Annotated in this window: 48 protein-coding genes, 2 pseudogenes, 1 riboswitch and 4 other annotated features (1 of these 55 running past the window's edge); of the genes and pseudogenes, 15 read left to right on the forward strand and 35 right to left on the reverse strand. The window is 38.5% G+C overall.

The features are described from left to right. Positions 1 to 230: 230 nt before the first annotated feature. On the reverse strand, positions 231 to 716 hold the full coding sequence (locus AC3G7N_RS14630; RefSeq protein WP_489422972.1) for a superoxide dismutase family protein: 486 nt from the start codon (positions 714 to 716) through the stop codon (positions 231 to 233). A 118-nt stretch (positions 717 to 834) separates the two neighbouring features. Next, a complete protein-coding gene (locus AC3G7N_RS14635; protein WP_489422912.1) occupies positions 835 to 1,644 on the reverse strand; it encodes a DUF2935 domain-containing protein in 810 nt (269 codons plus the stop codon). Between the two features lie 162 nt (positions 1,645 to 1,806). On the opposite strand from AC3G7N_RS14635, the gene AC3G7N_RS14640 reads away from it, so the two are divergent. Further along, positions 1,807 to 2,820 carry an LLM class flavin-dependent oxidoreductase gene (locus AC3G7N_RS14640; RefSeq protein ID WP_489422913.1) on the forward strand — a complete coding sequence of 338 codons (1,014 nt, stop codon included), beginning with the start codon at positions 1,807 to 1,809 and terminating at the stop codon, positions 2,818 to 2,820. 71 nt (positions 2,821 to 2,891) lie between these two features. Here AC3G7N_RS14640 and AC3G7N_RS14645 read toward each other — a convergent pair whose 3' ends face one another. After that, positions 2,892 to 6,038, reverse strand: a complete 3,147-nt coding sequence (locus tag AC3G7N_RS14645; protein ID WP_489422914.1) for an efflux RND transporter permease subunit — start codon at positions 6,036 to 6,038, stop codon at positions 2,892 to 2,894. 190 nt (positions 6,039 to 6,228) lie between these two features. Here AC3G7N_RS14645 and AC3G7N_RS14650 point away from each other — a divergent pair, with 190 nt between their 5' ends. The 3 genes from AC3G7N_RS14650 (at position 6,229) to AC3G7N_RS14660 (ending at position 9,640) form a co-directional block, all read left to right on the forward strand. Further along, entirely contained in the window at positions 6,229 to 7,143 is a 915-nt protein-coding gene (locus AC3G7N_RS14650) for a TetR/AcrR family transcriptional regulator (RefSeq protein WP_489422915.1), read from the forward strand. Positions 7,144 to 7,624: 481 nt separating this feature from the next. Next, the gene (locus AC3G7N_RS14655; RefSeq protein ID WP_489422916.1) at positions 7,625 to 8,542 is read left to right on the forward strand and encodes an aldo/keto reductase; all 918 of its coding nucleotides are present in this window, start codon (positions 7,625 to 7,627) and stop codon (positions 8,540 to 8,542) included. A 327-nt stretch (positions 8,543 to 8,869) separates the two neighbouring features. Continuing rightward, positions 8,870 to 9,640 (forward strand): TerC family protein, encoded by a 771-nt coding sequence (locus AC3G7N_RS14660; RefSeq protein WP_489422917.1) that lies wholly within the window; start codon positions 8,870 to 8,872, stop codon positions 9,638 to 9,640. Between the two features lie 152 nt (positions 9,641 to 9,792). On the opposite strand, the gene AC3G7N_RS14665 is transcribed toward AC3G7N_RS14660, so the two are convergent. After that, positions 9,793 to 10,143 carry a VOC family protein gene (locus tag AC3G7N_RS14665; RefSeq protein ID WP_489422918.1) on the reverse strand — a complete coding sequence of 117 codons (351 nt, stop codon included), beginning with the start codon at positions 10,141 to 10,143 and terminating at the stop codon, positions 9,793 to 9,795. A 129-nt stretch (positions 10,144 to 10,272) separates the two neighbouring features. Next, the gene (locus AC3G7N_RS14670) at positions 10,273 to 10,683 is read right to left on the reverse strand and encodes a GNAT family N-acetyltransferase (protein WP_489422919.1); all 411 of its coding nucleotides are present in this window, start codon (positions 10,681 to 10,683) and stop codon (positions 10,273 to 10,275) included. 181 nt (positions 10,684 to 10,864) lie between these two features. Here AC3G7N_RS14670 and AC3G7N_RS14675 point away from each other — a divergent pair, with 181 nt between their 5' ends. Next, positions 10,865 to 11,356: a ferritin gene (locus tag AC3G7N_RS14675; RefSeq protein WP_489422920.1), complete on the forward strand. Its 492-nt coding sequence runs from the start codon at positions 10,865 to 10,867 to the stop codon at positions 11,354 to 11,356. Between the two features lie 186 nt (positions 11,357 to 11,542). Further along, positions 11,543 to 12,205, forward strand: coding sequence for a GntR family transcriptional regulator (locus AC3G7N_RS14680; RefSeq protein WP_489422921.1), 663 nt, complete (start codon positions 11,543 to 11,545; stop codon positions 12,203 to 12,205). A 17-nt stretch (positions 12,206 to 12,222) separates the two neighbouring features. On the opposite strand, the gene brnQ is transcribed toward AC3G7N_RS14680, so the two are convergent. Together brnQ and AC3G7N_RS14690 are read right to left on the reverse strand one after the other, a co-directional pair. Further along, positions 12,223 to 13,590, reverse strand: coding sequence for a branched-chain amino acid transport system II carrier protein (gene brnQ / locus AC3G7N_RS14685; RefSeq protein ID WP_489422922.1), 1,368 nt, complete (start codon positions 13,588 to 13,590; stop codon positions 12,223 to 12,225). A 227-nt stretch (positions 13,591 to 13,817) separates the two neighbouring features. Beyond that, positions 13,818 to 14,525 carry an EcsC family protein gene (locus AC3G7N_RS14690; protein ID WP_489422923.1) on the reverse strand — a complete coding sequence of 236 codons (708 nt, stop codon included), beginning with the start codon at positions 14,523 to 14,525 and terminating at the stop codon, positions 13,818 to 13,820. A gap of 135 nt (positions 14,526 to 14,660) precedes the next feature. On the opposite strand from AC3G7N_RS14690, the pseudogene AC3G7N_RS14695 reads away from it, so the two are divergent. Further along, positions 14,661 to 16,408 (forward strand): annotated as a pseudogene (locus AC3G7N_RS14695) (ABC transporter ATP-binding protein). A gap of 100 nt (positions 16,409 to 16,508) precedes the next feature. Continuing rightward, the gene (locus tag AC3G7N_RS14700) at positions 16,509 to 17,132 is read left to right on the forward strand and encodes a DUF3298 and DUF4163 domain-containing protein (RefSeq protein WP_489422924.1); all 624 of its coding nucleotides are present in this window, start codon (positions 16,509 to 16,511) and stop codon (positions 17,130 to 17,132) included. A gap of 35 nt (positions 17,133 to 17,167) precedes the next feature. Here AC3G7N_RS14700 and AC3G7N_RS14705 read toward each other — a convergent pair whose 3' ends face one another. The 9 genes and pseudogenes from AC3G7N_RS14705 to AC3G7N_RS14745 all read right to left on the reverse strand — a co-directional run bounded on the left by AC3G7N_RS14705 (position 17,168) and on the right by AC3G7N_RS14745 (position 30,234). Next, positions 17,168 to 17,923 (reverse strand): GNAT family N-acetyltransferase, encoded by a 756-nt coding sequence (locus AC3G7N_RS14705; protein ID WP_489422925.1) that lies wholly within the window; start codon positions 17,921 to 17,923, stop codon positions 17,168 to 17,170. Positions 17,924 to 18,057: 134 nt separating this feature from the next. Continuing rightward, a complete protein-coding gene (locus tag AC3G7N_RS14710) occupies positions 18,058 to 18,627 on the reverse strand; it encodes a uracil-DNA glycosylase (protein ID WP_489422926.1) in 570 nt (189 codons plus the stop codon). Positions 18,628 to 18,730: 103 nt separating this feature from the next. Continuing rightward, positions 18,731 to 20,101: an argininosuccinate lyase gene (argH, locus tag AC3G7N_RS14715; protein ID WP_489422927.1), complete on the reverse strand. Its 1,371-nt coding sequence runs from the start codon at positions 20,099 to 20,101 to the stop codon at positions 18,731 to 18,733. Positions 20,102 to 20,138: 37 nt separating this feature from the next. Next, complete coding sequence (locus AC3G7N_RS14720; protein ID WP_489422928.1) at positions 20,139 to 21,374, reverse strand: argininosuccinate synthase; 1,236 nt, start codon at positions 21,372 to 21,374, stop codon at positions 20,139 to 20,141. 281 nt (positions 21,375 to 21,655) lie between these two features. Next, on the reverse strand, positions 21,656 to 22,630 hold the full coding sequence (gene argF / locus AC3G7N_RS14725) for an ornithine carbamoyltransferase (RefSeq protein WP_489422929.1): 975 nt from the start codon (positions 22,628 to 22,630) through the stop codon (positions 21,656 to 21,658). Beyond that, positions 22,617 to 25,871 (reverse strand): carbamoyl-phosphate synthase (glutamine-hydrolyzing) large subunit, encoded by a 3,255-nt coding sequence (carB, locus tag AC3G7N_RS14730; RefSeq protein WP_489422930.1) that lies wholly within the window; start codon positions 25,869 to 25,871, stop codon positions 22,617 to 22,619. Before carB ends, argF begins: the two co-directional genes overlap by 14 nt. Beyond that, positions 25,855 to 26,943 (reverse strand): carbamoyl phosphate synthase small subunit, encoded by a 1,089-nt coding sequence (locus AC3G7N_RS14735; RefSeq protein WP_489422931.1) that lies wholly within the window; start codon positions 26,941 to 26,943, stop codon positions 25,855 to 25,857. Before AC3G7N_RS14735 ends, carB begins: the two co-directional genes overlap by 17 nt. A gap of 74 nt (positions 26,944 to 27,017) precedes the next feature. Then, positions 27,018 to 27,247 (reverse strand) — a binding site (T-box leader). Positions 27,248 to 27,297: 50 nt separating this feature from the next. Further along, positions 27,298 to 27,526 (reverse strand) — a binding site (T-box leader). Between the two features lie 75 nt (positions 27,527 to 27,601). Further along, positions 27,602 to 27,809 (reverse strand) — a binding site (T-box leader). Between the two features lie 91 nt (positions 27,810 to 27,900). Next, positions 27,901 to 28,692 (reverse strand): annotated as a pseudogene (gene proB / locus AC3G7N_RS14740) (glutamate 5-kinase); the annotation flags it as partial. A 341-nt stretch (positions 28,693 to 29,033) separates the two neighbouring features. After that, positions 29,034 to 29,240, reverse strand: a binding site (T-box leader). Between the two features lie 13 nt (positions 29,241 to 29,253). Next, positions 29,254 to 30,234: a fumarylacetoacetate hydrolase family protein gene (locus AC3G7N_RS14745; RefSeq protein WP_489422932.1), complete on the reverse strand. Its 981-nt coding sequence runs from the start codon at positions 30,232 to 30,234 to the stop codon at positions 29,254 to 29,256. Positions 30,235 to 30,394: 160 nt separating this feature from the next. Beyond that, a riboswitch (SAM riboswitch) is annotated at positions 30,395 to 30,503 on the forward strand. Between the two features lie 83 nt (positions 30,504 to 30,586). Here AC3G7N_RS14745 and AC3G7N_RS14750 point away from each other — a divergent pair. The 5 genes from AC3G7N_RS14750 to AC3G7N_RS14770 all read left to right on the forward strand — a co-directional run bounded on the left by AC3G7N_RS14750 (position 30,587) and on the right by AC3G7N_RS14770 (position 36,472). Continuing rightward, positions 30,587 to 31,690, forward strand: coding sequence for a 5-methyltetrahydropteroyltriglutamate--homocysteine S-methyltransferase (locus AC3G7N_RS14750; protein ID WP_489422933.1), 1,104 nt, complete (start codon positions 30,587 to 30,589; stop codon positions 31,688 to 31,690). A 154-nt stretch (positions 31,691 to 31,844) separates the two neighbouring features. Continuing rightward, a complete protein-coding gene (locus AC3G7N_RS14755) occupies positions 31,845 to 32,630 on the forward strand; it encodes a serine/threonine protein kinase (protein WP_489422934.1) in 786 nt (261 codons plus the stop codon). A gap of 1,253 nt (positions 32,631 to 33,883) precedes the next feature. Next, entirely contained in the window at positions 33,884 to 34,144 is a 261-nt protein-coding gene (gene tatA, locus AC3G7N_RS14760; protein WP_489422935.1) for a twin-arginine translocase TatA/TatE family subunit, read from the forward strand. 62 nt (positions 34,145 to 34,206) lie between these two features. After that, on the forward strand, positions 34,207 to 34,932 hold the full coding sequence (tatC, locus tag AC3G7N_RS14765) for a twin-arginine translocase subunit TatC (protein WP_489422936.1): 726 nt from the start codon (positions 34,207 to 34,209) through the stop codon (positions 34,930 to 34,932). Between the two features lie 70 nt (positions 34,933 to 35,002). Then, positions 35,003 to 36,472, forward strand: coding sequence for an alkaline phosphatase PhoX (locus tag AC3G7N_RS14770; protein ID WP_489422937.1), 1,470 nt, complete (start codon positions 35,003 to 35,005; stop codon positions 36,470 to 36,472). 607 nt (positions 36,473 to 37,079) lie between these two features. Here the strand turns inward: AC3G7N_RS14770 and AC3G7N_RS14775 are convergent. Continuing rightward, positions 37,080 to 37,487 carry a secondary thiamine-phosphate synthase enzyme YjbQ gene (locus tag AC3G7N_RS14775; protein WP_489422938.1) on the reverse strand — a complete coding sequence of 136 codons (408 nt, stop codon included), beginning with the start codon at positions 37,485 to 37,487 and terminating at the stop codon, positions 37,080 to 37,082. A 321-nt stretch (positions 37,488 to 37,808) separates the two neighbouring features. Here AC3G7N_RS14775 and AC3G7N_RS14780 point away from each other — a divergent pair, with 321 nt between their 5' ends. Continuing rightward, positions 37,809 to 38,888: an FAD-dependent oxidoreductase gene (locus tag AC3G7N_RS14780; protein WP_489422939.1), complete on the forward strand. Its 1,080-nt coding sequence runs from the start codon at positions 37,809 to 37,811 to the stop codon at positions 38,886 to 38,888. Between the two features lie 60 nt (positions 38,889 to 38,948). Here the strand turns inward: AC3G7N_RS14780 and AC3G7N_RS14785 are convergent, their stop codons facing one another. Next, a complete protein-coding gene (locus AC3G7N_RS14785; protein WP_489422940.1) occupies positions 38,949 to 39,389 on the reverse strand; it encodes an OsmC family protein in 441 nt (146 codons plus the stop codon). 104 nt (positions 39,390 to 39,493) lie between these two features. After that, positions 39,494 to 39,706 carry a glutaredoxin domain-containing protein gene (locus AC3G7N_RS14790; RefSeq protein ID WP_489422941.1) on the reverse strand — a complete coding sequence of 71 codons (213 nt, stop codon included), beginning with the start codon at positions 39,704 to 39,706 and terminating at the stop codon, positions 39,494 to 39,496. Positions 39,707 to 39,827: 121 nt separating this feature from the next. Between AC3G7N_RS14790 and AC3G7N_RS14795 the strand changes: the two genes are divergently transcribed. Next, entirely contained in the window at positions 39,828 to 40,508 is a 681-nt protein-coding gene (locus AC3G7N_RS14795; protein ID WP_489422942.1) for a Crp/Fnr family transcriptional regulator, read from the forward strand. Between the two features lie 22 nt (positions 40,509 to 40,530). On the opposite strand, the gene AC3G7N_RS14800 is transcribed toward AC3G7N_RS14795, so the two are convergent. From AC3G7N_RS14800 to AC3G7N_RS14875, 16 genes are all read right to left on the reverse strand, one after another. Then, a complete protein-coding gene (locus tag AC3G7N_RS14800; RefSeq protein ID WP_489422943.1) occupies positions 40,531 to 40,704 on the reverse strand; it encodes a hypothetical protein in 174 nt (57 codons plus the stop codon). A 412-nt stretch (positions 40,705 to 41,116) separates the two neighbouring features. Beyond that, the gene (locus tag AC3G7N_RS14805) at positions 41,117 to 42,541 is read right to left on the reverse strand and encodes a dihydrolipoyl dehydrogenase family protein (protein ID WP_489422944.1); all 1,425 of its coding nucleotides are present in this window, start codon (positions 42,539 to 42,541) and stop codon (positions 41,117 to 41,119) included. Then, complete coding sequence (locus tag AC3G7N_RS14810; RefSeq protein ID WP_489422945.1) at positions 42,528 to 43,139, reverse strand: CDP-alcohol phosphatidyltransferase family protein; 612 nt, start codon at positions 43,137 to 43,139, stop codon at positions 42,528 to 42,530. The genes AC3G7N_RS14805 and AC3G7N_RS14810 overlap by 14 nt, the downstream gene beginning before the upstream one ends. A gap of 10 nt (positions 43,140 to 43,149) precedes the next feature. Then, positions 43,150 to 43,833: a TVP38/TMEM64 family protein gene (locus tag AC3G7N_RS14815; protein ID WP_489422946.1), complete on the reverse strand. Its 684-nt coding sequence runs from the start codon at positions 43,831 to 43,833 to the stop codon at positions 43,150 to 43,152. A gap of 11 nt (positions 43,834 to 43,844) precedes the next feature. Beyond that, positions 43,845 to 44,774, reverse strand: coding sequence for an ABC transporter ATP-binding protein (locus AC3G7N_RS14820; protein WP_489422947.1), 930 nt, complete (start codon positions 44,772 to 44,774; stop codon positions 43,845 to 43,847). 4 nt (positions 44,775 to 44,778) lie between these two features. Continuing rightward, positions 44,779 to 46,449, reverse strand: coding sequence for an ABC transporter permease subunit (locus tag AC3G7N_RS14825; protein ID WP_489422948.1), 1,671 nt, complete (start codon positions 46,447 to 46,449; stop codon positions 44,779 to 44,781). Continuing rightward, positions 46,427 to 47,671, reverse strand: coding sequence for an ABC transporter substrate-binding protein (locus AC3G7N_RS14830; RefSeq protein WP_489422949.1), 1,245 nt, complete (start codon positions 47,669 to 47,671; stop codon positions 46,427 to 46,429). The genes AC3G7N_RS14825 and AC3G7N_RS14830 overlap by 23 nt, the downstream gene beginning before the upstream one ends. 80 nt (positions 47,672 to 47,751) lie before the next feature. Beyond that, positions 47,752 to 48,429 (reverse strand): TVP38/TMEM64 family protein, encoded by a 678-nt coding sequence (locus AC3G7N_RS14835; RefSeq protein ID WP_489422950.1) that lies wholly within the window; start codon positions 48,427 to 48,429, stop codon positions 47,752 to 47,754. A gap of 287 nt (positions 48,430 to 48,716) precedes the next feature. After that, the gene (locus AC3G7N_RS14840; RefSeq protein ID WP_489422951.1) at positions 48,717 to 48,986 is read right to left on the reverse strand and encodes a protein kinase family protein; all 270 of its coding nucleotides are present in this window, start codon (positions 48,984 to 48,986) and stop codon (positions 48,717 to 48,719) included. 81 nt (positions 48,987 to 49,067) lie between these two features. Then, positions 49,068 to 49,622, reverse strand: a complete 555-nt coding sequence (locus tag AC3G7N_RS14845) for a cysteine hydrolase family protein (protein WP_489422952.1) — start codon at positions 49,620 to 49,622, stop codon at positions 49,068 to 49,070. Positions 49,623 to 49,871: 249 nt separating this feature from the next. Continuing rightward, positions 49,872 to 50,762 (reverse strand): GNAT family N-acetyltransferase, encoded by an 891-nt coding sequence (locus AC3G7N_RS14850; RefSeq protein WP_489422953.1) that lies wholly within the window; start codon positions 50,760 to 50,762, stop codon positions 49,872 to 49,874. Positions 50,763 to 50,909: 147 nt separating this feature from the next. Then, positions 50,910 to 52,712, reverse strand: a complete 1,803-nt coding sequence (gene glmS / locus AC3G7N_RS14855) for a glutamine--fructose-6-phosphate transaminase (isomerizing) (RefSeq protein ID WP_489422954.1) — start codon at positions 52,710 to 52,712, stop codon at positions 50,910 to 50,912. A 522-nt stretch (positions 52,713 to 53,234) separates the two neighbouring features. After that, positions 53,235 to 55,025, reverse strand: a complete 1,791-nt coding sequence (locus AC3G7N_RS14860; RefSeq protein WP_489422955.1) for a S9 family peptidase — start codon at positions 55,023 to 55,025, stop codon at positions 53,235 to 53,237. A gap of 127 nt (positions 55,026 to 55,152) precedes the next feature. Then, complete coding sequence (locus tag AC3G7N_RS14865) at positions 55,153 to 55,821, reverse strand: ABC transporter ATP-binding protein (RefSeq protein ID WP_489422956.1); 669 nt, start codon at positions 55,819 to 55,821, stop codon at positions 55,153 to 55,155. After that, positions 55,821 to 56,906: an ABC transporter permease gene (locus AC3G7N_RS14870; RefSeq protein WP_489422957.1), complete on the reverse strand. Its 1,086-nt coding sequence runs from the start codon at positions 56,904 to 56,906 to the stop codon at positions 55,821 to 55,823. Before AC3G7N_RS14870 ends, AC3G7N_RS14865 begins: the two co-directional genes overlap by 1 nt. A 73-nt stretch (positions 56,907 to 56,979) precedes the next feature. Then, positions 56,980 to 57,671 carry the 3' portion of a sensor histidine kinase gene (locus AC3G7N_RS14875; RefSeq protein ID WP_489422958.1) on the reverse strand. The gene runs 688 nt beyond the window's last position, so only the last 692 of its 1,380 coding nucleotides appear in the window; the start codon falls outside the window, past its right edge; the stop codon is at positions 56,980 to 56,982.

The following is a 57,671-nucleotide window of genomic DNA, read 5'->3' on the forward strand; positions in this document are numbered from 1 at the left end:
AGCGACTGCCCGCAGCGGAAATCACGTTGCTGTTACATCGCAGTTTATTTCCGTAGTGGTAAATCACGTCGCAGTTTATAGGTTTTGTTTCAAAACAACAATCTTTTAGAAGACAGCCTATCACAAAGAGATTTGACTTAAAACTTCAGGCGGGCTAGGAAGCTTGCGCTAGACAAATAAAAAACACCCTTCAGATAAGAATATCCAAAGAGGTGTTACAACGCAACTTATTAAAGTGCCATTATAGGACCGCAGCCCAACCGTTTACCTGCATCTCCTGAAGGCTGAGATCGATAATCATCAGGATTCTGATGAATCATGACTGAATGGCCAATAACATCTTCTACATTAAAGGCATTTGTGAAAAACGACATTCTAGCATAACCATTATTCGAGAATAGAACTGGAAAATCGCCTGCATGATTTCCGTGTGGCTGATTTGTCGGATTCCAATGTCCGCCTGCCTCTTGAAAAGGTTCCGGTTTGGCTGTACTGCCGCAATCAGCATGTTGATGAATGTGAAAGCCATGTGGTCCTATTGGTGCTTGATCCCCTTGGGCAGGTTTATATGGTGGGAGCCCTGATACTTCCACCGCTACTTCTGTACCATAAGGAACGTCTGTGAAAACAACATAACCGTATAAATCTGGAGCTAATGCGCTACCTTTTATCTCTGCATACGCCCTTGATGCCATTTGTCTAACTGGATAACACATTCGATAGCCGCCGTCATATTGCCCATTGTTATTTGAATACATTTTTGTGTAATCCTCCTATATTTTCTCATGTGATTACACATCATATGCCTATCCGTTTTTTTTGTGAAAAGGAACTTTAGCTTTCAGTAACTCTTGGTTTCGTAGGATCACAGCTTGGAGCTTCTAATCCACTAGACTGTGCAAGTTGTATAAGATAGTAGCATTCCTCCCTCGCCATATGATCAGCCATCAAAGCAGAAAACGTATCAAGCACAGTACCTTCGAATTCCATTTCTTCTAATTCTCTTAGAAATTCTTTGAAAACCTTCATTTCAATTTCTGTTTGATGATTGAATCGTTCAAGGGCGGGAAACTCTTGCACATATGTCCTTAAATAACCTGCCATTTCTATTGCTTTTAAATAGAAATGGTTAAACGTCTTCGTAAATTCATACGCTCTTTTTTTTAATTTTTGTTCGGTACTATCGAGCGTATCATTAATTGCACCAGCATGACCTGCCGCATCTAATAACCAAAGAAGATGATGGTGAACCTCATGCTGAACAGGTGGTACCTTTCCTTCTTTTAAACATTCCAAAATCCGAATATATTCCTCCACTTCGTTCACCATATGATTAAGGAAACTCGGTGTTAGGTGAATAGAGATATGACCGATCAGATGCTCTTTAATTAATTCTAATTTAAATAGACGAATATGATTAGCTTGCTCATATGCTTGTTGAGATAGCTGTAATAAAGCATCACCTGATAATGATGTTCTTGATTGATCTAATAATTGATCAAAAACAGTGATGTATTTCTGTGCGGTACGAATATGATTCTTCTCATTAGGTGACAAAGAAGTATGAATAAATCGTGCATGATCACCTAAAATTTGAAGCCAAAAACGATTTTCAAACAAGCTAGCCTCTTGATAGTCTGACATGATGCTATCCCTCCCTAAATATCCACTTTCAATCTATGATTTAAAAGTGATATATATGCCCTAGTTTGTAATCCCCATCGGTAATCCATTTCATTGCCTTCTTTGATGCTTTATAGGAAAATTGTATAAGTGACGTTTAACATAGAAGGAGACAGATCTTAAGTGATTTCATTAAATATACTCGATTATTCACCAATAGATGAGGGACTAGATTCCCGCACAGCTTTGTTGCAGTCAACAGAACTAGCGAAACACGCAGAAGAATTTGGCTATGGTAGATTTTGGGTAGCTGAACATCACCACGTATTATCCGTTGCAGGAAGTACTCCAGAAATGTTGATGATGCATCTGGCTTCTTCCACTAAAAGTATCCGCATCGGTTCAGGTGGGGTCATGCTACCACATTACAGTTCTTACAAAGTGGCTGAAAACTTTCGAATGTTAGAAGCGCTTCATCCAAACCGAATTGACTTGGGTATAGGTAGATCCCCGAGTTATCGAATTGTTAACAAAGCGTTAAATGAGGAAAAAGAAAAACGACCGAACTATCAACAGCAAGTGGAAGACTTGCATAAGTTCTTTACAGATAATACATTAGGGGACCACCGGTTTAACGATTTAATCGCAACCCCTGTCATAAAAACCACACCCGAAATTTGGATGTTAGGTACTGGCGGTGGAAGTGCACAAATTTCAGCTGCGAATGGTACAGCTTTTGCCTATGCCCACTTTGCTAAACCGTCAGATACGGGGGTGAAGGTAATTGACGACTACCGAAAACATTTTCAGCCATCGTCATTACTTGAAAGACCGAAAGTAATGATAGCTGTTTTCGTAGTTGTCGCCGAAACAGAAGAAGAAGCGGAGGAAATTGCCAAGGCTTTCGATTTATGGTTGTTGTTTGTTGAGTCTGCTAATCCACCTCCATACTATCCCTCTATCCACACCGCAAAGAGCCGGGGATTAAGTTCCGTTGAAAAAGAAAAAGTAAAGAGAAATCGTAAACGGATGATCATTGGAAGAGTACATCAAGTAAAAGAAGAAATTGAAAGGATATCGAACCTTTATCAGGCAGATGAAATTACAATAATACCGAATGTTTCAGGTTCTGATAACCGAATGAGAGGTATCGAATTATTGGCGGATGCCTTTGATGTAAAGCCACCTAATCAGTAAGCTTTCTGGTAAACTCTTAAAAAGCCTACCTATACTCCCATAAGGAGATATAAGTAGGCTTTTTAATAAATTTATTCTTTTATATCTTTTTTCCGAAATTTAGCGAATGCTTCATAAACGATTGGTACAATAACGAGTGTTAGTAACGTTGAACTTGTTAACCCACCAATTACCGTCAGACCTAGTCCTTTTGAAATTAAACCTCCGCCTTCCATACCAATGGCCAGCGGAATAAGTGCTCCAATCGTAGCAAGGGCTGTCATTAAAATAGGCCTGAGACGAGTAGAACCAGCTTCAAGGAGAGCCTCTCTTGTTGAAAGTCCTTCCTTTTCCTTATGAATAACTCGGTCGATTAGAACAATCGCGTTTGTTACTACAATACCAATTAGCATCAACGCACCAATCATAGCTGATACACTTAATGGTTCATTTGCGATCCATAGTGCAACTAATCCACCGATGATTGTAAATGGTAAGGAAAATAGAATTGCAAGCGGTGCTAATGCCCCCCCAAATGTAACTACAAGAACGAAGTAGACAATAGCTATTGCCGCAAGCATGGCCAATCCTAACTGGGTAAACGACTCATTAATTTGTTCCGTTACACCGCCAAAATCAACATTCACTCCATTAGGTAATTCCTGTTCACTTATTTCATTTTCTATTTGGGTTGAAACGGCTGCTACGTCATTAGTCTTTACATCCGCACTAAGTGAAGCATACATTTTTCCGTCTCGGCGTTCGATTGTGTCTGGTGATTTTCCTTCCTCAATATCCACCACTTCCTCCACTTTTACTGTGGTTCCTAGTGGTGTTTGAATTTCAGAACTCGTGAGATCTTCAATACTGTCATATTTTGCTTCTTCCACTTCGATATAAGCATTCACGTCTTCCCCGTCATGTTTTACCGTAGTGAGTATTGGCGATTCACCATTACTACTCAGATTCATGCCAATTTGCGCTGCGGTTAGCCCATACTGACTTAACTTTTCCTGATTAGCTACCAGGGTATATTGATCATACGCTTCCGATATACTTGATTCAACATTCTCCAAATCGTTGTTTTCCTTCATAGTTGGTAAGATTTTACTTACGGCGCTTTGGATAACTTTCATATTGTCACCATAGACAAATAACTGCAATCCACTTGCTCCCATACTGGCAAAATCAATCGTTCCCCATTCACCCGTGTCAGTGGTTTCGTTTAGGGAGTCGGTAATTTTTTCACCCTCTCCACTAAACTTCTCAAAATCGTCGGCGTACTCAACATAAAATAATGCGGAATTTCCTCCACCCATGCCCATCATCCCCATTGGGCTTCCCCCACCTAAGGAATATTGATAGGTCGTAACACCTGCACGTGTACTAAAAAATTCTTCTGCATCAAGAGCTATTTCTTCCGCTTCTTCTTTTGTTTGACCTGGTTCAGGACTGTACGTAACCATCAACATTTTTTGTTCCTGGGTTGGCAAGAAACTTACGCCGATGACTGGTACTAAAAACAGACTTAAAACTAATACTACCGATGCACCTCCAAAGGTAATCAGTTTATGATTTAACGTCCAGTCAAGAATACCTTTATAAAAGTTAGCTAGTTTATTAGGCTTTTCGTCATGTTTATTACTTTCTTTTGCTGTGCTATCGTTTAATCCTTTTTTAAACAATGCGTGTGCAAGCATAGGAACTATTGTCACTGCAACAATCAAAGAAGCCAAAAGGGCAAAAACGACCGCTAAAGCAAACGGCAAGAACATTTCACCAACCTGGCCACTAACTAAGCCAAGTGGTAAGAACACAGCAATTGTAACGATTGTAGATGAAAAGACAGGTATAAACATCTGTCGTGTTGCTTCACGTATTAATTCTTTTCCACGAAGTTCTTCTCCAGGTAAAGCCATTCTTCTATATATATTTTCGATAACTACGATCGAATCATCAATCACCCGGCCAATGGCAACCGTAAGAGCACCTAATGTCATAATATTTAGGGTTATGTCCATTTGATGTAACAGAAATACTGCCATTAACAAGGACAATGGGATGGAAATGATTGAAATTAGTGTTGTTTTTATACTTCTTAAAAAGAGCAGAATAATTACTACTGCAAAGATTGCACCGAACAAAGCCTTGTTTAGCATCGTATTAACAGATTCCTCGATTGGTTCACCTTGATCAAAGGTAGTAGTTACTGTAAGACCAAGATCTTTCTCAAAGCCATTAATAGCATCTTTAACCCCGTTAACTACATTAACTGTATTCGCGTCAGCAGCCTTTACAATTTGAATTCCTATAGAATCTTCACCATTTGTTCTTGAGATAGATTCAGCCTCACCTACCACTTTAATTGCAGCAAGTTCGTCTAGTTGTACTGTCTGTAATTCCATTGAATCCTGTGCTTGTGAGGAAGTTTGACTTTGTTGTCCCAGAGCTTGCCCCGACGTGGTTCCCTCTTGAGCCGGTTGACCTGTTTGTTTTGGCGTAACAGGAATCTCCACATTCCGCAGGTCCTCAACAGTTGTAATATTCCCATCAATAACTAGATTTTTTACTTCTCCATCAAAATTGGTTAATCCTAGTGGAAAAGAGATATCTGATCCCTGAATCAATTGTTGTACTCTTTCTTGCGTTAAACCATATTTGGTCAGTTGGTCTTCATCAAAGTTAATGGTAACCTTTTTTACTTGTTGTCCCGTGATTTGTGCATCAGAAACGCCTTCAATACCTTCGAGAGTTGGCACAACATCTTCTTCTACAGCTTTTGACAGCTGTTCTAGAGAATGATTTTTATCACTAATGCTTAAGGCGATAACTGGAAATGCATTTAAACTTAACCGTGAAACTTGTGGATCTTTTGCTCCTTCTGGTAAGTTCAGATTGGACAATGCGCTTTCTACCTCATTGGTTGCCTCATCCATATCTGTATCAAAATTAAACTGTATTTGGACGGAAGAGGCATTTGCTAAAGAAGTAGAGCTGACAAGTTCTACTCCCTTCAAATTTTGAATTCGTTGCTCAATTGGCTCCGTCACTTCTTCCGCAACCTCATCTGGTGCTGCACCTGAATAAGTAGTCACTACAGATACATTTGGCAACGTAATATCGGGCATTGTTTCTTGTTTCATATTTAAACCCGAATACAAACCTGCCACAACAACCATAATAGTTAAAATCCATATAGCCAATTTATTATTAAGGGAAAAGTTAATGATTTTCTTCAAGCAGGACACTCCTTCATTACTATATTTTCATATGACTGACTGGTCAGAACATTATTTAATATAAACGATTAACACTGATTATGCAACTATTAATTTTCATGTTTTTAAAATAAAAAAATTGTATATCCCGCTAAATATCTGCTATTATGTAACTTATAATTAATCACTCAAAAAACATGACTGATTGGTCATGTCCAAATTAAAAGGACGTGCATTTATGAATGAAAAGAAAAAGAATATAATCGTTACTTCTATTGACCTCTTTGCAGATAAAGGTTTTTATTCTACATCTATTCAAGAAATTGCAGAAAAAAGCAACGTTTCCAAAGGTGCCTTTTATTTGCATTTCCACTCTAAAGATGAATTATTGCTTGAAATATTTAAATACTATTATGATTTGATGCAGGAAAACATAAAAAAAGCCACAGATGAACTCTTGAGTCCAAAAGAGAACTTTGTGAAACAAGTAGAAGTACAATTTTATGAAATATTAAAACATAAAAGCTTTATTCTTACACAGTTCAAAGAACAAGCAATTACGCTAAACAAGGAACTATTTGAATTTGTTCGATTCAAGGAATTTGAAACACACAAATGGTACAAAGAAACGCTCATTACTATTTATGGAGAAGAGGTAAACCCTTATGTTACAGATGCAGGAAACATATTTGAAGGAATTAAAAACCGTTATATTCAAATATTAATTCACGGTGACATAGACATTCAAATCCCTGAACTTGCATCATTTTTAGTAGAACGACTGGATGATATCGTTGTTAATCTATTATCCAAGAGGAGTAAACCTATACTTACAGAAGAAAAAATGGTACCCATCTTCTCTGATATTGAAGCACCAGAAGAAATGATAAAAAACGAAGTAGTTAACTACTTATTAGACATGCAAAAAATGCTTACCCAACTTAAACTTGGAGAAAAAATGCTTAATGAGCTACAAGGAGTAACTGACTTTTTAATCTCCGAAATGAAAAAACAGGATCCTAAAGAATTTGTCGTCCAAGGATTGCTAGCGAATTTTAAAGGGATACAACAATTTGATAAATATCGGAAATTAATATCGGAGAAGCTTCGGATTAGACTTTTATAATGCAATTTCAAAAGAGGAGAGAATGAACTAAAAAAGTCCATTCTCTCTTTATTTATAATACCTATTAAAGTTTAGCTTGCCTTCACAAGGGTATATAAATAGTAACTAATTTATTATTAGTTAGTTTAGAATAAGGAGTGCAATGATTAATGGGGCATTATGTTGAAGTTGAGAAAGATGTAAAGCTTTTTTGGAGGATATCGGAAAAGGTAAGCCTCTTTTGAGGTGATTAAGCCGATGTTAAGGCGCCTACCGTAATTTCCCACGGGAAACTGGAACAAATTTGTCCATTTGATTTTGCTAAAGAAATGAATAAAGGCATAGAAAACTCCAAGATTGTCCCATTTGAAAACAGCGGACATGGTATAATTCACGATGAGCGAGACAAGTTCAACTCGGATTTAATCAAATTTTAAAATAGTAATACACATTAGCAGAAAAACTGTTAAGATGAACGTATTAAATTCAAAGAGGTGTTCTGATGAAAAAAATTACATTAGCTACTAGTGATTTAGAAGTTTCTACTATTGGACTTGGTTGTATGAGGATGAAGGATCTCACAAAAAAAGAAGCAGCTCACGTAATTGAAAACTCGATGGATGTCGGGATTGACTTCTTTGATCATGCAGATATTTATGGTGACGGGGAATCTGAAGAAATCTTTTCAGAAGCGATTAACATGAACCCTTCTATTCGCGAAAAAATGATTTTACAAACAAAGTGTGGAATTCGTAAAGGATCTTTTGACTTTTCCAAAGAGCATATTCTGGAATCTGTTGACGGAAGCCTAGAACGGCTAAAAACGGACTATATCGATTGTTTACTCCTCCATCGCCCAGATGCATTGGTTGAACCTGAAGAAGTGGCTGAAGCTTTCACAAAGTTAAAGGAAAGCGGTAAAGTACGGCAATTCGGAGTAAGTAATCAAAATCCATTGCAAATAGAACTTTTAAAAAAATACATGGATCAGGACCTCATTGTGAATCAGCTACAATTTGGAATCATGCATACCAACATGATCGATGCTGGACTCAACGTAAATATGCACCACGACCCAGCTATTGTCCGGGATGGTAGTATTCTGGAATACAGCCGACTGAACGATATGACAATCCAGGCATGGTCCCCTTTCCAATATGGAATGATGGAGGGTGTGTTTGTTGGGAATGAAAAGTTTCCGAAGCTTAATGCTAAACTACAAGAAGTTGCCAAAAAATATAGTGTAACCGATTCAGCAATTGCTGTGGCATGGATCTTGCGTCACCCTGCAAAGATTCAGCCGATTGTTGGCACGATGAATCCAGAACGTTTAGCAGGAATAGCAAAAGCTTCCGACATTGAATTAAGCAGAGAAGAATGGTACGAAATCTATCTTGCAGCAGGAAATGAATTGCCTTAATGTGTTATTATCCGGAGAAAGGAATTCATCTTCTTTGGAATTCTAATGATTCGCTACTCAGGTATCCACAACTTCGAAAAAGCATAAAATTATTGACATTTGATCAGGGAAATGGTTAACTATTAATAGAATTTCAAAGGGGAGTAGCTTTAACAGTATTGTCGTCATTACAGAGTGAACTTGGATCACTCTCGGCATTACTGGCAACTTACGGTGTTGTTAGCAAGACCTTTGCCAATGTGGTAAAGGTCTTGAATTTTTCTGGAGGCCTTTACCATACTAACTGGTAAGGGCCTCTATTTTTTATATTCAGAAAGGAGAAAGACATTGGAATCAATTTGGTTAGAATATGGATGGACATTATTAATACTAATTGGTCTAGAAGGTTTATTGTCTGCTGACAACGCACTTGTTATGGCAGTTATCGCTAAGCACTTACCTGAAGATCAAAAGAAACGTGCAATAAACTATGGTATCTTTGGAGCATTTATCTTTAGATTTGGCGCTCTTTTTGCCATATCATTTATAGCAAATGTATGGCAAGTGCAGGCTATTGGAGCGGCTTACCTCATATACTTGGGTGTCAAGCATATTATTGTGACATATTTCGGTTCAGAAAAAGGCGATACAGAGGCCGAGAAAGAGAATGAACCTGCAGGAAGCGGATTTTGGCCTACAGTAGCCAAGATAGGATTGGCAGACCTTGCTTTTGCAATTGATTCTATTCTCGCAGCCGTTGCACTTGCATTGGCTCTTCCAGACTCTCCACTGCCGGACTTTGGCGGAATGGACGGAGGTAAATTTATAGTTGTGGTAATTGCCGGTGTTGCAGGTCTAATATTGATTAAATTTGCAGCGACCTGGTTTGTTAAACTTCTAGAAGTACGACCTGGTTTAGAAACAGTTGCGTACATGATCGTTGCTTGGGTCGGTATAAAACTTGCTGTTATAACACTTTCCCACGATAAGGTTGGTGTATTGCCTCACGACTTCCCACACAGCACTGGATGGACTCTATTCTTTTGGGGTGTACTCCTTTCTATTGCTATTGGCGGCTGGTTTCTTTCAGGGAAGAGCGCTAAAAAAAATTCAGAATAGCAGAGCTTTATGCATGGAAAATTGTATTTCATATAATAATCTAAAAATCCTAACTTGATTTTTTCAAGTTAGGATTTTTTATATGGAAAAAATGATACGTTTCTATCTATTTATGAATGTACTTATACATTGTATCAACAGCATAATTAATTCTAAGTCACATTATTTTCACTTGTTAAATCAAGAATTCTTACTGGATTTCCGGAAATATCTTGAAAAATAGCATAGCGTCCTGGAGGTATATCACATGGATTCTTTACAAAGTTTACTTTATCTTTTTTCTCTTCATAAAAGGCATCGACGCTATCTACTACGAACATACCTCCAGCCGGTAAACCTTCGTTAGCGTCTTCAATCATCAGCTGAATATCTGTATCTGGTAATTTCAATGCAACAGTATGATCTCCCTCACGCCATGCTTCTTCATACCCAAGAACCTCACGGTAATACGTTAAAGATTCTTTTACGTTTTTTACGGGATAATACAAAAAAGCTAATTTCATTTCATTACCTCCCAATAAAATATTTTTATCATAAATTACATAAGTGGATCATGTTTAACATAATCCTTTTACGCATCGATGTCTCCTTTTTTGAGATGTCTAGCCTTTCTATACATGCAATTGATGGGTTTAATACTTTCTATACATTCCATGCGATTTAGGGTATGTATATGTAAATCCAAATTGCTCATAAAGTTTATTAGCCGGATCTTCAGCTATAAGGCTTACATAGGAGCTAGGATACGTATTTTGCTCTAGATATCCCATTAATTTCTTCATGATTAACTTTCCGATACCTTTTCCCTGATGATTTGGTTTAACTACTATATCCACTATCTGAAAAAAGGAACCACCATCACCTATTATACGCCCCATCCCTATTAAACTATTTTCATTATAGATACATACTGTAAACAACGCGTTTTTCAAACCAATTGTTGCAGCTTCCTGGGTCTTTCCACTCATTCCACCCTCAACTCGTAAATCATTATACTCGATAGGGGTTGGTGGTTCATAATTAATTTTCAAATCTTTATTCAATCTAAAAACTCCTCACGTGAACTGATTTTTCCATGCTGATAGTTTAGTACAACAACACCCCTATTACTAACATTCTATATCTTTACGATAAATCCTTCTTAATCCAAATTAGGTATTAAACTTGGTTTGGAGGTAATAATTGTTATTACCTTAAAAAGTATAAAGATTGGAGACATGGATAATGTTACCTAAAAAATTAATACAGGCATTAAACAATCAATTAACGAATGAGTTGCAAGCATCACATTCATATACAGCGATGGCTTCTTATTTCTCTCAACTAAAATATAAAGGTTTTGCGAATTTTTGGCTGGTACAGGCAGAAGAAGAGCGTGAACATGCGATGAAGTTTTATCATTATCTGGTCACAATGGGCGAACAACCGCTTCTTCAAAAATTAGAAGAGCCCATTAGTTCATTTACTAGTCCATTAGAAATTGCGCAAAAATCACTAGAACAGGAAAAAGAGGTTACACAAAACATTTATGATCTAGTTGATTTAGCCAATGAATTGGATGAGCACGCTACTACTAACTTCTTACAGTGGTTCATTGATGAACAAACGGAAGAGGAAGAAACCTTTGAGGATATTATTAAGAAGCTAGAGGGAATTGAAACAGGTAATGATTTTTTCTTAATCATGGACAAAGAGTTTTCGGAAAGAAAATTGTAAGTACCTCTTATAAATAAAAAAACTTGAGATTTGCATAATATGCAAATCTCAAGTTTTTTTATATGAAAAGTCGGAAATAACTTCTGCACACATAAATCTAATATATTGTATATTATCAATGTAAATCTGTTTATTGTATAATTAATATATAGTTCTACAAAATTACTTTGGAAAGGTGAATACATCATGCCGATACCTTCTGATCATTCAAAACCAATCCGTCAATCAGCAAAAGATAGTGTATTCAACCAACTTCAACAATGGATAATAGATGGCACGCTACAACCTGGAGAAAAATTAAATGACAATGAACTTGCACAAGCGTTAGGTGTCAGCAGAACTCCAGTCCGTGAATCATTGCAACTTCTTGAAGTACAAGGATTTGCAAAAATGTATCCTGGAAAAGCGACACAAGTTACAAAAGTGAGGAAGGAATCGATAAAAGATCTTCTCCCACCTTTAGCAGCAATACAAGCATTATCCGCTGAATTGGCCATTTCACACTTAACAGATGAAATCATCGCGTTACTCGAAGATACAAACAAAAGATTTGCTGAAGCAATACATTCAGGAAATTATTATTTTGCTTTAAAACTTGATGAAGAATTCCATCAGATTATCGTTGATACCGCGAATAATCCTTATATTCACAGCATTGTTGCATCACTGCAAACCCATGTTAGGAGATTATTCTTCCATAACTCGATTATCTTAACTGAAAAGTCCATTGAAGAACATATTACTATTATTAAGTTAATGAAAGAAAACGATAGCGCAAAGGTTTCCGCAATTATGAAAAACAATTGGCTTCGTGCAATTGATGAGTTTTCTTCCCTAAACTCTGATTAAAAAACCGGTTCTCTCCTCTAGTGAGAGTACCGTTTATTATTATTCATAAGCTGTGGATAGTGTGCTATTAAGCCAGTAATTGCTATAACCACCAATGATGGCAACAACCATCCCAGTCCTTGGTTATATAACGGAAGTGACTTTTCATAGAAGGAAATGATCGGTACCATCCACCCGAAATAATCAAGACCAAGTGAGTCACATAAAGCTTTTAAACCATCAATACTGCTGATCAGAAATGTAACAGCAATCGCCGAAACATAAACAATACGTGCATGATTAAATAGTGGTGACAAAAACGTCAGAATCATTAAGACAATCGCTAGCGGATAAAGGAACATTAAGACAGGAACTGAATAAGTAATAATGTTTGCTAATCCAAAGTTCGCAATCACAAATGTGATCCCCGAAAAAAACAAGACAAATAGCTTGTAACTGACTTTCGGAAGCAGTGTGTGAAAGTATTCCGAACATGCTGTTGTTAACCCAATGCTCGTTGTTAAACAAGCGAGCGTAAGAACAATTGCTAACATAACTGACCCTAGTGTTCCAAAATAATAAGATGCTCCACTACTGAGCACTGGTCCGCCTGTTTCAAAAACCCCGAAAATTTCTGTACTTGTCGCTCCTAAGTATGCAATTCCAACATAAATTAATCCGAGTAATGCGATTGCAACAGCTCCAGATTTTGCAGTTGCAAGAAGTATTCCACTTTTAGATGTTATGCCCATCGATTGAATTGCCCTCATAACAATAATACCAAATACGAGAGAAGCAAGCGCATCCATCGTGTTATATCCCTCTAAGAAACCTTCTAGGAAAGCACCATTCCCGTAAGTTTCCTGTGGCGGTTGAATAGTCCCCATTGGGTTAATGATGACCATGAACAAAAAAATGACAAGAAAAACCAGAATTCCAGGCGCTAATATTTTCCCCACATTATCAACAATCTTTTTTGGATTCAAAGAAAACCAAAGGGTAACAGCAAAAAATAGCAATGTAAAAATGAACAAACCACCTTGTTGAAATCCTTCACTTACAAATGGCGCGATACCAACTTCATACGCCACAGTACCTGTCCGTGGAGCTGCAAAAAAGGGTCCAATTGTCAGATATAGCAGCGAAGTGAAAAATATACCATAAATTGGATGAACCCGGCTAGACAGCTCCTGAAGATTCTGACTCCCTGAAAAACTCATTGCCAAAATTCCTAGTAACGGTAGTCCAACTCCAGTAATTAGAAATCCTAATATCGCTGGCCATAAATTGGTTCCAGCATGTTGACCGAGCTCCGCTGGGAAGATTAGGTTTCCGGCACCAAAAAACAATGCGAACAACATAACTCCTATTATTGCGTAAGATGAAAATGACGGTTTGTCCCTCATATGAATCTCTCCTCTAAGATGCTACATACTAATTTCGAGCACATAAAGTTGTACTTAGTTTATATGCTATATGCAATATATCAATGAAGCATATCATACTACTTACCTAAGCAAAATGCAATATATCACATATTTTTTTGGAGTCAGTCCCCTACCGTTTTAACGCTTTAACATAATGAGCGACTAATCACTTTCCGATTGTTTGGGAGATAGTTTAGGCAACAAACTTATTTCAACAACCGCAATCGATATGCATTCATTGCCGTTTCCCCCAATTGATCAAGGAGATTATAGTTAGCATAGGCGCCAATAATCGCACCAAGCCCCGGAACTAACTGGAGCATTTTAATCAGATCAATATAGTCCCGATATTCCTGTTGGAACACTTGCCAGTCCATATCAACGAGTGTCTTCTTTTGTTCTTCCCAATTCTCAATGATATAAAAGGTTTCCTTACGCTTTTCATCGCTAGAGAAAGCAAGATGAAAAACATGAAGAATGAATAAGCGTTCCTCATATTCTCTTGTGTCAAAACCGTATACTGCAGCCGCTTCAAACAAGAACTTCATTTTTATAGATAAGAGCAAAGGGAAATCAGCAATTCCCAGGAAAACACCACCTGCACCTGTTCCAGCCCCTTCTACAACAGCAGTTTTCCGATAAGCAGTTAACTTTTTCTGCAGAAGTTCATCTCGTTCATGAAGATTCATACCCGTTAATTGGCTTTTCTTCGTTGTAAGATTCGAACCGAACAAAGTCGCCTTCACCATATTTTTAATGCTTTCTGTGATAACTTTATGAACTCTTTCAGGAATCTTCCTATTTATTTTCGTTTGCACGTTTTTCGACATTCGATTAAAAAGACTGGACTGTTTTAAAATCTTATTTTTCCAGGCCTGTATTTCTTCATGTACCTTCTTTTCATAGTGAGTCATTTGAGTTCCGCCCTTTACCAATACTGTTATTCTCTAGCTTCTATTGTATCTTATCTTTGTTTCTTTTTTAGTAAAAATAACGTAAGATGAATAGGATGTAAATTAAGAAACTTTCTAATGATTGGAGTACATACTATGAAAAATAAACAAAATGGCCTTAAGCCATTTATCTCTCTTATTCTATCAACTAACATTCCAAAGCTTGGGCTAGTTATTGGATTAATCGCAAGTGTGATTACCACGCTTGCCGGTCTTGTTGTTCCATTACTAACCAAAAATTTAGTAGATGACTTTTCTGTATCATCGTTAAGTATACCCCTAATAGTTGCAATTGTTGCTGCATTTGTCATTCAAGCAGTTGTAAATGGAGTATCCATTTACCTACTAACAGCAGTCGGGCAGAAAATTGTTGCTAAGCTACGCGAAAATATGTGGGCAAAACTCATACGACTACCTGTCAGTTATTTTGATAAAACATCCAGCGGTGAAACAGTTAGTCGTGTAGTAAGCGATACAAGTATTGTCAAAGATTTAATCTCTCAACACTTCCCACAATTTGTTACAGGAGTAATTTCTATCTTCGGCGCTGTTACTATTTTACTAATTATGGATTGGAAAATGACCTTAATCATGCTTCTTTCTGTTCCAATTACGTTAGCGATTATGATCCCACTTGGACGAAAAATGGCAAAAATATCACGTGGATTACAGGATGAAACAGCTGTATTCACTGGAAATATTCAACAAACACTTGGAGAAATCCGCTTAATGAAATCATCCAATGCTGAAAAGAGTGAAGTAACAAAAGGATTATCTGGAAAGGATTATCTGGAATTGAAAAGTTACTAGGATTCGGATTAAAAGAGGCACGTATCTTTGCCTTTATTGCACCCGTTATGTATCTAGTTATCATGGTCGTTATTGTAATGATAATTGGTTATGGTGGAATGCGTGTTGCTAATGGTGCTATGTCAACCGGATCGCTCGTTGCTTTCTTACTCTACCTTTTCCAAATTATTATGCCAATCACCTCTTTTGCAATGTTTTTTACGCAATTACAAAAGGCAAAGGGTGCTACAGAACGTATTATTAATATATTAGAACTACCATCAGAAGCAGGTCAGGACGGCTTAGAAATGGATATTGCAAATGAATCTATACACGTCATAGACGTAGCGTTTTCTTATAGTGAAGATGAGCCTGTACTTAAACAAGTTTCGTTTGAAGCTCAACCAGGTGAAATGATTGCATTCGCCGGTCCTAGTGGAGGTGGTAAAACCACGATGTTCGGATTACTTGAACGGTTTTATGAACCATCTGCAGGTGAAATACGAATTGGAAACACTCCGATCAAAGATTTATCAATGGAATCATGGCGCAGTCAAATTGGTTATGTTTCTCAGGAAAGTGCAATGATGTCTGGAACGATTCGCGAAAATCTATGTTACGGATTAATTGATTGGGAGTTGGTAAAGGATGAACGTCTTTGGGAAGTAGCCAAAATGGCATATGCGGATCAATTTATAAATTATTTCCCAAATGGATTGAACACAGAGGTTGGTGAGCGTGGCGTGAAGCTATCGGGTGGACAAAGGCAACGAATTGCTATTGCCCGTGCTTTTTTACGAGACCCTAAAATTCTCATGATGGATGAAGCAACAGCAAGCTTGGACAGTCAATCGGAAGGTGTTGTTCAACAAGCCTTAGCACGGTTAATGGTTGGACGTACAACCTTCGTTATCGCCCATCGGCTATCAACAATTGTCGATGCAGACAAAATTATATTCATTGAGAATGGGCAAGTTACAGGTAGTGGAACTCATCGCAAATTAACAGAATCACATGCGTTATATCGTGAATTTGCTGAACAGCAATTAACATAAGTGGAATCTTCCCCCTTGACTTATCAGAGGACAGATCACCCATGGACATTTTCCCAATCCTTGGAATAAGATAGTTAAACTTAATTAAAGGATGATGAAAATGGACCCCCAAGTTTTACCTGTTTCGATACAAACAATGATACTGCAACGGAAGGGAACCACTATTTATTACCCGCAAGTAATTGGTTTATCGAATACGAATGTGCAACAAACCATTAATCAAACTATCTTCCAGCTGGTTCAATCGTTGATTCAGCAGCAATATCAGATGCAAGGTACCAATTCATTCACAGAAATGATTGGATCCTTTGAAATCAAAACAAATGAACGAAATATTCTCAGCCTATCTTTTATCAATTATGCATATGCCTATCAACATGCACACGGTTTAACATTAATGAAGTCTTTGACCTTCAACGTACAAACCGGAAAACAATATCAACTTAAGGATTTGTTTAAACCCGGAAGCGATTATGTAGATGTTCTTTCAAAAATTGTTCAAAATCAAATAAACGAGCGAAATATACAGCTTTTGGGTGATTTTTCGAAAATATCACCTGATCAGGATTTCTATATCGCTGACAAAGCCCTTGTCCTTTATTTTCAACTTTACGAAATCACGCCGTATTATGTCGGACTTCCGATGTTCCCGATTTCCGTATTTTCTCTACAGGACATCATTGATGAAGATGGCCCACTCGGGCAAATGGCAGTGAATAATTAATGCGAGGTCCCCCACCTGGTGGGGAACAGACCTCGCTATTTGTAAATCTTTTGCACCTCATATTTAAATCCAAGGTACTGATAACCTTGTTTTCTATACATATCCCTCGGTGTATCTTCACCATCAGCGACTAAAATTACTGTTTTGTCAGGAAATCTATCCATGACAGACCTTTGCAGCATACTACCTATTCCTTTTTTCTGATAAGTATCAAGAACATTTAATCCATCAATTTCAACTGTATCACCTGCAATAATGACATCTACTGAACCAACTGGAGTCCCTTTATAAAATGCCATAACTTGCAGAATGGCAGGATCCTCAAAATTACCTTTATGCATGTTTATTTTTTGTTTAGCAAATTCCTCACCAAACTGCAGTTCCTGTTGGTATTGTAAAGATAGGAATGTTTCAAAATTATCATCTTTGACTGCTTCAATATTTATGTCTACGTTATTATCTGTTTCAGGAAATTGATTTGGTTGAGTAACATATAATTCCTGGAAACTAAAGTCATAACCAGAATCCTTAAAATACTGAATTAACTCTTCTGCCGGTTTTTCATTTTCAGGTAAATAAAACTTCACGTGTTTCTGACCCTTTTGCTTATGAAAGTCTCTTAGATAGTTAGCCGCTTCCTTAAACTCATCCATAGATGGCATTTTTTTAAATTGAATAAAATTACTGTCATACCGAACTAACATTTCTGGGTAATGAAAGTGTTTGTATTGACTATTTTCAAATACGACATGGCCAGTCATATAGATATTCTCAAATGTTATCGTATTCATTGTATCCTCCTCCTAATCAACTTTTTAGATAACTTAATTGTAATCGATAATGTATACTTTTTATATAACTTTATGTATTTAAATGGAAAAACACACGGTCATTGTCAATCGACTACGTGTGTTTTTAAACTTGATTAATTGTGATAATGATTGGCAACATAATTCCAATCCTCTTTAAACTTTCCCCATAAATTTGGGCGACGTCTAACAGCTAAAGGATGATAAGCAACAGACGTCCGATATCCTTGGACATCATGCGTAAAACCACGTAAAGACTTTACATCAACGTCAGGGTTTTGAAAAAAGGATTGGACTGCTACGTTTCCTAAGCAAAGAATAAACTCAGGCTGTTTGACTTGAAGTTGCTGGCTTAGATGAATCATACAAGTTTCGCGAACCAGCGCCTTTTCATATGACCGTGTCGGCTTTCTTTTTAAAATATAGGTCACATACAAATCATCCATATTTAGCCCAACGTCATTGGCTACCTGTTGTAACGTTTGCCTTGTTCCACATACAAATCCATTTCCATCCCGATCTTCACGCAAACCAGGATTATCAAGGATTACCATAATGGGTGCATCCGGGTTCCCTTCACCCCAAACCATTCTAGATCCATGCTCGTATAGACCGCATTCCCTGCACTCCTTACAATTATCTGGAGTTGACTCCTCCTGCAAAGAAACTGGACAGAAATCTGTCAACGACGTTCCCCTCCTAACTTTTTCACTTAGTGTATCCACATTTACCCTAAATAATAAACGGACTTACACCGCAATTTAAATGGCATAAGTCCAAGATAAAAAACTATAATTTTCCCTCTGCAAGTTCCAATTGCTGTTCAATTTGCTCTGCGGCTGTCCCGCCCTTACTTTTTCTTGCTCCTACTACATGCTCTGGCTCTAAATAATTGAAAACATCTTCTTCAAATAATGTGCTAAATGTTTTATATTCGTTCATATCTAAATCTAATAAATACTTTTCTTTTTCAATAGCATAAATTACAATCTTTCCAATGACTTCATGTGCTTGTCGAAAGGGCATGCCTTTTGTGGCCAAATAATCGGCAATGTCAGTTGCATTTGAATAATCTTGCGTTACGGCATTTCGCATCTTCTTATCATTCACTGTCATCGTTTCTAACATTGGAGCAAGAAGTGTCAATGAGCCTTCTAATGTGTCCGCCGTATCAAACATGCCTTCTTTATCCTCTTGCAAATCTTTGTTGTAAGCTAAAGGCAACCCCTTCAATACGGTTAGTAGACCAACTAAATCGCCAAATACACGTCCAGTTTTCCCTCTTAATAGTTCGGGAACATCTGGATTCTTCTTTTGCGGCATGATGCTTGAACCTGTACAAAAGGAATCGTCAAGCTCAATAAACTGAAATTCCTGACTGCTCCAGATCACCATTTCTTCCGATAGTCTTGAAAGGTGCACCATTAGGATTGATGCGATCGATAAAAACTCAAGAATAAAATCCCGATCACTTACAGCGTCCATGCTGTTAGGGTAAACATCATCAAATTCTAATAGTTCAGCAACACGGTCACGATTAATTGGGAAGGTTGTGCCAGCCAACGCCCCAGCTCCTAAAGGAAGAATGTTAACCCGCTTCAGACTGTCTTGTAACCTTTCTTTATCCCGTTCAAACATCCAAAAATAAGCTAATAAATGATGGGCAAACGAGACCGGTTGCGCACGTTGAAGATGGGTGTATCCGGGCAAGATCGTTTTAATATTATCTTTTGCCTGCGTGATGATAGCAGACTGAACCTTTTCCAGTAAATCGACAATTGCCTTCGTCTTGGTACGAAGATAAAGATGCATGTCTGTTGCCACTTGGTCATTTCGGCTCCGCCCAGTGTGAAGTTTACCGCCGACTGGACCGATTTCGTCGATTAGAAGTTTTTCGAGATTCATATGAATATCTTCGTGTTCAACCAGAAATTCAATCTCATCCTTCTTGAGTTTCTCTAAAATTGTTTGTAACCCAGCTTGAATAACTTTTGCTTCATCAGAGGTGATAATACCACACTCGCCGAGCATTTGAACGTGGGCAAGACTGCCCTCAATGTCTTGATTCGCTAATTTTTGATCAAATGAGATAGATGCTGTGAATTCGTCAACAAGTTTATTTGTGTCCTTTGTAAACCGTCCACTCCATAGCTTTGCCATAGTAACCCTCCTGCTAGTTAAAAATTTTTTAAATTCCCTATTTTACCTTTAAAAGTTCGCTAACTTTGGAATCACCTTTTGCTTGGTGTACCCCTGCATAAACCTTTGTTGAGAGCCCCCACAGGTTAATAAATCCAACTGCTGCATTGTGATTAAATGCGTCCCCTTTTGCATAGGTTGCGAGTTCCTCGTTGTAGAGACTATTGACTGACTTTCGACCAACAACAACGTGTGACCCTTTATGAAGTTTCACCCGAACCTTCCCTGAAACAACCTTTTGCGTTTCATTAATAAAAGCATCTAGGGCTGGTCTTATTGGTGAATACCAAAGACCGTCATAAATAATTTTAGACATTTGTTGATCCACCGTTGTTTTAAATTGCGAAACCTCACGTGCCAGTGTAAGAAATTCCAATTCTTTATGGGCATTAATCAAAATCAAGGCTCCTGGGTTTTCGTAAACTTCTCTTGATTTAATGCCTACTAAACGGTTTTCAATATGGTCAATCCGACCAACCCCATGAATGCCCCCTTGTTCATTAAGTGTTTCAATTAATTCCACTAGCGGCATCTTTTTATCATTTAACGCAACAGGCACGCCTTCCTCAAACGAAATGTTAATATATTCCGGTTCATCTGGCGTGAGGCTAATCGGATTCGTCCAATCAAATGCCGCTTCTGGAGCCTCTGCCCAAGGGTCTTCTAAGACTCCGGCTTCACACGCACGCCCCCAAATATTCGCATCAATGGAAAATGGATTGTCAAGATTTACTGGAATAGAAATACCTTTCTCCGTTGCATAAGCGATCTCCTCGTCTCTTGTCATCCCCCATTCACGAACTGGCGCAACAACTTTTAAATTTGGATTCAGCGCTTGAATTGAGACCTCGAATCGTACCTGGTCATTGCCCTTTCCAGTACAACCATGCGCAACGGCGACAGCGCCCTCTTGTTCTGCGACATCCACTAATAATTTTGCTATTAACGGGCGTGACAATGCAGAAGAAATGGGATATTTCCCTTCGTACAACGCATTTGCCTTCAAGGCTGGTAAAATATAATCCTGTGCAAGCAGGTCTTTCGCGTCAATGGCAATCGACTTTATTGCCCCTACATCTAATGCCTTTTGTTTAATCTCTTCCAAGTCCTTCCCTTCTCCAACATTTAATCCTAGAGCAATTACATCGTAATCATACTTTTCTTGGATCCATTTCACCGATACAGATGTATCCAAGCCGCCAGAGTACGCTAAAATAATTTTTTCCTTTGCCATGTTTATTCTCTCCTTTATAATTTAATTGGGAAACTACAGAATCAGCCGTGTTCAGCTCCAGCGCCCATTGCCTAGTGCCCTTCAGGTGCCTCCTTACGATAACAGTTCGACATTAGTCTAACATCCTTATTCGCTTACGCTCTTTGTGTTTCCTTTATCTCAAAGAAAAAGGAGGTTCGATTAAAAGCGCCATAAAGCATGAGCAACATCGAACTACCCACGTTGCGCGGGCACAGATCATACGGCGGCCTTCCTTTATTCGGGCACTTACGCTTTTGTTCTTATTTCATTAAGTTTTTTAAAATTGCTTTTTGTGCATGTAGCCGATTCTCCGCTTCATCAAAAACGACTGAATGTGGACCGTCGATAATCTCTGCTGTTACTTCTTCACCACGGTGTGCTGGCAAACAGTGAAGAAAGATGAAATTTTCCTTTGCGTGAGAACATAGGGATGCATTTACTTGAAATGGTGCAAATGCCTTGATGCGTTCCTTCTGTTCAAACTCTTGCCCCATACTGGTCCAGACATCTGTCACGACGATGTCGGCTTGCTCAATGGCTTCCTCTGGTGAATCCGTAAAGCTCACAATACTCCCAGTAGCCTTGCCAGCTTGCTTAGCTTTTTCAATAATAGTAAGGTTTGGTTCATAACCATTGGGGCTGGCAACCGAGAGATGCATGCCAACACTTGCAGCACCTTCCAAAAGCGAATGGCACATATTGTTGTTGCCGTCACCGATGTAACACATCTTTAATCCCGTTAATGTACCTTTGTGCTCGTAAATGGTTAATAAATCCGCCAGAACTTGAGTTGGGTGATGCAAATCAGTAAGACCATTAATAACGGGAACATCAGCGGTTTTAGCAAACTGTTCAATCGATTTATGGGCAAATGTTCGAACCATAAGTCCGTCAACATACCGTGATAAAACTTTAGCCGTATCTTCAACCGTTTCCCCGCGACCAAGTTGAATATCATTTGAACTTAAAAAGATTGCTTGCCCGCCAAGTTGCATCATTCCCACTTCAAACGATACCCTGGTTCGTGTCGATGACTTTTCAAATACCATCCCTAATACCTTACCGCTTAAATACGGATGTGGAATCCCCTTCTTTTGCAAGTTCTTCATTTCAACTGCTTGATCCAGAAGAAAGAAAATATCGTTTGGTTCAAAATCAGCCATCTTGATAAAATCTTTTCCCTTTAATTCAAAAGGAACCTGCTTAACCTGATTATCAATGTCAACTTTTAACATGGCTCTCACTCCCCTTAATTAATAATTGCTTGTTTTCACGATATTCTTTAAGTGTCAACACGGTTTTTTGGCTCACTTTCTCTGGAAGATTTAAAGTGACTTTTACCGTGTCCAAACATGTAAACAACGGCACGTTATATCGCACGGCGAGCTCCCTTAAACCAAAACCGAATGAATTTTGGTTACGGCCTTGTGTCGGACTATTCAAGACTGCTGCTACTCCCCCACCCGCTATATAACCCTTCGCGGAAGCTACATCTTTCATAATGTGAGAAACAGTTATATCATGCTTTTGATAAAACGCTGCTGTTTGAGGTGTTGCTCCGATTTGGAAACCTCTATTTACTAATGCTCTTATTATTTCAATGCTTTGCCCTTTTTCCCGGTCTGACATGGCACAAAGAATGACAGGTTTTTGATGTGTGAATTGTAAGGAGTTTTTCCCATCTGAAAACATTGCCTTTTCTAAAGCAGCCTCAATGGAAGTCCCGATGCCTAAAAGTTCTCCAGTTGATTTCATTTCTGGTCCTAATACAAAGTCCACATTTTTCAATTTTGTTGCCGAAAAAACAGGTGCCTTTACTGAATAAAAAGATGGTTCATGTAAAAGCCCGCATTCTTTTCCCTGCTGTTCCAAGTTTTTGCCAAGCTGAACGGTGACTGCTGTCTCAACCATCGGTATTCCTGTTATCTTGCTTATAATAGGAACCGTACGAGAAGACCTTGGGTTGACCTCCAGTACATAAACGGTCTCTTTTGCTATCACAAACTGGATGTTCATTAATCCGTTTATCTCTAAGGCCGTACAAATTCGGTTCGTATAGTCCACGATGGTGGATTTCACCATTTCCGATAATGAAAATGACGGAAAAACAGCTGTGCTGTCACCAGAATGAACACCCGCTTTTTCGATATGTTCAAATATACCCGGAATTAATACATGTTCACCGTCACTAATTGCATCAATTTCACATTCGACACCAGGCATATATCGGTCGACTAATAATGGCCACGATTTGTTATTACCCACGTCCCCCAAATTAATATAACGTTCCAGTTCAAATGAATTGTAAAAAATGAACATTGATTGGCCACCAATCACATAGGAAGGCCTAACAAGTATTGGAAAATCTAGCCGCTCCGCAACGCTTCGTAATTCGCATACATCACTAACAGTTTCACCCTGAATATGCGGGATACTTAATTTCTTTAACGTGTCGTAAAAATACTGTCGGTCCTCCAATTGGTCAATAGCCCCTGTGGATGTGCCTAAAATGGTCATCCCTTCTTTTTCTAGGGATTTAGCAAGATTGATAGCTGTTTGACCACCAAATTGAATAAGTACACCGGTGACTTTCTCTTTTTCTGCAACATTCAAGATATCCTCTAGAGTTAGTGGCTCAAAATAAAGACGATTCGCAATTGAATAATCTGTACTAACCGTTTCGGGGTTGTTGTTAATGACGATCGCCTCATACCCCATATTCTTTACGGCTAAAGCAGCTTGAACCGAACAATAGTCAAATTCTATTCCTTGACCAATACGGATTGGCCCGGAACCAATAACAAGGACTTTTTTGTTTTCGCTTATCTCTGCCTCATCTTCTCCCGTCCAGGTTGAATAGTAATAAGGTGTCTCGGCTTCAAATTCAGCAGCGCAGGTATCAACTAATTTGTACCCCGGTTTCATCCCCAGTACTTTCCACTTTTCTCTCACGTCTTTGGCCTGAATTTGATAAATTTGCGTAAACCATTGATCACTGATATTTATTTGTTTTGCCTGTTTTAAAAGGGTCACTGGTACGTTATCCCATCTAAACGCTGTTAATTGCTCTTCTAGTTCAACAATTCCTTTTATTTTTTGTAAAAACCAAGGGTCGATCGCTGTATAGTTATTCGCCTCTTCAATGGTCATGCTACGCCGGAACATTTCTGCAATCGCGAATAAACGTAAGTCTGTTGCATCTTCCATGTGATTGATAAGCACTTCTTTCTTTACCTTTTGAAACGCAGGCAAACAGAGACTGGAAAAACCACATTCTAATGATCGCACCCCCTTGTTCAGAGCACCTTCTAGCGTTCGATCAATTGCCATCACTTCACCCGTCGCTTTCATTTGTGTCCCTAACGTCCGATCAGCATCGGTGAATTTATCAAACGGGAAGCGAGGCAATTTGACAACAACATAATCAAGTGCTGGTTCAAAGGAAGCAAATGTTGTTCCAGTGATCGGATTGACGATTTCATCCAAATGATACCCGACTGCACATTTCGTAGCGATCCTCGCAATCGGATAACCAGTAGCTTTTGATGCGAGGGCTGAAGAACGACTGACTCTCGGATTGACTTCTATAATCACATATTGCTCGGAATGCGGATCAAGCGCAAATTGGATATTACAGCCACCAACGATTTTTAAAGCTCGGATGATCTTTAACGATGCACTTCTGAGCATCTGATATTGAACATCTGTCAATGTTTGAGATGGCGCGACAACCATTGAATCCCCGGTATGAACGCCTACTGGATCAATATTCTCCATATTGCACACAATCAAGCATGTGTCATTAGCATCCCGCATTACTTCATACTCAATTTCCTTCCAGCCTTTTATGCTTTTCTCAATTAACACTTGATGAATAGGGCTTGAGGTCAGGCCATAGTTAAGAATCATTTGTAGTTCCTCTTCATTAGCAGCAAACCCTCCACCCGAACCCCCTAGTGTATAAGCAGGTCTTATGATGACCGGAAATCCAATCTCCTGGACAAATTGATGACCTTCCTCAAATGTGTGAATGATCTTGGATTCTGGAATTGGTTCATCATTATCAATCATTAATTGACGGAACTTTTCTCTGTCCTCTCCCCCTTGAATTGATTTGATGGATGTACCTAAAAGTTCAACACCATATTTCTGGAGGATGTTTTCTTCATCTAATTGGACTGCTAGATTTAAACCAGTCTGACCACCAAGCGTCCCAATGATTCCGTCAGGCTTCTCTTTCTTGATGATCTCTTCAATTGTTTGGACGGTGAGCGGTTCAATATAAATTCTATCTGCGATCTTTTCATCGGTCATGATCGTTGCTGGATTATTATTAATCAAAACGACCTCAATGCTTTCTTCCTTTAAAGCAAGACAACTCTGGGTACCGGCATAATCAAATTCAGCCGCTTGCCCAATAACGATAGGTCCTGATCCAATGACTAAAACTTTTTGAATATCAGGTCGTAGTGGCATAAGTGATTTCACCCGCCTTTCGAATATTATCTAGAAAGCCTTTAAAGATATGCTCCGTATCAGTAGGTCCCGGATGCCCTTCTGGGTGAAATTGGACGGTTTCAATTGGTAGCTTTCTATGCCTCAGACCTTCTATTGATTGATCATTGACGTTCCGGTAAGTCACGCTGAATATGTCCTGATCAATACTGTCTTCTGTTACGACATACCCGTGATTTTGTGGTGTCATCCAAACCTTTCCGCTTTCAATTTCTTTAACTGGATGATTCCCGCCACGATGGCCAAAAAGCAGTTTATTAGTTTTTGCTCCATAGGCTAAAGCAATTACTTGATGGCCCATACATATCCCGAGAGAAGGAAAATGCTCTGTTATTTTTTTAACCTCTTGAAACATTGATGAAAGCATCATGGGATCACCGGGCCCGTTACTGAACATAACGCCATCAGGATTTAGAGAGTGTAACTCTGAGAATGTTGTTGAAAAAGGAACCACTGATACTTTACATTTTTCCTTAAGCAGTACCTGCAACATTGATTTTTTATAGCCATAATCCACTAAAACAATATGTGACCCGGATCCGTCATATTGCTGGATGCTCTTTGTGGAAACCTTTTTAACTAAATCTATTTCAGTACTTGGTACACGAGCAAAAGGCAAAAATTTACTGGGTGTTTTTGAGATGACGCCCTTCATCGTACCGTTTTTACGAATTTTTTTTACAATCGCTCTTGTATCAACACCTGCAATGCAAGGAATTCCTTCCTTTTCAAGATGTTCAGCGAATGTTTTAATTGCTAAATAGTGACTTGGTGTTGCACAAATATCACTAATAACAACTCCAGAAGGGTGGAGACTGGTACTTTCATTGTCATAAGAGTTGATCCCATAATTTCCAATTAGTGGATAACAGAACGTGATGATTTGGCCAGCGTAAGAGGGATCAGTCAAAATTTCTTGGTATCCGGTCATACTTGTATTAAAGATAACTTCTCCTGCAGATGAGTTATCCTTTCCTACCATTTTCCCCTCGAAAACATCCCCGGTCTCCAAAATTAGATAACCTGTGTCCATTGAAAATCCCCCTTTTTTAATTTAGCACTTACCTAGAGATGCTTTTTTAGATATAAAAAAACACTCGTCTCGTAGAAAGAGACGAGCGTGAATCTTATCACCCGCGGTGCCACTCTTGTTGTTCTGCTAAACAGAACCGGCTTTGACCTGTTAACGGTGGTAACCCGGTCAATTCTATTAAGGCTTTCACCTGTTCAAACTGACATCTCAGAAGTGCGGTTCATGACACGTCTTGTGCCGGCTTCCACCGTCCCGGCTCGCTGTTCCAGTTTCATGTCATTACTCTCTTCATCATTGATTTATTTGTTAAAATGTTTTTTTGTACAAAATAAAAAACGTTCATCTCTATATTAAATAAGAGACGAACGTTGATTACATCCGCGGTACCACTCTAGTTATTCCGCATTGCGGAATCGGCTTGGCGCTTTTAACGGAGACGACCCGATCAGCTCTAATAAGGCTTTTGGCCCTGTTCAAGCAGATATCTCAAAAGTGCGGTTCATTACATTGCTGCACCGGCTTCCACCGTCCCGGCTCGCTTCCTGCAGTTCTATGCAATTACTCTCTTTATCATCGATTATAGTATAAGTTATGGTTGAACCCAGATCATTAGAATACCTTTTTGGTGAAAATAAAAAAAACCTTCATCTCTATTTAAATAAGAGACGAACGTTTGATTGCATCCGCGGTACCACTCTAGTTATCCCGCATTGCGGAATCAGCTTGAGGCTTTTAACGGAGGCGATCCGATCGGTATTAGCCGACATCTCAAAAATGCGGTTCATTACACGTCCTGCACCGGCTTCCACCAAACCCGGCTCGCTTCTGCTGACCTTTGTAACTACTCTTTTTTTCATCGAATTTGTTAATTTCTCTTCATTATACAGAATTCCTAGATTAAGTCAACAGGCAAAATAACTTTTGCATGATTCAATTTCAAAAAGTAAATTATTTGCCCGAATTACTGTATTCAATGGATGGATTGGAAATGTATGTACCATCACCTGATCCTTTTAATATGTTCAGCAATTTTTCAGTACCACTTCCATCACCAATAAAGATTGGTACACCTAGTGACATAGCTGTTCTTGCAGCATGAAGTTTTGATTTCATTCCACCCGTACCAAACGTTGAACCCGAACCATCTGCTGCATCCATCATATCTTCCGTAATATCCTCTAGGTAATCAATTTTTTTTGCTAACGGATTTAACCGCGGATTCTCATCGAATAGTCCATTTATATCCGTTAAGATAATTAATTGATCAGCATGAACATAACCACTTACAAGGGCAGATAACATATCATTATCACCAAAAGTTAACTCATTAATGGCAACTGTGTCATTTTCATTTATGATGGGTAAAATTCCTCGGTCTAACAGTTCGGTGATGGTGGAGAAGGCATTTCTGAATCGTTCCGGGTTGGAAAAGTCATCTCGTGTTAACAATAGCTGTGCTGGAACAATATCCAAATCTCTAAATTTTTCAATATAGGATTGGATTAATAGACTTTGACCGACTGCTGCCGCTGCTTGTTTTCTTTTGATGGTACTTGGTATAGAAGTGTAGCCCAGCCTTGTAAATCCAGCAGCAACTGCACCCGAAGAAACTAGTATTACTTCATGATTTGCCTTCCTGAGTGCAGCAAGAGCATCGATATGATCTACTAGTCTTTCGTGATCAATTTCGCCTTTTATATTCGTTAAAGAACTACTGCCAATTTTAACGACGACACGTTTTTTCCCCATCTAGACACGTTCCTCTCATGCAGCCCGTTAAATTAAATATGGCCTGAGCGCAGGTCATTAGTATAACTTTCTAATAAAATAAGGCTTTTTTCGTAAGCTTTGTTGTTATTTAATCCTTGTGAAAAATTGTTCCTAACATCCCGCTCCATATCCGCGGGCTTGCGCTGGGGTCGTCGTGTATTTCCTTCGCTAGCATGGTGTTTGACTTTCGCTTCAGGCAGTCGACTCCTGTTTAGAAAAACAGCAGCTGAAGCGTTGCCCGCGGAAAGCGACGGCCCGAAGCGGAATCGGGCGTTGCCTTTTTAAAAGAACCTAAAATAAAAAAACCCTCATCTCTATCTAACAGAGACGAACGTTTAGAACATCCGCGGTACCACTCTAATTATTCCGCGTCTTGCAGAATCGGCTTGGGCTTTTAACGGATGCGATCCGATCAGTTTTAACTAACATCTCAAAAATGCGGTTCATTACACGTCCTGCACCGGCTTTCACCACCCCGGCTCGCTTCTGCTGACCTTTGTAATTACTCTTTTCTTCATCGATTTTATTAATTTCTCCTTATTATACAGAATCATCGGAACAAGTCAATAGAGAATTTTCAGTATTTATTTTCGTTTTGATTACTTTGTTTTCAAGCTTTCCTAACTTTTCTATTTCTAATGTTAAGACATCACTATCTTGTAAAAATTGTGGTGGATTCATTGCAAAACCTACCCCATTTGGCGTACCTGTCAAAATAATATCTCCTGGTTTTAGCGTGATTAAACCGGAAATAAATTGAATGAGGAATGGGACATCAAAAATTAACCGACTTGTATTTGAGTTCTGACGTTCCTCCCCATTCACAAATGAGCGAATAGATAAATTGGACGGGTCCGGAATTTCATCTGTGGTAACCACACTTGGTCCAACCGGTGTACTGCGATCAAGCGTTTTACCCTGTAACCATTGAGGTGTACGTTTTTGTAAGTCACGAGCAGATATGTCGTTGGCAATTGTATACCCAGCAATATAGTTAAAGGCTTCTCCTTTACTGACATGCGACGCTTCTTTCCCAATTACTACTGCTAACTCCACTTCATAATCTAGCTTTTCTGTAAAAGTAGACTTTTCAATGTCATCTTCGGGGCCAATTAATGCATTGCTGAATTTCGCAAAAAGAACAGGAAACTCAGGTACATCACTCTCCATCTCAGCCGCATGTTCAGCATAATTCTTTCCAACGCAAATGATTTTTGAAGGAACCGGAATTGGTGTGCTCAAATTCACTTCATCCCGATCAAACATTAAACCGTTACTGGCATGAATTACACTGTACTCGCAGGCCTCCTTTGCCCGCTCTATTGCACTTATTCCCATTGAAAAAAATGAAGAAGGATCTGCTGGAAGAAGGTTATCGATTGAATGGATAACATCCTTTTCCTGTTTAGAAATCAGCAATTCACGATAACTTTCCTGCAAATCAACCACCTTATTATCTACTAAACAACCTATTCTAAAATCACCTGGTTTTCCTTTAAATTTATAGTTAATTAATTTCATAATTAACACCCCTCGTTTTCTTGACTCTAATTTTGTTTATAGTACCATATATTATCAATCTATTCCCAATGTCCAATCTGAAAATATTGAAAATTCCCTCTTGACATTTAATAGTTATATAGGTATTGTGTTTATTAACATCTAAATTGAATATGTAATTTTCTTATCCAGAGAGGTGGAGGGACTGGCCCTTAGATACCTCGGCAGCAGACTTATTTTTATTTTTAGTACTGTGCCAATTCCAGAAGCGTAAAGCTTGAAGATAAGAAGAGTAATAATCACGTTGCCTAAACCTCTTCTTATTAAAAGAAGAGGTTTTTTATTTTAAATAAAAAGAAAGAAGGAATGTACTATGTCAATCACACTAACGAAAGCACCATTCAGAGCAGATCACGTCGGGAGTTTATTACGGCCTGACAACCTACACAAAGCGAGAACAGAATTTAAAGAAGGTACTATTACCGCGAATCAATTACACGAGGTTGAAACGAAGGAAATTAAACGGATCGTTGATAAACAAATAGAGATTGGTTTAGAGCTTGTAACAGACGGTGAATTCAGGCGCACGTGGTTCCACTTAGACTTCTTAGAGCACTTAAACGGATTTGAAGGATATGTGCCTGAACAGGGGTACTTATTTGAAGGGGTGGAAACAGAGAAATATAACGTACGAAACACAGGAAAGATTTCCTTTAATCCAGACCATCCTCACTTAAAAGACTTTGTTGAATTAAATGAAATTGTTAACGGTCGGGCGGTTGTGAAACAAACAATCCCAAGTCCAAATCAATTATTTAACGTTGGTATTCATGACGAATTTATATACCCAAACATTGAAGAATACGCGAATGATATTATAAAAGCATATCAAGATGCTATTGAGGCATTTTACGAAGCTGGTGTACGTTATTTACAATTAGACGATGTTTACATTGCAGGGCTTTCCGCACCCGATATTCCATTCAATGATGGTAAGTACACAAGGGAACAATTAATCGATTTAGCATTACGTGTGATCAATGGTTCTTTGGAAAACAAGCCTGAAGATTTAATCGTGACAACGCATCTATGTCGTGGCAACTATCAATCTACTTGGGCGTTTGAAGGAAGCTATGCACTTATCGCACCAACATTGTTAGCAAAAGAAAAAGTAAATGGCTTCTTTTTGGAGTATGACGATGAACGTTCAGGAGATTTTAAACCATTAGACTATATTCCAAATGGCGGGGCACAAGTAGTTCTAGGTGTCGTTACATCTAAAAATGGCGAACTGGAAGACAAAGAAACAATTAAAGCACGCATTAAAGAAGCTTCACAATACGTGCCGCTTGAACAATTATGTCTAAGCCCACAATGTGGATTTGCTTCAACCCACCACGGTAATAAATTAACTGAGGAACAGCAATGGGCCAAATTGAAATTTGTCGTTGATGTGGCAAAAGAAATTTGGGGATAGTACAGCCTTCCAAAGAAAAGGATTCAATTCATAAATGAATTGAATCCTTTTCTTACGTTAAGCCTTGTTGGTTTTATATTCCTTTTTGTTTTATACTTGATATTGAAAAGATATCTTGTAGAATTGCCCACTAACGAAATGTAAAGAGGTGCCTATGATAGCTATCCTGCATCAGTTAAAGAAAATTTACCACCTTTTAGTTGATCGTCCATACCCCACTCGGGCTACTGTGGCTGAAAGATATAAAATTATAAAAATACTGGGGATGGGAAGCTTTGGCATCACCTACCTCTGTGAAGACCTAACGTCTGGAACTAATTGCGTATTAAAGCAAATGAGGCCAAGCAAACATAATAGTAAGTCTGGCCACCAACTGTACCATAATGAAATCTCGATTCTTGATTCACTTCATCACCCTTGCATTCCAAAGCTGTATCATCATTTCCCTTATAAAAATCACCTATTTTATTCAATGGAATTTATTGATGGAAGTAATTTAGAGGATGTATTATTTGTGGAACACAGTAAGTTTAAAGAAAAAGACGCTCTCCTGCTTTTAAAACAGGTGCTTAATATCATTGAATATCTCCATATCGAAGACATCGTCCATAACGATATTCGTATTCCAAACATGATGCTTAGGGATGAAAAATTGTATCTAATCGACTTTGGATTAGCAAGCAAGCTGGATAGTGCAGAGGGTACGAAAGAAAGGGTAAAGCAAATTCAAGACGATTTCTATGACCTAGGAGATATCCTGCTTTATTTATTGTATTCTTTTTATGTGCCCATTAATAAAAGGCCCCGTCCATGGACAGAGGAATTAAGGTTGCAAACACCAACTAAGCATATGCTGGAACGGTTATTGGCTATTAAAGATCCTTACGAAAACGCTTCTGAAATAAGAATAGATCTAAACCAGGCATTGTCTACAGTATAGAGTGGCAACGCTTTTCTTTCCACTCTTCCAGAAAAAGGCCAGTTCCTCTCTTTAAAAGAGAAACTGGCTTTTTTAGCTGCTACTCCTAGAACTTTTTCGTTTATATCTTCCGCTTCCTTGATACGGAGAGTGTCTAGAGCCACGGCTACTGCTTCCGCTATAACGATGTCTGTTTCTTCCACTGGAACCACTTCCACTATAATGCTTGCGATGTCTTCTGTCGCTTCCGCTTTCGGTATATTTAGCTACATTATGCTTTACTTTTTTCATGAACTTTTTAAACATTAGTAAACCTCCATTTCTATGTGGTCTATTTTTGCTTACAGTTTAAGTATAACCGAAGTAGGTTCATTATAAATTAACAATTTTTCAACAATTGATTACAAAGCTATCTCCGAATATGAAAACCTGTAATTATGTAGATTCTCCACTATACCTTCTGCTAAAACTACTTCTTTTTATAGTTGTGACCTTTGGTTGAATGCGGTGCCAAGTACGTAACACTGGTTTTTTTATTTTTCAGAAAGGCTGTTTTAGCAAAATTCTGTTGTATTGATAAAAACTGCGACGTATAGGCTGGGTTGTTTTCCGCTGCGGACAGTTGCTTTCCGCGGACACGGCTTCAGCCTCCTTGCCCCGGCAAGGGGTATGCCGACGTTGTCCGCAAAGGACGGTTTTAGTCGGCCCTCATCATTAACCACTTCCTGCAGGGTCTTCAGACACGTGCTGTTCTAAGCAGGAGTCAACGGTCCTCCGCTCCAAACAACTGCCATAATAATGGAAATCATGCTCTAATCAATAAATTGGTTACAATCGTTCCGTTATTGGACACCACTGTAGCGGAGGAAAAACACGGAGACTCCTGCGGGAACAGCGAAGACGATGAGACCCCGCAGTGAGCGGTCTTTGCAATCGAGGAGGCTTATCGCGAGCCCGCGGAAAGCGTAGTGTTTTTTCCGCAGAGGTCGTAGGGCACGAAACATGATTTTTAGTTATGTCGCATTTTATAGCTCTCAAAAGCAACATTCTTTACGAAAACAGCCTTCAGAAAGCATACATTTTGAAAGTAAAGTTTTATAGGATATTTGTCATTATTATTTTTACACTATTTTAATAAATCTCAACATTTAATTCATATTGACTTAAAGAAGATTGTGTAATGTAGAAAGTGAACTAAAAGAGAAGGAAGGTGCCTGCCCCTGGGTCTTTTTATGAACTTTTAAAGAAATTACCATTTAAGGAGAGGATAAACTATGATTCAAAACATTGGCGTACCCGGAATAATTCTTCTACTTGTGATTGCGTTAATTATTTTCGGACCATCAAAGCTACCGGAAATTGGCCGGGCCTTCGGTACAACATTGAAAGAGTTTAAAAAATCAACGAGGGATCTCGTTTCCGGTGATGATGAAGCGGCTGAAAAAAAGTCAAATGAGTATTCCGGTACCAGTGAATCAGAAAGTGATGCAGAAATGAAAAAGCAGAAAACAGTAGTGAAGATGGGAAAAAAATAGCACTGAACAGAAGATGTAAAGTAATGGTGCTTGATCTTCTTTACGTCTAATGGAGGTTGCTTATGATAAACAGTAAAATGGCAGTCCTGGAGCATTTAGAAGAATTAAGGAAGCGTATTATTATTACCGTTTCTGCTTTCTTGCTTTTCTTTATCGCAGCGATGATTTATGCTGGCGATATTTATGGATGGTTAGTAAAAGATTTGGAGATACAGTTAGCAATTCTCGGGCCAACGGAGATTTTATGGGTGTACTTGATGGTAGCCAGTATCATTTCGCTGGCTGTGACGATTCCTATCGCGGCGGGACAGGCCTGGCTTTTCATCCGTCCGGCACTGACGAAAAGAGAGCAAAAAACTACGCTCGCCTATATCCCAGCCTTGTTCATCTTATTTGTTTCAGGAATTTGCTTTGGTTACTATTTGATTTTTCCGATTGTGCTAGAATTTTTGTTGGCGCTGGCTGGCGACCATTTTATGACATTCTTTACAACGGAGAAATACTTTCGATTTATGCTAAGGATGACGCTGCCCTTTGGAATTTTATTCGAATTGCCAGCAATTGTAATGTTTTTAACAAGTCTTGGAATTATTAACCCGTTTCAATTGAAAAAAATACGCAAACAAGCTTACTTTACTTTGATTGTGATTTCGGTTTTGATTACACCGCCTGATCTTGTCTCAGATGTTTTGGTGATTTTACCTTTATTGCTTCTCTATGAGTGCAGTATCAGTTTATCAAAAGTGGTCTATCGAAAAAAACAACACTCTGTGGCAACCGCTGCATAAATAAGGCAGAAAACTACACATAACTGGATTTTCAACCGAAGCCTTACAACAAACTTGGGAGGTATGTATTTTGAATAATGAACAAAAGTGGAACAAAGATGTCAGCAGAAGAGATCTATTAAAAATGGGCGGAACGGGTGCTGTGGCACTTACAGTAGGTTCCGCTTTGTCCCTGCCATTTTCCGGAGAAGCATTGGCTAAGCATGGAGGGCCGAATCCCCCAAAAATGGGACAACCAGGTACGGCTGGTTATGGACCAATGGTAAAGGACCCGGGTGGAATACTTGATTTACCAAAAGGCTTCCAATACCGAATCATTTCCGAAGAAGGCAACAGTCTTTCAGACAGTCGGCCGATACCAGGGAATTTTGATGGGATGGCTGCATTCCGGGGACGCCATAATTCAACTATCCTAGTTCGTAATCATGAATTGACAGGCGATACTGAAAATCCAGTAATAGGAAAAAATCCATACGATAAAGACAACACTGGTGGAACGACAGCTCTGCTAGTTGGACCCAATAATAAAGTTATCAAAGAATATGTGGCCTCTGCAGGGACGATACGCAATTGTGCAGGAGGGGCAACACCATGGGGAACGTGGATCACCTGTGAAGAAACCCTTGAGAAAGGCCATGGTTACGCATTTGAGGTAGATCCGAATGACCCTGAAAATAACTTGTCCAAAACACCTATTAGAGAAATGGGTGCATTTTCTCATGAGGCTGTGGATGTCGATCCGGCAACAGGCATTGTTTACCTGACAGAGGATGGAGGTCCAAGCTTTCTTTACCGTTACATCCCGAATGACAGGACTCCAAGGCCGGGCGCTCTGCAAAAAGGAGGCAAACTTCAGGCTGCAGCGATGGAAGAGATGCCTGCTGCAATGGCGGAGTCTTTTAATACCGGAAGAAAATACGGAATTGTCTGGAAAGAAGTAGATCCTGAAAAACCCACAGATGATGCAATCACAAAAGGATGTATTCAGTTTGACCGTTTAGAAGGCACACATTTTGTAGCGGGTGTTTTGTGGTTTAGCGACACCTCTGCCGGATACAGCAAGGGACAAAAAGGCCGAATCTACCGCTATACACCATCGACCAATAAATTAGAATTGTTCTACGAAGCATCGAGTGCTAACAAGATGGAAATGCCCGACAATATCATTGTTGCACCTTGGGGAGACCTTTGGTTTGTAGAAGATGGACCAGGAGGCGACCGGATCATGGGTATCACACCGGAAGGCGAAGTTTATCAATTTGGCGAAAACCGACTGAACGATTCCGAATTAGCCGGTCCTACTTTCTCCACTGACGGGAAAACATTTTTTGTAAACATTCAAAACCCAGGTCTTACCTTTGCGATTTGGGGTCCGTTTGCACGTGGAAATCATGGACGAAAGCATAAGATGGGACATGCTGCACCGCCTAAACATTTTGCGCCAAATCTGTCGGATAAAGTGATCGAAGCTGCACAAGCTCAGGGCATGACCCATCTAGAAGCGGCAGCATTTCAACGTCATGGCATTCCATTATTTTAATTTCAATTAAATAAGACTATAAGCGTAAGCACCATCGAAACAATCACAGTACAGATTATACTTACCTGCGGCGATTACTCGCAGGAGCTTTCCTTAGTGGTCAGCCTCGGCAAGTTTAAGACGAATCTCTTTGTGATGGTATTTATCACAAAGAGGTTCGTCTTAACGTTCGATTGGAATATCACTACTCATTCGATATATCTAAAACCTTGAGTGTCTAGGTGCCGGAGGTAGACAGTTAAGAAAAGCGCAAGGGCCTTGAAAGACACGACAAGCATAAGCAGAGCGGTGCAGTGTGAGTGCATTGCTCGCACGGAAGCGAACTGCTTATGTCTCGAGTGTCTAGGCGCTGGAGCTAGACAGATTAGAAAAGCGCAAGGGCCTTGAAAGACACGACAAGCATAAGCAGAGCGGTGCAGTGTGAGTGCATTGCTCGCACGGAAGCGAACTGCTTATGTCTCGAGTGTCTAGGCGCTGGAGCTAGACAGATAATCGCCAAAATTTTATACTTTCTTTGCTCTTAAGAGAAACGTGTTGAGGAGTATATCGTCCTCTGCACGTTTTTATTATTGAAAAACCCAACTATTTGAATTATTTTTTTAACCATTTATCCCTTCATTATCTTGACATGAACCGTTCTTTTTCTCGGCCCATCAAACTCACAAAAATAAACACTTTGCCATGTCCCAAGAATCAACAATTCTTCAGAGATGATTAGTGTCTCACTAGCACCAACAACAGATGACTTCATATGACCATTCGAGTTCCCCTCCGTATGAACATAAGCGCCCTTATTTGGAAATGTTTCATTTAATCCGAGTTTCAGGTCCGTTTTCACATCAGGATCAGCATTTTCATTTATTGTGATGGCTGCAGTTGTATGCGGACAATAAACGACCATTATCCCATTCCGCACACCACTTTTAGTTCTTGCTTCGTTTAAATAGTCATCTAAATTGGTGAAAGATTGTTTTTCATTGGTCGTAATAGTGAAAGTGAATAGGGTTTTGCTCAACGTTAGTCACTACCTTCCCTTATGTTAATTTGATAACACTATACTATTTTATAGATTTTTTTGAGTCTTCATTACATTACCTGTTATATCTACTACCAGAATATCTAGCAGCTCAAAAGTCATTCTACTATAATACAGGAAATATTGAAAACACATAGATCATTCCACTTAAAAACCTCCTGTCATATATAGAGCTGATGTTCAATAGATAGTTTCTCTTAACTAATCTTTATTAATGTACTGGGATCAGTAACTACATTACTATTTGGATATTAAACCTTAATCTTGTACAATTAAATAAATTAGTTTGGAGGGGTTGATATGGCTCAGGTGTTGCTTGTTGGAGGGGGTCATGCGCATTTATCTATCATTCGTGCATTATTCAAAGAAACCATCGCACATAAAGTAACAGTTATTTCCTCCAGTAACTATCAATATTATTCTGGAATGTTCTCAGGTTTTACTGAGGGGATTTATAACGAAGAAGAAACACGTATCGATTTGAATTCTTTATGCCAGAAAGGTTCTGTGCATTTTATTGAGGACACAATTATCTCGTTAGATCCACTTAAAAAAGTCGTACATGGTCAATCAGGGAGAGACTTTTCATTTGACGTTATTTCATTTAATGTTGGATCGGATACCATTTCAACAAAAGGGCAACCCAGCTTAACTAAGATTAAACCGAACTATTTATTTCCAAATGAAATCAAAGCTTTCCGTTCCCACGAAAAACCTGTAGTAGTTGGGGGTGGGTCTGCTGGAGTTGAATTGGCACTATCAACATTGGCATGGAGAAAAGGAAATAATAGAGAGCAGAATGTTACCTTAATAAGTTCATCCCCACTTCTTCATTCAAATGGACATGCTTCGATGAAGAAAATTAGAAGGATAGCCTTGAATAAAGGATTAATTTTCTATGAAAATGAGTCTGTTAATCATATTCAAGATAACGTCATTACTACTGATAAGGGCAGGACTGTCGAGTTTTCCAAAGTGCTTCCCTTAATTGGACCAAATGCTACAAGTCTGTTTAATAATAGTGCATTAACAATAGATTCTAAAGGCTTCCTTCTGGTTGAAGATACCTTGCAAAACAGGCAATATCCGTTTATCTTTGGAGCTGGTGACTGTGTTACATTATCATCCCATCTGGATTTACCAAAGAATGGTGTATTCGCAGTAAAACAGGGTACTGTCTTATGGGAAAACATAAAAAGGCATATTAATCAGCAAAATCTACTATCCTTCAATCCGCAAAAAAGGTTTCTTTCAATATTATCTCTTGGTGATAAACAAGGCCTTATGACATATGGGGAATACACGTTTCACGGGAAAAAAGCGTGGGATATAAAACATTATATTGACAAAAAATTCATGAACAACTATCAGCAACAATAATTAAGAGTAATACGAATTTTGTTCGCATTACTCTTTTTAATGAAAAAATTATAATTAATTTTATGCTTTTATCCAGTTAGGCGCAAGTTCTATTCCAGCTGCTTCAAACGTCGTAAATACTGGGCAACGCTTATCCGTTTTATTTTGGAGCTCATTTACACGTTCTTGTGATTCCGATGTTTTTACTTTTGCATCAACTGTCACTTTCTCAAAGTATGGTTGTACTCCTTCTTCACCCATTAAACCGCGTGGATCAAGTACTCCATTAATTTCAAATTCAATTCCTTGAAGGTCAAATTTCATTTCCTTTGCTACCATGTTTGCAATAACATTTTCACAGCCAGCAAGGGAAGAAAGTAACGCTTTTAATGGATCTGCTCCTGTATCAGTTCCACCCATGTTTGCTGGTTCGTCTATTGTAATAGTATGCTCACCCGCATCTATTACTGTTTTCATACCTTCTGATTTTGAAGCTATCTCTACGTTTGTTTTAGCTGCCATTTTAAATTCCTCCTTCTATTTAACTAATGCTTATTTTAAATGAAAATCTATCTAAGTTCTGTAATCCAACTTACAAGGTCTCCACTATTGGTATTACCCTAATTTTAGATTTCTAAAATAGCATTGCCTTTTACAATACTGGACTCATTAACATACACCGGGGTTACTACCTCTCCTATTAATGCTTTAATCTCTGATGCAGCGAATCTATCTCTAAGCAGATTTTTTTCAATAAATGGAATATAATGTTGAATAAGATGTCGTTTTGCCTGATTGCAAATTACACACCCATCAATCGTATACAAAACTGCCTTCACCACAGCCACCCCCTGGTTCATACTTTACTTCTTATTACTAATATAAACAGTAAGTTATCTTACAGAAATAGTCAGCATTAACCGGTTATAATCAAATGAAACATGATGGAGGGGAACAAGCTTGGATAAACTACTACTGCTATCACAAATTAGTCTATTTGACGAACTGCCCATGGAGGATTTAAAAATCATTGATGGTATAAGTGAGATGAAACCTGTTGAAAAAGGTACGATTATATTATCTCCAGATAAACCAATTGAGGCGTTGTTTCTAATGAAGAAAGGTCAGGTTCGCCTATACCGTATGAACCATCAGGGAAAAGAGTTTACAGTTGACGTATTAGCGGGTGGGAATATTTTTGGAGAAACATCCACTCTATCTTTAACAGATGATCAAATCTATGCTGAGGCCATGGTAGATAGTTATTTATGCATCATTGGAAAAAGTGATTTCGAGCATTTTATTGAGAAGAACCCTAAAATCGCCCTTAAATTTATTAACATTCTTTCTAATCGCCTAAAAGAAGTTTATAGTTTCAGTGAAAAAATAGCCCTTAGTGATGTGAAGCATCGTCTATTGTATTTATTTCTAAAATTAAGCGGAGAGTCCGGAAAAAGAAAAAAGGAATGGCAAACGATTAATATGAAGCTTACGCACGCAGATGTTGCTAATATGATTGGCTCAACAAGAGAAACAACTAGTGCAATTTTAAGCCAGCTAAAAAAAGAAGGCTTACTGAAAAAAGGATTAAAATTCTCCGTTAACGCTGAAAAAGCAGAAGAGATATTAGATGAAATGTAATTGAGATTTATCTCATACTGCCCTAAATCCCTATACCTCCTTCAACGTATAGAAATACCTGGTGGTCACCAGGTCCAATTCGAAAAGCAAATAACAAATAGTGAATTTCATTTTCGATAAAAAATGCGAAGTAATGTGCTATGTTTGGTGGTTGGACAACCGTTCCGGAAATCCACTTCGCTTTCCGCGGGCTCACGATGAGCCTCCTCGATCGCAAAGACCGCTCACTGCGGGGTCTCATCGTCTTCGCTGTTCCCGCAGGAGTCTACGTGGATTTCCTTCACTAGGGTTGAGCTTAACAATTTCAATTTATTTGATTGTTTATATCACACAGGCAGCCAGCAATTTATGGAAGTTGTTTGGAGCGGAGGACCGTTGACTCCTGCGGGACCAGCACGAGTCTGAAGACCCCGCAGGAAGTGGTTTTCTTCCGAGGAGGCTGAGGCCGTGCCCGAGGAAAGCAACGGTCCGCAGCGGAAAACAACCCAGCACATACGTCGCAGTCTATCTAAACTACGTGTCTTTCATATAGTACATTTAACTAACCTTTTTAAAACAAGAGGAGCAAATTTTACATATTCTTAGCTTTTACTACTTAATGGACTTTTTCATCTAAACTTTTGGATATATTTTTTAGTAAGTTTTGGGATAAAACCGCTAAACAGTTTTTCTCTCCAGTACAAATCCGCTGTTTGTTGGATCGCTGCTGAGTGGTTGGGGTATGGGTAAATCATCTGCGAAAGATCGCCAATCTTATGGCCCTGTTTCATTGCAAAAATTACAGTTTGCATCCAATCGCCCGCACCTTTACCAATGGCATGTGCTCCTACTATTTTTCCTTTTGTATCTGTGATAATTTTAACAGTTCCATTCGTTGCGTGATCCGCTACAAAGCGATCCACTTCTCCAAGGGGAACTTCATATGTTGAAATAACATCCATATTTTTTTTTGCTTCGCTTTCTGTAAAACCAATATGGAAAATTTCAGGATCTGTATAGATAATCCATGGAATTTGATTATAGTCGATTTTTTTTGGAATACCTAGAACAGCATTTTGTACAACTACTTTCCCCTCTTCTCCAGCCATATGCGTAAATAGAAATTTTCCATTGACGTCTCCTATCGCATAGATGTGGGAAACGTTTGTTTGCAATTTTTCATTCGTTAAAATGAAACCCGATTTGTTTTTCTTAATTCCTGCTTTCTCTAGATGAAGCTGTGAACTATTAGGAATACGTCCAGTGGCTACTAAAATTTCATCGAAAGCCAATTTTGTTATTTCTCCGTACTTTTCAAGAGAAACGATTTTTTCTCCATTCTTCTGTCTGATTTCTTTAGCTTCTGTTTGGAACATAATGTCTAACTCATTTCCTAGTGACTCCAAAGCAATCTTCTGTATACTTTCATCCTCATTGTCTAATAAGGTTCCACTTCTTTCTGCAACTGTCACTTGTGAACCTAATCGTGCCATAGCTTGAGAGAGCTCTAATCCAACTGCTCCGGCACCAATAACGAGTATTCTTTTGGGAAGTATTTCCTGGCTGAAAATATCTTCATTTGTCCAATAACCTACTTCCCTCAGCCCATTAATTGGCGGGACAAACGGACGGGACCCTGTCGCGATAACGATTCTTTTTCCGAATATCTCTTCACCATTGATTTTTACCGTATGGTCAGAGGTAAACCGACCTGGACCTTTATATAAATCAATACCCATGTTGGTGAAGTGCTCGTCACTATCATGCTCCTGAATCGCCTTTATGGACTCCCTGACACGTTGGTTAACAAGTTTTAAACTGACCTCGCCGGCGACTTCCAGACCTAGTCTACTAGCCTGTTCCTTTGCCAAGTAGACTTCCTTCGCGGCCTGAATAAATGCTTTCGAGGGGACACATCCAACATGAAGGCAATCGCCTCCAAGAAAGGTTTCTTTTTCAATTAATGCAACTTTTGCACCTAACGAACTCGCTCCGGATGCAACCGTCAGCCCCCCGGATCCACCTCCAATGATTACAATATCATAGTTCATCATGGTTATTATCTCCCCTTTCTGATAAGATTCGTCTGGCTTCCATCAAACGCTGTATAGCGGTATACATTTCAATGATGAAGAATATGAGCGTAACAATAGTCAAATACGGGGTTAGAATGATCATAAGTGAAAATAGGATGAACCCTTCCGTTCGCTCTGCTAGCCCAGCCTGGTAATAAAATGATTTGATTCCCTGTTTTTCGGTTACAGCACCAACCGTTAAAAAGATGGTCATGGACAATATAATGGACAAACTTAGTAACAAAAGAGCCCATTGTGAATCAGGAAAGGCAAATGCCAATCCGATAATGACACTTATCTCGACAACACGGTCGAACGTTATATCAAGTACTGTTCCCCAATGCGACGGCTTGGTTAAACGAGCCATTGTTCCGTCAACAGCGTCTAGATAACCTGAAAGCCACAGGACGATAACAGCTAAAATCGGCAGTTGAAAATAGGCAAGCACACCAGTTGTTATTCCAATGATAAATGCAATCCATGTTACTTGGTTAGCTGTTAGACCTACCTTTAGTAAAAGCTTGGCTGTATTCTCAATCGTTGGTTGTACATATTTACGTGCGTGTGTATCAAGCATAGTTAGTACCTCACTTTTTTTCTTGCAGATATAAAAATCGTTTAATCCGCTTTCGAAACAAAACAGGAAGGATTACTGTCACCCCGAAAATGAGCAAGGCCAAAATAAATTTCCCCATATTATCTGATACAGGACTTGCTCCCAAAAAGTTATAAGCAAATGTTCCAGGAATAATTCCTATTATGGTAGCACTCATGAAGTGACTCGTTTTAACTTTTGATAAACCCGCACCGTAACTTATTAAATCAAAATGAAACAAGGGAATAAGTCTAAGCAACAAAACCACTGAAAATCCATTATTCTCTAAAGCATTTTGTAGCTTTTCCGTTTTATGTCCCCACTTTTCTTCAATTTTTCTACCTCCCACTTTTCGAGCAAACAAAAAGGAAAGATAAGCACCAATTGATGCTCCTATTATCGTTAAAAGAGTACCATAAATGGGGCCAAAGGTAAGTCCCCCAGCAAAGGATAAAATCGAGGCAGGAAAAAGGACAAAAGGACGTACAGAATAAAGGAAAACATATATGAATGGCGCAATTGCTCCAACAGATAAGATCCAACGTCGTATAGCATCAGGGTCAATATCTAAGACTGTTTGATTTAAATAGAAAAGAAACCCCAATGTAATAAGAAATCCAAGAAGCTTAAGCACCATTTTTGTTGCCATAATATTACCCACACTTTCTTTTAACAATCGTCTACCTCTTACTCAAAATGCAAAAAGACACGTTTCCCCAATTCAAATTTCTTATCTGCTTTAATTGTCAGTATATCCTCCGGTAAGCAAACCACGATGTGATGTGCCCCGTCTTTGTAATATGTTTCGATAACGTCTGCCTCCAATGTTTCTAGTCCCTTACTAGGTCCTGTTTCTGAGATAATAAATTTATTAGCTGGAATGAAGTGATTATTCAGCCAGATTCCAGCTTGCAAAAAAGCAGTTACAAAACGGTTCACAGGTGATTTATAAAGCTCTTCTGAGGTTGAAACCTGCTGAATCAGCCCTTCCCCCATAACAGCAACGCGATCCCCAATGGCCATCGCTTCTTCCAAATCATGCGTAACGAATAAAGTCGTCATTCCTTCGTCGTTTAATAATTGTTTCATCCACCTTCTTGTTCCCTTTCTCAGCTCTGCATCAAGATTTGAAAACGGCTCATCCAAAAGAAGAACTTTTGGCTTTACTATAAGCGAACGAGCCAGGGCAATCCGTTGCTTTTGACCACCGGAAACCTCGTGCGGATAACGTCCTCCAAGGCCTTCTAACCCTACTTTTCCAAGCATGTTTTTACTCATTTCAAGACGTTGTTTCTTTTTTACTTTTGTCATTTTTAAACCAAAGGAAATATTTTCCAATAAATTCATGTGTGGAAATAATAAAGACTCCTGAAACATATAGACAACGGGGCGTTGTTGAGGGGAAATATGCTCGATTGTTTGACGATCTATGATAATACCACCTGAATCAGGTTCAACCAGCCCGGCTATCATCCGTAATAGAGTTGATTTACCAGTTCCAGAAGGCCCAACAATGGAGACAATCTCGCCTTTTTTAACCGTTAATGAAACATTTACAACAAGTTGTTGATTATATTTTTTGGATAACCTTTTTAGATCAATGTAAGTAGAAGTCATGCTATCACCTTATTCGATATGAAATAATTAATCGTAGAAACCCTTCAATTACCAGCCATATAATAACGGGAATAATTGCAAATAAAACGGAAAAACTTGCAATAATCGCATCATCAGCTGACTGAAAAAATGGAAAATATAGTAGTGCTAACGTGATTACACTCCCACCACCTATAAATATCGTCAACAAATATTGACCTAATGAAATCGCGGTGACTAAAAAAACGGCGCTGCGAATACTTGGCATAAGTTGTGGCAAATAGATGGAAAACAATACATTAAAGGCTGGTGCTCCAAGAGAAACGGCTAATTCCTCCTGTTTCTTGCCAATCCTTTCAAACCCGGATCTAAGAATTTTTATCGTATAAGGTAAAGTTGGAAGTAAATGAACAATCACGACACCTGTCCACTGGTTCGCAAGTCCCAATCTGATAAAGATAATATGAATTCCCATTGCTACCGCTAGTGTTGGGATTAATATTGGCGATAAAAGAATCGTTTCCGTTATACTTTTCCCTTTAAACTCATAATGAGCGAGTCCCTTTGCAGCAGGTATCCCGATTAGAAAATTTAGCAGTAAGACAAGAAAACTAATCCCGATTGATGTAAAAGCCGCTTCCCAAAGCTGTGGCTCATGACTCAATAGTACATTCCACGCTCTTGTAGTGAAATTATCTGGCCATATGTCTCCAAACCTCCACCGGCCAGCAAAGCTTGTTACTATAACAAGAGAAGCCGGAATAAGTGTCATCAACGCGATAATTAGAAACCCTACTTTGGAAACCCGTGTCGAATCTACATTTCTGAACCCATCCCCATGTGTCTGATTCAGATGAATCCTACTCTTTCTAGTTAGCATCAATGTAATCCAAATAAATAATAAAATTGTCACTGTCGTTACCATCATTACTGCAAACGCATAGGGCTGCTTTGTCCAATCTGAGCTGAAAAACCAGTCATAACTTAAAACCGAAACCATTTTCGGATATGTAGTGCCAAGCAAAGCCGGAACCTCGTATGCGGTAAATACAAACGCAAAAATGATAAAAAAGGTTTCTAGTAGTACTGGAAATACATATGGCCATTCCACATGCCTGAATACAGACCAGTTCTTTCCACCTAATGTATAAACGAGCTCGCGTGCAGGGTGAGAGAGTTGCTCATACACCGGTAGCAGCATAAGAATAACGAATGGAGTCTCTTTCCAAATGTAGGTCAAAATAATACCTATCCCAAGATCCTCTTTAAACAGAATAGGAAAATCAGTCGGCTCGCTGATTAATCCGAAAAAGCTCAATAAAGAAGATAGATACCCTGTTTGTGTAAATAACAGGAACAACATATAACTCCAAACAAAATGAGGGAATAGCATTGGCAGCCAAGCTATAACCCTTGGAAAAGTTCGCTTTAACAAAGGATATGTTACTCTGACAAGAACAAGGCCAATAACTACAGATGAACATGTCGCAATTAATGTTATCCGAAGACTATATAAAAACGAATCAAGAAATCCACTTTTCTGAAAAATGTCTTGATAAACCCTGAGACTTGGTGATTGATTATAGTTAATACTTTCTAGAAATGAACTTATTACGCCAAAGCCTACCATACAACCGACTACCAGTAATGCAGGCGCAACCATAACATAAGATTTATTTTTCCTGTACCACTTCATTCACCCAATTCTCCTTCAGCCACGTTACATATCTTGCATCTACTTCAGGTGAAAAATGTTTCTTTAACTTTTCAGCTGATAAAACCGAATCCCCTCGTTTAATAGATTCTAGTCTCTGTTGGTCTTTCTCCGATAAGGCAGCCGGATCCAATGACATGTTTTCTCCCCAATAAGTTGGCTCAAGCTTTTTCAATTGAGCATCAGGTGAAAGTAAAAAGTTTATTGCAGTCATAGCACCCCCTTTATTCGGGCTGTTAAATGGTATACTTAAGAAATGCGTATTTCCAATAGATCCAGAATCTAATATAAATGTTTTTGTTGTCTCAGGAAAAATCCCTTTTTCTGTTAAACTTTCTGCGCGCGCCTCATTGTAACCCATCGTCATATATACTTCCCCTTGACTATAAAGGCGATCAAGCTCAGTTAGATCATTCGGATAGGTCTTTCCCTTCCGCCATAAATAAGGTTCGATTTCATTTAAGTATCCCCACATTTTCGCACTGTTTTTTGCAGCAAACTGTTCATCGTACCCTTTTTCTAATATCGTTTGTACATCCCCAACAGATTCATAAAATAACTGACGTAAAAACGCATTTCCAGTAAAGTCCGATGGGTCAGGATAAGTAAATTTGCCTGGATTCTTTTTCATCCACTGTTTTAACTCTTCATATGTTTTAGGCGGGTTTGGTACTTTAGCTTCATTATATTGATAAACAAATTGCACCTTTCCCCATGGTGCTTCCATCCCATCTACAGGTGTTCCGAAGTCGTACTGTACGTCTAATGCCTCAGTATCTACATACTTTTTGACATTTGGTAACTCATTTGAAAAAGGACCGAACAGTAAGTCATTTTTTTTTGCATTTTTGAAGTTTTCACCATTAATCCAAATGATGTCCATATTTCCTTCACCTTGACCAGCTTTCTTTTCATTGTTTAATTTTTTTAGAAATTCCGGTGCATCCATTGGAACACGCTCTAAATTGATTCCAAATTGTTTTTTCAGACGTGGAGCGACCCATTCATCCATATACTGGTTAATTCCTTCGTCACCGCCCCACATGTATATTCTAACTGTTGTTCCCTCTGCGGCTTTTTCTATTTGTGACCAATCTTTGCTCATAATTTCTTTAGTAGCTTGTGTAGAATCAGCTTTGTTCGCACAAGCGCTTACAATGAATAAAAACAATATACTTATAACAATTACCCAAATTCTATTCATCCCACACTCACCTTTGTCGTTATAATGATTTAATTATAATGAACATTTGTAACCAGTTTCTGTAATCCATCTTACACTTATTAATCTTTATTTAAATAGTTTCTTTGTACCCGCTTACCTATTATATACAAGGCCACAAAAGCCATTATAAAAAACAGCAGCCTAATTGGATGTTCCTTTATGTTAACGAGATCGTGACCAACTACGCTGTATAAAATAGTACCTGGAATCATTCCAATCCCAGTCGCAAGAAGAAAGTGACTTGTTTTCATTCGGACAAGCCCTGCTGCATAACTAACAAAATCAAACGATATAACTGGAATTAGACGAGCAATCAAGACAATAAGAAAGCCATGTTTGCCATTTAAATCCTCCAGTTTCCGGTACACTTTCTTTTCCTTCTTACCATTTGCCAATAACTTTGTCCCGAGTAATTTAGCGAGATAAAATGATACGATAGCCCCTAACATGGCACCTATCCAGGAAACTAGAGACCCGAAGTATATCCCAAAAATAATGCCATTAGCTCCAGTAATTAAAAAAGAAGGTAGTGGAGCTAATAACGATTGAAAAACCATTAATAAAATACTAATGATCGGTGATAGAATACCCCACCCTCTTATCCAATCCACCAATGAATTGATATTTCCACTAGATAATAAAACCATTACCGTTTTTAATGAATCAAGAATTGGGGTAAATAAAATAGTTATTATAGTAATTAGAGCAATTAGTAAAAGGATCATTAATTTCTTCAAGTGGACTTCACCTAATTCTATTGGAAATTCATTAATCTAGTACAACATTAATTATATGATAAAGATACCCTGTTCCGCTGTAAGACACATTACATCTTTCTATATCCAACTTCCAATTTCAGATATTCTTTACTTTTCGATATAAAAACACCCCTTTTGATAATCATATCCAAAGGGGGAGAACCTAACATTTTTTATAACCACTGAGGCTTTATTCAAGGCATATTATTGTCTCCGTTTCATATTCATCTACTATTATATCGATATAAAATTATATGATTCTTCTGCTATTTCTTTGTTGGAATTTTTATAACCATTAATGGTGTAGAAATTGCTAAAGAAAGTTCCTTGTTTAATTTTGGCAGCCACATTTGTTCTTTCTTCACTTGTGGAACATAAGCTGCTGCTCTTGGTAACCTTACACTCATGTGCTCACCTAAATGAAAAGCTATATGATCATTCCCACTAAATCTAACTGGTGTGACATCTAAATCAGACCATTCGGGAAATTGTTCATTTATTAATCTTATAACTAAATCGACGTTAATAGTGTGCATTTAATACCTCTTCAAGCTATCATTTATCAATTTCCTAAAAATAATAAAAGCGGCACAAATAGCACCGCTTCTGAATTTATATTATCTATAAGAGTCATGGGTTGGACTAAACAGATCTTCCTCTGTTTTTCTTACAACTGAAAAGTGTTCAACATTATAATGACCATGAAGCGTACTGTTATGATGCTTTATAATTTGTTCTGCACTTAGAACACCATCTTCCGTTGAATGTCCATCACCGACTAGTGTTACATCCAGCCCACTTATTGTCGCCGTCCTGACTGCAGTATCTATACAGTGTTGTGTTTTACAGCCCACAATAACAACGTGTTCAACTTTTTGGGATCGTAAATGATTTAGTAGACCTGTCCCATGGAAGGAGTTTGTTGCAGATTTATCGAAAATCTTTGCTTCCGCGGGTACATTGATTTCACCATGAACTTGGAATCCCGCGCCTTTACCTTTAGCAACATCGAGATCTCTTACAAACACAGCTGGAATATCGGCTTCTTTTGCTTTTTCAATCACTTTATTGATATTCCTGATAAGCTGCTCCTTATTAAAAACAGCACTTTCCTCTTGGTTTCCCTCAATTAATTCTTGTTGAGCATCAATGATTAATAATGTTTGATTCAAATGATTTTCCCCTTTCAAATGTCGGGAAGCGCTATACAGTTTAATTAGTTAGACGTTATCCCCTTTTGTTTGTCATACTATCTATCCCCTAAATCAGGATTGACTACATCAGCGTTTATAATTTTTAGATAATTTAATATTAACACATTTATTTTATTAAAACTCCTTTTAAATTTAAAAATTATTTGGGGATAAACTTATTCCACAAAAATCCCTTTAACAGAACACTCCAATGTTACTTATTAGGTTTTATATTTTATTCTTTTTCCATACATTTATATTCCCAACTACTTTAAATCCAACCGATTCGTAAAGGTTATTGGGAGCTGGATATTCTTCTGGCATAGCAGTGAATACAGTGGCTTTATCTGCACCTAAATCTTTAGCGACATTTAACTCATGTAATAGTAATGCTTTACTAATGCCTCTTCTCCTATAATCGTGGGAACAGGATACTGCTTCGATAGTAACCAATTTGTTCTTTTCATCATATCTTCCACTACATAAAGCTACTACCTTTCTATCCGGACCAATAACTACTAAGTCTAACTCTTTTCTATAGGTTGATGTTTTATAAAAGTTTTGAAAAATATTGTTATTGAATAAAATTCCATAACATAGCTTATAAGCCTTATACACTTCATCATGCTCCCTAAGATTTGGAACTGACTCTATGTAAAATTCTTCAGGCAAATCAATGCGGCTTACTGTATTATTAAAATCAAAGTCCCTTCTAACCCAGTATTCCTCTGACTTGTTATACCCTCTGTTCAATAAGACACTTTCGTAGTCGATGTCTTTGTTATAAACACTCCATTCAACCTCGTTATCAGCATAAAATTCTTCTCCAACTTTAACAACCTCATCAAAGATAAATCTGTAATCTGCCGCTATACAAAAGGTATCCTCTTCAAGTATTCCAACTAATTTATCACCATCAGACCAAAGAAAAACTTTATCTAACGCCTCATCTATGCTCTTAACAGGCTCCTCTAATCCGCATGATAATGCACACTGAAATTCAAATAGAGATAAATTATCATCAAACCTTGTCCCATAAGATTCATAACTTTTCTCTAAGAATGTACATATTCTTTTATAATCATTTTTATCTTTGTATCTTCTATATGTTAAGGCCATTTTTTAAACATCAACTTTCAAAATTTACTTTTATTATCTAAAATCCTCTAAAAAAATAAGAACCCAAACTTTTATAAGTTGGGTTCTTTTGATGTTTGTTTAAGATTATTTTTGTATCTGAAAATTTTTAAGCTTTTTTCCAATATCCTATTCCACCGTAACGCTCTTAGCCAAATTCCGTGGCTTATCAACATCACAGTCACGGTGCAATGCAGCATAATAAGCTAATAGCTGTAATGGAACTACAGATGCAAGTGGTGTTAGTAATTCATGAACGTGTGGTAATACAAATGCATCATCATCTTGTTCAAGACCACGCATGCTTACGACCATTGCGTTTGCGCCACGTGATACTACTTCCTGTACGTTACTGCGAATTGGATAGTTCACGTCTTCTTGTGTTGCAAGCGCGATTACTGGAGTGCCTTCTTCAATCAATGCAATGGTTCCGTGCTTTAATTCGCCGCCAGCAAATCCTTCTGCCTGAATATAGGAGATCTCTTTAAGCTTTAAAGATCCTTCTAAACAAACATAGTAGTCACTGCTGCGACCAATGAAGAACGCATTGCGTGTAGTTGCTAAATAGTTTTTAGCAAGCTCCTCGATTGTTTCTTTCTGGTCTGTCAGAACTTCCATTGCGTTTGCAGCAATCGCAAGCTCCTGCATTGGGTCAAAGTCGAGCGGGAGACCTTTTGCTCTTGCTGAATCGACTGCCAATATTGCAAGTACAGCAATTTGCGCTGTGTATGCTTTGGTTGATGCAACTGCAATTTCTGGTCCTGCATATAAGTTTAATGTGTAATTTGCTTCACGAGAAAGGGTCGATCCTGGCACGTTTGTGATGGTAAGTGCTGGGTATCCCTTTTCTTTAATTCTTACTAATACCGATCTACTGTCTGCTGTCTCACCACTTTGTGAGATAAACACAAACAATGGTTTTTCGGACAGTAATGGCATGTTATAGGAAAATTCACTTGCTACGTGAACTTCAACTGGAATGTTCGCTATTTTTTCAATGAAATGCTTTCCAACTAATCCTGCATGATAACTTGTGCCACATGCAATGATATAAACTCGATCACATGCTTGCATTGCTGCGCGTACATCTTCATCAAGCTTCAGTTCGTTGTTTTCATCTTGATATTCTTTGATGATTCTGCGCATCACAAATGGTTGTTCATCGATTTCCTTCAGCATAAAGTGTGGGTACGTACCTTTTTCGGTATCACTTACATCAATTTGCGCTGTGAAAGGTTTACGAATAACAGCAGTTCCATCAAGCTTTTGAATTTCAACAAAGTTGCGGTTAACAAGGACAACTTCTTTGTCATGAATTTCTAAATACTGGTCAGTCGCCTTTAGTGTTGCCATTGCATCACTTGCGATAACATTGAATCCATCGCCTAAACCAATCAATAATGGGCTCTTATTTTTTGCCACATAGATTGTATCTTGATCCTCACGATCGATTAAACCAAGGGCATATGAACCTTTTAGAAGACTTACGGTTTGGCGAAATGCCTCAGCAGTATCTTCATGTTCTTCAAAAAGCTTCTCCATTAATTGTACGATGACTTCTGTATCTGTTTCACTGACAAAATTAACATCTTGTAAATGACTCTTTTTTAAGTCCTGGTAGTTTTCGATAACTCCATTATGAACGATTGTAAAACGACCTGAAGTGCTTTGGTGTGGATGAGCATTCTCAACACTTGGCACGCCATGGGTTGCCCAGCGTGTGTGGCCAATTCCCATCGTGGCATGTGTTGACGCGTCTACACGATCTTGAAGCGCTGCAATACGTCCTTTCACTTTAAAAATACTCATTCCGGCGTCGTTTAAAACAGCAATTCCAGCGGAGTCATAGCCGCGATATTCCAATTTTTCAAGTCCATTTAATAAAATTTCCTTTGTATCGTTTTGTCCGATATAGCCTACAATTCCACACATAATGTGTATCCTCCTTGTACGGAAGGGGCAGACAAACGGCCTGTATATATAGCATAACGGGGCGTTTTACTGCCCCTTTCTCGTGGTTGTTTAATTGGTTTCATCTTGCCTTATTCAATTGGCCAACAAGTTGCCTCATTGTTTTATGAATAAAGTATCACGATTGAGATGTGCAATCGGGAGGTATCCGCCGAAAAAATCGATAATCCTCCTCCTCGTCAACTATTCATTGTTAAGTCGTCTCTGTGAATAGTTCAGGCGCTTTTGGTGCTGTTATACCTTACGATGCTCCTTTCTATTTTTGACTAAATGGTTCCATGTGACTATTTTCATCCAATCACAATACACTATATTCTAACCGATAATCAATTGTTTGGTCAATGGTTATTTAGTGGATGGTGTTATAAGTGTATGTTGGTTCAAAAAATATGTTAAGGTCAATTGTTATTTTAACTTTTGTTTCAAAAATGTAAAGAGATAAAAGGCAGGTTTACCAAAAAATGGTCAACCTGCTCTTACTAGTTATCCTCGATGCTTCTCCAAAAAATCAATCATTCGTGTATAAGTATTGATTTCATTTTCTTTTTTCCTAAATCCATGTCCTTCATCCTCAAGCACCATGTATTCCACTTCACGACCTTTTTCTTGAAGCTTAGCCACGATTTGATCTGATTCTGCTTTTACAACACGAGGATCCTTAGCACCTTGAATCACGAGCATAGGCTTTGTCATGGTATCCAAATAAGTTACTGGTGAATCCCGTACAAAACGTTCTTTGTCGCGTTCAGGATCACCAACCCATCGCTCCATTATTGGTTTCCAATGTGGAGGAACGGAATTTACGAACGTGAATAAATCGGATGGTCCAAAAATGTCGATGCACGCTTTGAAGTATTCTGGATGACGACCATGAAGCAATAGTGTCATATATCCACCATAACTACCACCAACAAGGAATAGTTTATCTCGATCCGTAATACCTTTTTCAAACAGCCATTCAATTCCTGCTACACAATCGAGTCGTGGTCCCTCCCCCCAGTCTTTCTCCACCATTTTTACGAACGATGAACCATAGCCAGTACTACCTCGGAAGTTCGGAGCAAAAACACTGTATCCGCGGTTTAAGAAGCATTGGAACATAGAACGAAACGTTTTTCGTTCTGCAGCTTGCGGTCCACCATGAGGCCAGAAAATGGTATGCCCATTATCAAGATCTGGACTCGCTTTAAATAATAATGCCTCAATTTCCATGTCATCAAATGACGGATAGGTTACTACGTCCGGCTCAATCATTTCTTTTTCGCTAACACCTAATACTGTGTTATTCGTTAGCCGTTTCCATTCCAAACTGTCATTCAATTGATAAATATTAGGCGGAACTGTAGCACTTATACCAAGTGCATACAGGGAACCAGATATTGCAACATGAAGTTGATTAATGACATCAACTGGCAGGCTTAATTTTTCTACATGGTCTTTTGTTAAATCATATCGATACAGATTATCCTGCACTCCATTTTCAGCAAGGATATAAAGTGTTTGCTGTTCTTTATTAAACTTCAACGTTTTTACGCTTTCATTGTCGAGTGTTACAACAGATGAAAATTGCTTTGTCGTTAGATTGAATTTTGCTACATAGCTATATTCACTATCATAGTCAGTAGCAAAATAGACGGTAGAATCATCCACAAAAATAGAATCAAATGTTACATGAATTTTTTCCGGATCTGGTGTTAGGCTATACTCCCGCCCCTCATCTTTAACAAATCCTGTCACATACGTATTGGCAAACGAAACATGGTATACAAATGCTTTTTCATTATCTGACACAGCTGCTAGTTCTGTAAGGCCGTCTTTTCCTTTATGAATAATCTTGTCAGAATCATCCTTCAGATTGCGCACGCGGGTATTTAAAAAGGATCCATTGCCTTCAGATGTCATGTAATAAATACGTGTTCCATCATCACTTAGATGTGCAAGGAAAAATTTGTCCTCGGCACTTCCGGTTATAAGTGGTAATGGCAATCCACCCTTTGCAGGCAATGCATATATTTGGTGGTTCTCATCACCATCCTGGTCAAACCCTGATAGTACATAGCGGTTATTAGCATCAATTTGAATGAAGCTACTCAACTGTTCCTGATGCGCAAAGAGATACGGAAATGTATCTGGTAAATCCATTGCCCACAAATTCATTTTGCCATTTAGGTTTGCATTAAAAATGAGACGCTGTTCATCCTTACTTACTGCAAAATTAGTGATTGCGTAAGTACGAAAAAACTGCTCTACGGTTGGTTTCGGAAATGGTATCATCATAGTCCCCCTGATTTGTATTCTATGAAAGTTCTAAGATGTTTGAATTATTACTTATTAGTATAGCTTATTTTTATTCATTTCGATAGAGTATATGTCACCAGACAACTTTTTCCCGACATCAAAATTATACCAATTTCCCATCCTTAATCGTGATGACACGGTCACATAAATGCAGGATACGCTCATCATGTGTCACCATGATTCCGGATTTATTACGAGTTTTAATTTCATTCGCCAGCATTTTAACTACTTCTAATCCACGTTTCGAGTCTAAGCTTGCTGTAGGTTCATCCGCAAAGATAATACTCGGATCATTCATAAGCGCACGAGCTATAGCAACTCGTTGTCTTTGCCCACCTGAAAGCTCATTTGGAAAATGATCAAGTCGCTCAGAAAGCCCAAAATGTTCAAGTAAATCCTTCGTCCGTTTTTCCGTTGCCTTTTTACTAAGACCACCTAGTTTACCGATTAACCCTAGCTGATCTTTAATTTTTAAATAAGGAATAAGATTTGCTGATTGAAAAATAAATCCTAGCTTATCAAGACGCAATTGTGTAACTTTTTTCGCTGATAAGGATGATAGATCATTATCAGCTATACGTATCTGCCCACTAGTCGGTGTGAGCAATGCTCCGGCAAGTGATAGCAACGTACTTTTCCCTGAACCCGATGGACCCACAATCGCTACGAATTCCCCCTCTTCAATCCCGAATGAAGCCTGGTCAATTGCTTTAAATTCTTTAGGTCCGTCATGATAGATCTTCGTGACATTGTCCATTTCTAGTGTTTTCATTAATTAGCCCCTCCTTCAATTGCCTGGATTGGATCAACCTTTACAATTTGAATGAGCGATAATAATGATCCAAGAACCGTAACAACTAGCAATACGGTAGAAAATTGCAGCATGTTCGTGATATTCAACAGGAATGGTAAATCATTTGGAAACATTGTTTCAGCAGCGTATGTTAAACCCATAGCAATACCAATACAAATCACTGACATTAACACCACCTGTGAAATCACATTTCGAATTAAATACGATGTTTTTGTTCCAAGTGCTTTCAATACGCCAAATTGATCAGTTTTTTGTAATGTTAATACATAGAAAAACACAGCTAATACAAACGTGCCAATTACAAACAAGAAAATAATCATCATAGTAAGAGAGGATTGTTCTTGTGAGTATCCTGGAATCCCTTTTAATAGTTCATCCTTTGTCAAAATATCAAAGTCACTAGAGAGCTCATTCTTTACCAAATCAATCTTACCCTTTTCCACTTGAAGTGCAACTGCACTAATTTTCCCATTAGATGCTCCTAGTGCACCACTTCCTATATATGCGACTGGTGTGTGACTAAACCGTGACTTTTCAGTAAATCCAACTACCGTAAAGATTTGATCAGAACCATCTAATTGCAGGTCATCGCCAAGCTGTACACCTTCCTGTTTCATAGAATCGTCCAAAATTAACTCTGCTTCACCAGAGGCCGAAAACGTCTCCCCGCTACTTACCTCAGGAATTAACATGCTATCTTTATCGGTCGTAAATAATGCAACATCTACTTTCTTATCCGAGCCTTCTTTAGTTGCACTCGTCATGTTTACTGAAAGTGCTACGGCCGCTTCAACACCTTCTGTTCCTTGAATGGTTTCCAATTTACTTGCGGGGAACAGCGAACGGGTAACCTTATGTTCAACGTCCTTTTCTAAAACGATGTAATCCGTTTGTAAATTTTGAACTGCAGAAGCATTATCTGAGGATAGACCATTTGCCAATCCCGAGATGATAAAAATCAACATAGCGATTAGCACCATAATGACGCCGATTAATATATACCTAAACTTTGCATGAATTAATTCTCTTATCGCTAAAAACATAAAAATCGTTCCCTCCTAATCTCACATTACTTATAGCTTACATAAGTAATGTGAATAGAAGATGAACGATTGATTACTTTTTTGGTAGGAAGACATGAAAGGTTGAACCTTTGCCCATTTCGCTTTCTACCTCTATGGTTCCTTGATGAATTTCGATTATTTTCTTCACAATCGCAAGACCAAGACCAGTACTTGCTTCACTTCTTGTTCTCGCTTTATCCCCTTTGTAAAAACGATCAAAAATCTGCGCTACATCCGTCTCCGTCATTCCGATGCCAGTGTCACAGATAGATGCATGCAAACCGCTTTTATCCTCTTTCGTTGTAATGGATATAGCCCCCCCATTATTTGTATAGCGGATCGCATTTGTCATTAAGTTCATCCAGATTTGTTGGATTAAATCGGTTGAACCTATAATTTCACCTGCCTGTAAATGTAAAGCGATACTTAGGTTTTTCTCCTGCCATTGCCACTCTGTCGTTGATACAACATCTCTAATTTGATCATCGATAGAAACTGGAAATGCCATGTTACCACTGTCATCGTGATCAAGCATCGATAAGGTAAGTAACTGTTTTCCTAACATGGATAAACGTTTACTTTCTTTTTCAATAATAGTTAGATAGTGACGTCGCTCATCTGCTGTCATTTCTTCATCTCTAACCAATTCAGTGAAGCCTTGTATCGAAGTCAACGGTGACTGAATTTCGTGGGAAACATTGGAAACAAATTCTTGTCGTTTCGCTTCCGTTTGCTTTAGGCTAT

Source organism: Virgibacillus carmonensis, from assembly GCF_057836705.1.

Bases quoted from the DNA above. Each gene is read 5' to 3' on its own strand.
- AC3G7N_RS14865 (WP_489422956.1), bottom strand. From the start codon at position 55,821: ATGAAAACACTAGAAATGGACAATGTCACGAAGATCTATCATGACGGA.
- AC3G7N_RS14805 (WP_489422944.1), bottom strand. From the start codon at position 42,541: ATGATGAACTATGATATTGTAATCATTGGAGGTGGATCCGGGGGGCTG.
- AC3G7N_RS14860 (WP_489422955.1), bottom strand. From the start codon at position 55,025: ATGATACCATTTCCGAAACCAACCGTAGAGCAGTTTTTTCGTACTTAC.
- AC3G7N_RS14820 (WP_489422947.1), bottom strand. From the start codon at position 44,774: ATGACTTCTACTTACATTGATCTAAAAAGGTTATCCAAAAAATATAAT.
- brnQ (WP_489422922.1), bottom strand. From the start codon at position 13,590: ATGAGGGACAAACCGTCATTTTCATCTTACGCAATAATAGGAGTTATG.
- AC3G7N_RS14735 (WP_489422931.1), bottom strand. From the start codon at position 26,943: ATGGACACAGGTTATCTAATTTTGGAGACCGGGGATGTTTTCGAGGGG.
- carB (WP_489422930.1), bottom strand. From the start codon at position 25,871: ATGCCACTACGACCTGATATTCAAAAAGTTTTAGTCATTGGATCAGGA.
- AC3G7N_RS14785 (WP_489422940.1), bottom strand. From the start codon at position 39,389: ATGGCAGCTAAAACAAACGTAGAGATAGCTTCAAAATCAGAAGGTATG.
- AC3G7N_RS14690 (WP_489422923.1), bottom strand. From the start codon at position 14,525: ATGACTCACTATGAAAAGAAGGTACATGAAGAAATACAGGCCTGGAAA.
- argH (WP_489422927.1), bottom strand. From the start codon at position 20,101: ATGGCAAAGCTATGGAGTGGACGGTTTACAAAGGACACAAATAAACTT.
- AC3G7N_RS14840 (WP_489422951.1), bottom strand. From the start codon at position 48,986: ATGCACACTATTAACGTCGATTTAGTTATAAGATTAATAAATGAACAA.
- AC3G7N_RS14680 (WP_489422921.1), top strand. From the start codon at position 11,543: ATGCCGATACCTTCTGATCATTCAAAACCAATCCGTCAATCAGCAAAA.
- AC3G7N_RS14745 (WP_489422932.1), bottom strand. From the start codon at position 30,234: ATGAAATTAATTAACTATAAATTTAAAGGAAAACCAGGTGATTTTAGA.
- AC3G7N_RS14720 (WP_489422928.1), bottom strand. From the start codon at position 21,374: ATGGCAAAGGAAAAAATTATTTTAGCGTACTCTGGCGGCTTGGATACA.
- AC3G7N_RS14825 (WP_489422948.1), bottom strand. From the start codon at position 46,449: ATGAAGTGGTACAGGAAAAATAAATCTTATGTTATGGTTGCGCCTGCA.
- AC3G7N_RS14665 (WP_489422918.1), bottom strand. From the start codon at position 10,143: ATGAAATTAGCTTTTTTGTATTATCCCGTAAAAAACGTAAAAGAATCT.
- argF (WP_489422929.1), bottom strand. From the start codon at position 22,630: ATGTTAAAAGTTGACATTGATAATCAGGTTAAGCAGGTTCCTTTTGAA.
- AC3G7N_RS14830 (WP_489422949.1), bottom strand. From the start codon at position 47,671: ATGAATAGAATTTGGGTAATTGTTATAAGTATATTGTTTTTATTCATT.
- AC3G7N_RS14675 (WP_489422920.1), top strand. From the start codon at position 10,865: ATGTTACCTAAAAAATTAATACAGGCATTAAACAATCAATTAACGAAT.
- AC3G7N_RS14750 (WP_489422933.1), top strand. From the start codon at position 30,587: ATGTCAATCACACTAACGAAAGCACCATTCAGAGCAGATCACGTCGGG.
- AC3G7N_RS14655 (WP_489422916.1), top strand. From the start codon at position 7,625: ATGAAAAAAATTACATTAGCTACTAGTGATTTAGAAGTTTCTACTATT.
- AC3G7N_RS14635 (WP_489422912.1), bottom strand. From the start codon at position 1,644: ATGTCAGACTATCAAGAGGCTAGCTTGTTTGAAAATCGTTTTTGGCTT.
- AC3G7N_RS14780 (WP_489422939.1), top strand. From the start codon at position 37,809: ATGGCTCAGGTGTTGCTTGTTGGAGGGGGTCATGCGCATTTATCTATC.
- AC3G7N_RS14870 (WP_489422957.1), bottom strand. From the start codon at position 56,906: ATGTTTTTAGCGATAAGAGAATTAATTCATGCAAAGTTTAGGTATATA.
- AC3G7N_RS14700 (WP_489422924.1), top strand. From the start codon at position 16,509: ATGGACCCCCAAGTTTTACCTGTTTCGATACAAACAATGATACTGCAA.
- AC3G7N_RS14850 (WP_489422953.1), bottom strand. From the start codon at position 50,762: ATGGCCTTAACATATAGAAGATACAAAGATAAAAATGATTATAAAAGA.
- AC3G7N_RS14755 (WP_489422934.1), top strand. From the start codon at position 31,845: ATGATAGCTATCCTGCATCAGTTAAAGAAAATTTACCACCTTTTAGTT.
- AC3G7N_RS14705 (WP_489422925.1), bottom strand. From the start codon at position 17,923: ATGAATACGATAACATTTGAGAATATCTATATGACTGGCCATGTCGTA.
- AC3G7N_RS14810 (WP_489422945.1), bottom strand. From the start codon at position 43,139: ATGCTTGATACACACGCACGTAAATATGTACAACCAACGATTGAGAAT.
- glmS (WP_489422954.1), bottom strand. From the start codon at position 52,712: ATGTGTGGAATTGTAGGCTATATCGGACAAAACGATACAAAGGAAATT.
- AC3G7N_RS14650 (WP_489422915.1), top strand. From the start codon at position 6,229: ATGTCCAAATTAAAAGGACGTGCATTTATGAATGAAAAGAAAAAGAAT.
- tatC (WP_489422936.1), top strand. From the start codon at position 34,207: ATGATAAACAGTAAAATGGCAGTCCTGGAGCATTTAGAAGAATTAAGG.
- AC3G7N_RS14630 (WP_489422972.1), bottom strand. From the start codon at position 716: ATGTGTTATCCAGTTAGACAAATGGCATCAAGGGCGTATGCAGAGATA.
- tatA (WP_489422935.1), top strand. From the start codon at position 33,884: ATGATTCAAAACATTGGCGTACCCGGAATAATTCTTCTACTTGTGATT.